This window comes from Anaerobacillus alkalilacustris, assembly GCF_001866005.1.
Classification (GTDB): domain Bacteria; phylum Bacillota; class Bacilli; order Bacillales; family Anaerobacillaceae; genus Anaerobacillus; species Anaerobacillus alkalilacustris.
Genome location: NZ_MLQR01000020.1, coordinates 1 through 57,671, shown reverse-complemented (window position 1 = coordinate 57,671; position 57,671 = coordinate 1). Strand labels below are relative to the sequence as shown.

Genomic DNA, 57,671 nt, shown 5'->3' with positions numbered 1-57,671 from the left:
AAAGAATCAGTATGCTCCTTCTCTATTTCATCCTGCCAAACTACAAATTGTTTTTGTAAATTGCTCAGTAATTCCGGGTCCAGACGGATTTTTGTCAATTTATACTAGTTACACATTAGAATAAAAGCAGACGAAGTCCTCTCTTTTATTCTAAAAAACAAATTTCTACTTCATTAAGTTAAATTTATCGTCCTGAATTTTCGTACATAGGTAAATAAATCTTAACACTAGTTCCCTTGTTCACTTCACTTTCAATCGCAACGCTTCCCTTATGTTTATTAATAATTTGTTGAACGATCATTAAGCCAAGACCATTCCCATGTTTGCTAAGCAAATAAAATGGTTCTCCTAATTTTGATAATAATTGTTTCGGAATTCCACAACCCTCGTCTAAAAATTCAATCGTAAGGTTTCCATCGGTTACATCTATATTTATCGATAACTTACCACCATTGGGCATGGAAGATAACGCATTTTTAATTATATTTGAAAAAGCTGTTATGATTTGACTTCTAATAACTGGCACTGTAATGCTATTTTGTACTATCCGATAAGAATGTATAATATCATGTTTTTCAGGGTCAAAATCAATCAACTTTATTGTTTCTAATAGCAACTCATTTATATTAACTTTTTCAAATTTTTCATTTATTGGATCTGAAATTGCTAGAAACCGATTAATAATCTCTTCAATTTTATTGATTTCATCAATAATAACTTCTGAAAAAGCCTTTAAATTATGAGAATGATCATCAAACAAATACCAAAACCCTTTTAGTATAGTTAGTGGATTTCGAATTTCATCTGCTAACGATGAAACTACCTGGCCTATTGCGGAAACTCTTTCTTGGTACTTAGCTTGTTCCTCAGCAAATTTTTTATTGGTAATATCTAAATGGACAATTACTGCACAATTCATATAGTTAGTTTCCTCATGCAGTGGAGTCACATACATTACAAACCACCTTCTCTCATTTGGAGAGTGACACGAATACTCGTAGGTGAATAGGTTCTTTTCTCGATTTAACACTAATTGTATGTTTTCTATGACATACAACATTTCGTTTAACCCACCTTCTTTATAACTCTTCATACAAACATCAAAATAATTTATACCTATTCCACATGTTTCTTTGCTACCACCATTATTCCTATAGAAATCATCCCATTGATTATTCGTCAGAATTAAATTTCCTTCTTTATCGATAATTGCAATATTTTGAACCATAGAGTTGATTATTTTATCATGGATCATATTATTTTCTTCTGGACATTTAAACATTAGAAACCTCCAAGGGTAATAATTGAACCTTATAAATTCTTCCTTATTATGTCTCGTATTTTATAAGGTATTTAAACTAGATACAGTGTTTTATTTTTAGAAAAAAATAATTTTCGTAATTAACAAAAAACGTTAGCGAAACTAAATTTAGTTAAGACAGTCCGTGTAAGTAGTTAATATATCTTAGTGGCGTGTTGCATGAATGGGGAAGAATTCATTAAAGTAACATTAAAATAGCGCTCTCCATTGTTTTTTGGAAAACGCCTAGATTTAATAATTTAAATACATAATATGTTTAATAAATATGATCATTAAAACTATCCCCCTAGATGTTATATCTACAGGATGTATTCTTGCTTCAAGCGATTTATAAATTAATATGTCAGCTTCACTCATAATTACTTTTTTAATCTAATTAGTTATTACATGATTATCAACCCAATGGAAATCTATGAATTGAGGGTGTTCAATGACCTCAATTGGGAACTCTTCTTTTAGTTTATCCATTATGCATTTACTTCCAAAAACTTTTGTAAGTTTTTTGGGGTGAATATTTGATGTTTTAATAAATTCACGAACATTATAGGTTAAAAGTGGATTAGATTTATTTAATTTCACATGCTTATTAAGTCGTATTAGTTCGATAAATTTGTTCACTATTTCTTTTTCAGAGTGAGATTCTTTAAATTCAATAATCAAAGGTAATCAGCCCTTTCTAAATGTTTATAGTTTCTTAACAAAAGTTAGTTATATACTAGAAGACTAGTGATATTTAGTTAAACTTGTTCGTCATAACCCATGTCCACTAACATTGTATATGGATATGCAAGAAGTTCGTTCTCATTACAATTATTTAACTTATTTTGTATTATAGATTAAATTATTAATATTCAGATATTTCAAGTTAGTTTTTTTAACAAAGAAAATTTAACCTCTTTCATAAAATGATATAATTTATTCATCGATTAGATAAACTCGTACATTCAGTGGTAGATTTATCCCACTCTTAAGGGGCAGTAAGACCCCCACCTCAAAACGTAAGAAAATCGAAAATTTACGTGGGGGGATTAACTGCCCCTTAAGGTCCGATAAGTTAATGTTGCTTTTTCAGGCAAAAAAAATAACAGAACTCTTTTTGAGTCCTGTTATTTTCGTACTTAGCACCTTAATGAAAATAATCAACCTGTATTCACTAATCCAGCAGCAACACCACTAATAGAAAGTAGCACTTCTGTTAGAAGCTCTTCATAGTTGTCGTCTGTCTCACGCATGTTTTTGATCAAATGAACTTGTAAGAAGCTCAATGGGTCTACGTAAGGATTACGTCTACGAACAGATTCTTGGATAGTTGGTGTATGCTCAAGAAGTTCTTGATTACCTGTAATTAGTAAAAGAATTTCCCTTGTTCTTTTGTATTCATCTGAAATATCATTGAAAATTCTTTCTGCTATTTCTTTATCCTCAACTAAATTAATATATTCTTTTGCCGTCTGTAGATCAGCTTTCATTAATGCCATTTGAAGGTTATTAATTGTTGATTGGAAGAATGGCCATTTCTTATACATGTCCTGAAGCAGTCTTAAATTCTGATCACTCTTCATTGCGAAAGATTGCAAACCTGTACCAGCCGCATACCAAGCAGGGATCATTTGTCTAGACTGTGTCCAAGCAAACACCCATGGAATCGCGCGTAAATCTTCAAAGCGTTCGCTTCCCTTACGACTCATCGGCCTAGAGCCAATATTTAATGCTCCTAATTCTCTTAAAGGTGTCGCTTGTTTAAAGTAAGTTAAGAAATCTGGGTCTCCAAAGACAAGTGATTGATATTTTGCTAATGCATGTTTTGAAGCTTCTTCCATCGCATCTTCCCATGACTTTTCACGTACAAAGCCTTGTAATAAATTTTTCGAAGCATTTGCAGAAGCTTCTAATAATGCTGATGCTGCCTGTTCTAGATTTCGATAAGCAATATCTTCTAATAAATAACGTGAAGATAGAACTTCACCTTGTTCAGTTATTTTCACTCCATCACCAAGCGTTTCAGCAGGTTGTGATAAAATACTACGATTAAGAGGTCCGCCTCCACGTCCTAATGAACCACCACGTCCATGGAAGAATTTCAATTTAATATTAAATTCCTTAGCCATATCATGGATTTCTTTCTGAGCTTTGAAAAGCTTCCAATTTGCTGTTAATGTTCCGCCGTCTTTACTTCCATCTGAATAACCAAGCATGATTTCTTGGTGATTTCCTCTTTCAGTAATGTGATTACGATAAACATCCATTTCAAATAATGTCTTCATAATACCAGGACCTGCAATTAAGTCATCAACTGTTTCAAGTAATGGCGCTACATGTAAATGACTTTCTACTTTCCCATCTGCATGTAAACGATAGATACCAGCCTCTTTAGCTAGAACAAGTACTTCAAGTAGGTCACTTGCTGATTGAGTCATACTAACTAAGTATACTTCTATTGAGCGACTTCCAAATTCAGAATGAGCTTTCTTAATCATTTGGAATACGTTTAATACTTCTTGTGTTTCTTCAGAATAATCTTCTTCCACTAATAATAGTGGTCTTGGTTCACCCAAAACTTTCTCAAGAACTGCAACCTTCTCATTCTCAGGTAGGGCAGAATAATCATCAGTTATGTTAACAGCTTTTAAAATTTCAGTTACCGCAGTTTCATGTTCCCCACTATGGTTTCTAATATCAAGTGTAGCTAGATGGAAGCCGAATAACTCAACTTGACGAATTAGTTTTCGAATCTTTTTAAGTTTATTATTTGCAGGCTGATGTTTTTCAGCACATTCTTTAACCATTACAAGATCCTTCAATAATTCTTCTGCTGAACGATAACCAATTTTTGTGTTTCCTACGTTTCGTAAACGTTTAAGGATTACAGCAAACTTACGTCGATAAATCTCGTTCTTAATCGGCCAAGCTTCTCCAGGCTCTAGATATAATTGCTCATCTTGTTTAACGGACTGAATTAACTCTTCACTTATTGATACTCGAGAACTAGCTTGACTAAAACGTTTCATTAACTCAGTTGCTGCTTCTTTATATTTTTTTAACACTAATTTCCGCTGAAGTTTTAATGTTTCCCACGTAATTTCTGGCGTAACGTTAGGATTTCCATCACGATCTCCACCAATCCACGAACCGAAGAATAGAAAGTTTGGCACTTTCCACGAATGAGACGGATAATAACTTTGTAACTGATTTTCTAACTCTTCATGTATATCTGGTAGGACCTCAAATAATGTATCGTCAAAATAATAAAGACCATTTTTAACTTCATCAAGTACCGTTGGCTTGCGATAACGTAATTCATCAGTTTGCCATAAAGCAGTAACTTCATTAAATAAACTCTCATCCAAATCTTTTCTTTGTTTCTTTAGTAATATCGGATTGTCAAATTGCTGAAGTAACTTTGATATGCGCTTTTGTGTTTCAAGCACCGTCCGCTTTGTTGCCTCTGTTGGATGAGCCGTGATAATTAGTTCAATTGATAAATCATTTAAAACTTTTTGAATAACATCTTCAGAAAAATGGTTTTCTTTTAAAGAAGATACCGCACTTTCAATCGAAATGGGTTGTACACAGCCTTTTTCATGTAAATGATATTGGCGGTGACGGCGGATCCTATGATTTTGTTCTGCAATATTTACTAGATGAAAATAAATTGAAAAAGCACGAATAACTTGTTGGCGTACAGGTGGCTTAAGACTACTAATCTCTTCTTTAAAACTTAAGTATAATTCTTCATTATAGTTTTCTCTTAAGCTTTTTGCCTTCTTCCTTATTGCTTCAACTTTTTCTAATAATGAAATTCCACCTTCATGGACGAGAATTTCTCCTAAGATATTCCCAAGTTTCCTCACATCGTTCCTCAAAAGAGAACTGTTATCTACTGTAACATTGATCATTTAATCATCCCCCAATTATAAAATCATTTCTTTCATGTTAAATTAGAAAAGCCTACGGTAACAAAGGTAGCTTTCTATCGACAAACCATTTTTCTTTGACCTACATAAACGATATCAACTACGACTGGTAGACATCAATGTCCCACCCGGACAAAAAGCGTCCCTTCCCAAAAAGGTAGTACCTAAATTGCTAGTTCTCCCTATATTAACAAAAATAATTAGAATAATCCATCATTTCAGATACTTTTATGTTTAAAACCATTTCTAAAAGTAATGAAAATTTTGAATTTATATTTTATTATTTTTTGTATAACAAAGAAAAAACACGCTGTAAGAATGAGAATTTTTTATCCTTTAAAAGCTAAAAAAATTCAATGGCATGGTCAGTTAAACCCTTCTTTCGACCGATTTTGACATACACCTATTTAATTCCATTATAATCTAGTATGTAGATTTATCAATAATTTACTTTAAGCTTTGCTTCATATTTAATATATCTAAATTAAAAATAACGAATCAACATCCTTCTGATTATCATAAAGTTAATTTTTCCATACTTAAACAAAATTATTAATAATCCCATTATAAAGTGAACTAACAATCAGTGAAGATTTTCCTCATCCCTCACTGATTGTTAGTTTACCTTATCGGACCTTAATGGGCATTTATCATCTACCTAAGTTTTTTCGGTTGTCCTACGTTTTGAAGTAGGGGTCTTACTTCCCCTTAAGAGTGGGAGAAAACTGTAATTATTTTCATTAAAACTGTGAATATTACCATCTAGTTTAATAATGTCAATCATTTATTATTCTGCCTCTGAGTTATCTCAAAAGGTTGATCCTGACATTATTTTTCTTATTGGAGATGTGATCGGCGACAAAAACTGGAAGGTCGGCAAGTAGAGGTCTGCTCTTTGAACGCAATCTATATGCTTCTGCGTCTGACAGCACTGCTTCGAAGTAGGCTTCTCGAAGCAGTGATTTGTGCGACGAGTAATCGCAGGAGCAAAGTAGCATGAAGCATCATCAAAGAAGCAATCTAGGAAGTCAGTGAAGTCAGAAACTTGACTGAAGTGATAGAGCTGATGGCGCCTGGAGCTAGACAGTTTTCAAGTTAGAAATTTATAAATTCTGATAATGAGAAAAAGACACAGTTTCCCATTCTACTGAAAAACTGTGTCGCAAAGGTATAATATACACTACTTTCCACCGAGCAACTCTCGTGTTTTCTCTAATATCTCTTGATCTTTTAATCGGAATTTAAATTCGACGCGCCTTGAGGCTTGATGACTATATTTTCCAGCTTCATCAGTACGTCCGTCAGTATAAGACCTTCCGTTGACCGTTAATTTCTCTTTTAAATGAATCTGAATATTTTGATACGGAAAATCTTTACTTAAAATATATTCAGCTACGCTAAAAGCTCTTTGTTGAGAAAGCTCTAAGTTGTATAAATAGTCCCCAATTTGATCTGCATGACCTTCAATGATAATTTCTGATATATAGTCCTTATATCCCCGTTCCAACAAGACGTCTAAATACATTGGAACAAACTCATTTAAAAATTCATAACCCTCAGGCTTTAAGACAGCTGCATCAAATTCAAACAAAATATCCGTACTAAAAATCATCGCACCAGTTTTTTCGTCGATCTCTATGTCTACACTAGAAGCACTAAATTCTTCATTTAAATCATTGATTAGATCTACTCTAACACCCATGATTTGGTCGATCGTTCGTTTCATCTCTTCTATTTGAAATGATTTTATGACCATCATAATGATAAAGATTAAGATGAAACAAAGTAAGATCACCGTTAACAAATCTGTGAATGACGGCCAGAAATAACCTTCCTCCTGCTCACCTTTAAATAATTTTCTATATTTATTATTCATTGCTTCCAACCCTTATTCGTTGACTTTGTCTCACTGCTTCTTGTGCGAAAACATGAAGATTACGATTTAAGTTCTGGATTTCTTGATTTAAATCATTGATCGTTTGCTGAGTATAGCGACTATTTCTTTGTTGATTTTCTGTTGTTATTTCCCCTAATTGTTTAAACTCTTTTTTTACGGCGTCATTCATATCAACGACATAGTCGCCGATGTTTCTACTAACTTTATCCAGTTTATCTCCAAGAGTTCCCTCTAAATTAGTGACATATCTTGAAAGTGTATCTTTAAGTATACCAACGCTTGCCTCAATTTGGTTTTCTCGATGATTAAATGAATCAGTCATTTGTGTGATTGTACGATTAATTTCGTTTAGTAATTGTTGATTTTTTATACCTATTTGCTCATATGAACGTGTCGCATCATTCAAGTTTTTTTCAAAGGTTTGAGAATCAACAGCATGAGCTTTCAGGTGATTACTGAAGTCTTGATTAAATTGCTTCAGTTCATCAAAACGTTCTGATAATAGACTTTTATATTCTTCCTGAGCTCTATTTATCATATCTAATGCTTCAGGCAGTCTGACAATCGAGGAGCCTAACCGATCAAAATCTTTTCTAAGTTCTTTTAAATAAGTAGTAATTCCCAATAATTTTGAACTTAGATCATCTCCAAAAATCCCTTTAAACTGTCGATTGTTTTCTTTCATTAATTTTACTAGATTATCGCTCTGAACATTCATTCTCTCAAATGCACCATACATGGATTCTTGCCTATCAGAAATAGTTGAGAAGAAGTCCTTCAAATCACTAACAGAAGTTTGAAATTCGTTCAACGTTTCTGTCTGAGAGTTTGTAAGTTCTGAAACTTTTTTATATGTTTCAGTAAACGCAGCCGTCATCTTTTCGTTTCTTTGATCCATCTTGTAAAAATAAGTGAATAATTGGTCAAAATTCTTATTTAGCTTAGTGACACCACTATCAAAACCTTCAGTAACTTTTTTTACACTGTGAAAAAGCACATTGAAATCTCTCAAATTTTCGGTTAAACCATCATTAAACTTTGCTAAATCACGTGCTGATTGCTGCAATCCAACTGTATACTCTTGAAACCCTTTGAAAGATTCTACAATGTTGCCGAGTGATTCTTCATTTGTTTTTCGAAGCTCGACAATAGATGAATTAATTGTTTCTGAAACTTCAATGAGGCGTGCCATCTCATCTTGATCTTGTTCATCTAAATAAGACTCTGTTTTTAACATAATGTCCGTTAACATATATTCCGTATTAATTACTTTCGTAAGTACTGTCATGATTAACGATAGTCCCATACCTGCAATACTCGTATAAAATGCTACATCTATTCCAGATAGTACAAGTGCCACGTTTTCTACTAACTGATCTCCTGTTGAATCGATACTACCTAGTGACATTGCAAGACCAATAAATGTCCCTAATACACCAACTAAAATAAAAACAGATACAGTCATCTGGATGATTTTAATGAGACTAACAACCGGTACATTTAACATTCGCCAACTTGAAAACTTCTTTTGAACAAAAGTTTCTACTTTTACTTTTTCACTTTTCTTCTTTTGTTCAAATTCACCTTGAAATTGATTCAATGGGTCAATATCTAATGAATTTGTTGAACTAATGAAATCGCGTACTCTTCTTAATCTACTATACAAAATAAAATGACTGACAACAGCGACTACAAACCCTACAAATAAGACCATAAAAATAAATTCAATCAATGAATTTGATAAAATAGATTGAGCCTGCTGTTCACTTATAAAAATTTTTAAAATTGCTTCAACCACTGAATTTCCCCCCTACTATAAAGAGTTAAAAGACGAAAGTAGAAAGTGCAACTATTTTGCAACTTGTCACTTAAACCTCTTTTTTTATAGCTATTCATAAGTTGGACAATTCATGCATGGGGGGTCGGAGTTTAAAGCGTTTACTTTCTATTTTTTGTGTATTAGCAACTTATCTATTATTGTAATTAAAAGAAGTACTAAAATATCATCACTATTAGAGATCCTACTGCTGAAAGAAAAAATGAATGGTTACTCGTGAATTGTGCACAAATTTCATCTACGTCCGCGTAATAACTAGTTATATGTTAAATAATCAATAGCCCAAAATGTATGGGCTATTGATATGCTTTTCCTTTTGTTAATATACATGGAACTCCTTTACCTACCGCACCAGGCTTATTCATTTTTTCTATATAAGCCAAGCCTCTTGCACATTGACGTTTACACGTGATACAAGATTTAGATGTTACCATCTTCATTGTGTATTCATATTTTTGATTTGCTGTTAATGGAGCAACTTTTTTCTTTTTTCCCATATTGTATCACTCCTATGTTTGATGCTTTATTCTATGCACCAAATTCCTCTGAGTGAGTGAGCTGAGAAAATATTCTTTTATTAGAACATGCTTCAAATTGCATTAATTTAGTGATGTGAAACTATGTCTAATGATGTAAATTATGTATTATGATTTCTTTCAATTACAGTTTTTTCACAACATCTTTTTCCAAAACACTAAACTTTCCGCTCGGCTCTAAATATACCTTTTTAACTTCTGATACTGATGAATAACCAGCTATTCGTAATTCTTCCATTAATTCATTCTTACTTATCCTAGCTTTACGTAACCCACTCATAACAATCGTCCCATTTTCAATTAGTTTTATCGGACTCCCTTGAACGATTATTTCAAACAACCTACTTTTTATCGATAAAAAACTCAATACAATTTGAGCTATGACTAATGCTGAAATAGCAACTACTGAGATTAAAGGATTTAATTCTGGATCAGATAAGGGTTTTGCTATTAATGCCCCTATAGCAATAGCAACAACGAGGTCAAAGTCAGTTAATCTACCTACAGCTTGGCTTCCCATAATACGAAAAGCTGTCAAACCAACAACAAACATCCCTAGAGCTTTTGTAAATGAAAGTAAATATTCCATTAAATCCACCTCGTTTTTCTTGACTTTACATTTTAAGTATATCCAATCAAGATATAAAAAAATGTTCTTAGGTAAATATTGTAGTGTTAGTAACTGGAAGTATTAAAGTCCTTTACTTCAGTTGACATATTTAAATAGTTTAATCAAACTGATTTGTACTTTAGGGTCATAGCCCCCCACCTCTAAGCGTAGGTGGGAACTTCCATTCAGGTGGAGTTGAGAGACTCCATTTGAATTTCCGATGTTCAAGCGAAGCTAGAACGAGTTCTCTGACATATCGTATTTGAGGGCTAAATAATTTTTCAACATCTGATAAGTTATAAATTATCATTGAATCTTAATGACTAAAGTCTTAGCATAGCTTTTTAAGCCATCCATAAAATTTTATACTTTATGATAATTGATAGTACAAAAAAGGTATAATTCCCTCGTTTTTTGGGAATTATACCTTTTTCCATTCAGGAAGTCTTTTTTTAGTTCTTAAACTAAATTAGGCTTGTTGCTTACGCAGTCTCCTTGAAAAAAGAATAAAGATCGGAAGTGGAATGATGATCCAACCAAAAGACTTAATCAAACTATTCTTTGCTCGATTTTTTGAACGTTCGATTTCTGCCTCTCTGTAATTATTGTACATAGCTCTCATTTCTTCTTCATTATACTCTTCTACAACTCTTTCATTATCTGGTGTGAACTTATAATTTTGGTTCATTTTATATTCTTCATAACTCATATAATAATCGTTAGGAACAATAATATCAGAAGCCGCCATAAACAAACCAACTCCACCACCAATGGACATCATCAACGTTGCAAAACAAACTAAATAAACATAAAGATTTTTTATCAATTCATTCACCCTCTCTTGGTCAGACTCGCCGTGCTTACCTGCAAAAATAACAAAAATAATAAATAACACCACACACAAAAAAACGATAGGAAATAAAAGAGAAACCATTTTTTCACCTCGCTTTCAGTTTACATGATAAAATTTAAATAAAACAGAAAAATAATAAGTCTTTCCATACATTCTACATAAGTAATTGAAATTAAATTCCCATTTTAATTATAGACGGGAGAAACGAAAAAAAGTTACTCGTCTTTTTATGTATTAAAGAAAAGTTTACTTATTTCAGTAAAAATATTATTGTTGATTTCACTAATGGAAAAAGGAGATAGTACTTACTTTAATGGTGTTGTATGGATACTCCCATCACTTAATCAAACTGATTTGTATTTATGGGTCATAGCCCCCCACCTCTAAGCGTAGGTGGGAACTTCCATTCAGGTGGAGTTGAGGATCCATCTGAATATCCAATGCTCTCGCGAAGCTAGAACGAGTTCTCGATCATTTGAAGAAGTTAGTCTCCTGCCATAAATGATAGATAAATTTAGTATCACAAAGACCTACTCGCATTTGCGAATAGGTCTTTCTAGTTGTGATAATTATTTATTGACCTTGCCCTAATGAATAACCACGTTCACCATTAAACTTATAGAGATTTTCTGTTTTTATACAGTTGATCCCCGCTTCGTCAACGCGTTGTAATAAGTTTATAATATCTTTATTGTTTTTTGTGGCATTTGATGTTAATTGGAAACGACATCTCCAATGGTCAGTTGTAAATGTTTCTGGAAATCCGTTTGGATATACTTTTACACCACGATTTGTGATGACAACTAACTCAAATTCTGGCCCTGCGACTTTTTTAAGTGCTTCTCCTAATTCATTAGATGTTAATGTGTTGTTCAAAACAAAAACATCGACGCCATCTAATTCTTGAACAACATCAGTTTTTACTCGATCTTTTGCTTGAGGAGCAAACTCTAACTTAACCTCTTCGCCTTCCTTAATTTCTTTATATATAACAGGAGCAAATGTAGAAGGTTGCTGACCGAGGCGTTGAATGATTGCTTCAGCAAACTCCATGGTACCTACTGAAGCACCGCCCTTAGCAATATCTCCGGTGAAAATTCCATCTTCTAGCGTTTTTAACCATGCATTATGAATTTTCGTCGCTACCTCTGGTTGTCCAATGTGTACTAGCATCATAATAGCTCCATGAATTAATCCAGATGGGTTCGCAATCCCTTTTCCTGCAATGTCAGGGGCACTTCCGTGAATAGCTTCAAACATAGCTACATGATCACCAATATTAGCGGAGCCTGCTAAACCTACACTTCCTGTAATTTGCGCAGCCACATCAGAAGCAATATCCCCATAGAGATTTGGCATTACAATTACATCAAAGTCCTGTGGAGTATCCGCGATTTTTGCGATTCCAATATCAATGATCCAGTGCTCAGTTTCAACTTGAGGATATTCTTTTGAAATTTCATTAAAGACTTTATGGAAAAGACCATCCGTTAATTTCATGATATTGTCTTTTGAGAAACAAGTTACTTTTTTACGATTATTCTTTACCGCATATTCAAACGCATATCGAATAATTTTCTCACTTCCAGGACGAGTGATTAACTTCAAACATTGTACTACTTCAGGTGTTTGCTGATGTTCAATTCCTGCGTACAAGTCTTCTTCATTTTCCCTAACAATGACAAGGTCTACATTAGGATGCTTCGTCTTTACAAACGGATCATATGAAATATTTGGTCGAATATTTGCATAAAGACCTAGCGTTTTACGAATTGTAACGTTTAAACTTTTAAACCCACCACCCTGCGGCGTAGTAATTGGTGCTTTTAGGAAAACTTTTGTGCGGCGAAGAGATTCCCATGCTTCTTCACTGATACCGGATGTTTCACCAGATAAATATACTTTTTCCCCGATATCGATAAACTCAGGTTCAATTTCAGCCCCAGAAAACTCTAATATTTTCAGTGTTGCATCCATTATTTCAGGTCCTATTCCATCACCTTTTGCAACTGTAATATGACGCTTTTTAATCATTTTAGATACCCCCTATTTAAAACTAAGTTGTAACCTATTCAATCATTGGTTCTAATGATTGAATAAATTACAATATCTAATCTTTAATCAATGTTATACCGTACCAAAATTCACTTATCAAAGTATAAGTTTTGAGTTTGTAGTTTCAATCTTTTAAAGTCAGATACATATATTATAATCTTTTTTCGACAATCCCCACACTTTGTTTGTAAGATTATCTATCAAGAAAACGACGGTTTCTACATAAACAACGCTATCCAAACCTTTAAATAATATTTGTGACTATTTACTTTGCTTTTCAATTTATCAATACATTTAGGTATGCATAAGACTTATTCTAACAGGCTAACCTACCTTTGAACCTTATACTATCCATTAACTTAATATTAAAGTAGGTTAATATTCTTATTTAGGGGTGTAGATTATGGACAACGTGTTTGATTATGAAGATATCCAGTTGATCCCTGCAAAAAGTGTGGTAAGAAGTCGCTCTGAGTGTGATACAACCGTAAACCTTGGTGGTCATACATTTAAGTTACCAGTTGTGCCGGCAAATATGCAAACAATTATCGATGAAAAAATAGCCATTTACTTAGCTGAAAATGGTTACTTTTATATTATGCACCGCTTTGAACCTGAGAAGCGAATATCTTTTATAAAGGACATGAAAATTCGAAGGTTAATTGCGTCAATTAGTGTTGGTGTAAAAGATGTTGAGTATCAATTCATTAAGCAATTGGCAGAAGAACAACTTTCACCAGATTACATTACGATTGATATTGCGCATGGACATTCTAATGCTGTAATTGAGATGATCCAACATATTAAAAACCATCTACCTAATTGTTTTATTATTGCTGGAAATGTTGGAACACCTGAAGCAGTAAGAGAATTAGAACATGCTGGAGCTGATGCCACAAAAGTCGGAATTGGACCAGGCAAGGTATGTATTACAAAGATTAAAACCGGATTCGGTACTGGCGGTTGGCAATTAGCTGCACTACGTTGGTGTGCAAAGGCAGCAAGAAAGCCGATTATAGCGGATGGTGGTATTCGTACACATGGGGACATAGCAAAATCGATTAGATTTGGAGCATCAATGGTCATGATTGGTTCATTATTTGCCGGTCACGAAGAATCACCTGGACAAACCATTGAGAAAGATGGAATTCTTTGCAAAGAATATTTTGGTTCAGCTTCAGAATTTCAAAAAGGTGAAAGAAAAAATGTTGAAGGAAAAAGAATGTATGTCGAACATAAAGGCTCTCTACAAGATACCTTAATTGAGATGGAACAGGATCTTCAATCCTCTATATCTTATGCAGGTGGAAACAAGTTAGAGGCAATCCGACATGTAGATTATGTCATTGTTAAAAATTCTATCTTTAACGGAGATAAAGTTTACTAAATTCTGATACTAAAAATAAAGGAGTTGCCAGTTTGAAATGTCCTTTACAAAGGGTACACTTTAGATTGACAACCCCTTTTTCCACATGAATTAAATTCAGATTTTATCTTTTATGCAAAGAACAAACTCTTATTTGTTTCTTTTTGCATCATTTCAATTTGTAGTAATTTTACTTTGAAAAGTGAAATTGGATCAATGTAGCTTTCGGGATTCGATTTTAACTGTTGCAATCTTTCTTTCTTATGTTGAATATCAAGTTGTTCGTTTATGATCACTTCTTGTAAATCGATAAATGGTGCTTTAAAGAACATCGTAATATCACGTTCTAAACCTTTTTCAAACAATTCAAATTGTAACATAAATTGATTGGTACTCGCTGTTGCTACCTTTTCATAATCTTCTTTTTCGATAAGGTTTTTGTACATGTTACATAACATTGTCTTGTTTGGGAGAAGAGTTCCAAATACTTTTCCAGCACCTTTCATAACCAATTGTGAAGGAGTTGATCGATTTAGAATATTTATCGTTTCTAATTGTACCCCATTTGATATTCTGAGGGCATCACGGCTCCAATCGTCAACTACTTTAAAGTCACATTTGAGATTAAAGCGTAGCTGTCCATACATCATATTAAAGCCTTCACTCATTTCCTCTAAATAGTCTTGACTAAGAGAAAACTCCTCAGTGGATTTTTCAATCCAGACATTAATACCCTTTGAAAATTTTGGTAATACACTATGTTCGATATAATTATGAATTCTTTCGTTCATCTTTTCGTTTAGTTCAATATGAATGTTTCCAAAGTTGCTATCCTCTTTTATTAAACTAGAGCATTCTTTTAATAATTTAGGGATCGCCATCTTTAAATCCATCTTAATGTCGTCTTTTATTTCCCGATAAGAACGTTGCATGATGTCCATTTTTTCCCTCTCCAAATCACTTAACTGGTGAACAGCTGCATTTACCTTAGAAACGACATCTTCTTTCCAACGTATTTCCTCAGTTATTTGAGTTTCCGTTTCCACTCGTCTTTTTAAAAGATAGGTAAGGGTTTCTCGAATGTAAAATAATAACTTCCTGTTACGAACATCGGTTCTCGACTGATAATTAAATACTTCTTGTATGAAGCCAGACAAGTCTTCCGTTTGTTTGCTGCTTTTATTATGCGTTGAATACGGGAAGATTTTAGCCTTGGGAAAACTATCCGAAATTATGGTACGTGTTTCTTCTACCAATTGAGTTACTTCTTCTTGATGATAAATAGCATCCGTTTTCAGTAAGAAATGGATTGGCACGTTTGGTAGTTGTTCTTGAAGTTTTAGTAAAAGTTCACGATCTCTTTCTGAAAAGAGGGTCGTTGGAGTTAAGACATATAACAAACCGTCAGCGAACTGGGCAAAAGTTAACTCTTCTTTTTTATTATGTTTCATCGCTTCATTCGCATTGTAATTAAAATCAGGTATATTAATTAAAGTTAACTGATTTTCTTCTAAAAAACGGTTTGGTATTTTAACGTGAATTAGCGATGTTTGGAGTGTATTCCCTTCCTCTTCTTCTTTCTCTTCTTGTTTCATTTCAAAAAGTTCATTGAAACTTTCAACCGGGTGAATTGAATGAGAAGAAATTTCATACAATTGAAATTCTTTATCATTACTATAACAAACAACTGTGCCAGCTGGACTAGATCCACTATTATTGCTTAGTAAAGATTTGATAACAGTCGTCTTCCCATTCTCATGCATTCCGGTAATTAGAAGATAGTTAGTTTGTAAATCTTTCACTTTATTTACGGAGTATTTTAGACGTTGGTCAATATCTAACTTAAGACTCTTCGTCCAATTTGTAATTTCATCAAATAATTCTATGCTTCGATCGATGTTTACTGTATCTTTGTTAGAATTCTTTAGAATATATTCAGCTTTTTCTACAATGGTAGAACTCACTGATGTTTTGAAACTTTCATTCCAAGCAAGAACGGATGTTGCTGCAAATATGGAATAAGTATCATCTGCAACATGTAACCAATTAGTAAGTAGATCTGGAACGATATCTCTTATTTCTTTTAGTAAATATTGTCCACTAATTAAGTTGAAATAAGTTTCATAATAGTTAGCAGCTAAATCGTGCCAGGTCTTAGATGGATCTATTTCAATACGTAAGATTAAACGATTGATTTCACTTAGCCACGAAAAATACACCTCTTCATCTTTATAGCTATTCCAAAGTGAAACAACAAGCTTTTCGAAGCATCTTTGATCCACGCTATATAACACTTCTAAAAGTTCAGAATAATAATCGGGCGGAGTCGGTTTGGTTAACCCTTCTTCTACATAATTATTTAATACTTCAAACCACTGTATGTGTTCCGTTCGGATTGCTTCATTAACTACAAGCTCAATAGCGCTACTCCAATCACGATACTCTTCAAAAAAAGAACGAGCAACTTCGGTCAATGTTGGATAATCTGGATTTAAGGAAACTGATTTTTTAATGATGTCGGCTGCTAAATCTAGTTCCTCCATTTCGTTGTAAATGGAAAATAATTTTAATGCCACTTCAGAATTTAAAGCTAAACTTTCACTAGTTACGGATTTATATAAGTCAATAGCTTTCGGAAATTGACTAAGCTCATAATAGGCATCAGCCATATTTTTTCTTGCCCAATACTCTAAGTGATTATGTACCTTCTCCCACTTGAAAATAGCAGTTTCATAATCTTTGTTTTGAAAGTACACTTCCCCTTGTGAAAAACGAATATACGAAAGATCCGAATCTTTATTATTTTGTTCACTCATATATAAATTACCAAGAAATTGTACCAGATTATCATTCTCTTGATCTGGCATTATCGTTTCATAATACTTTTTTTCGATCAGCTGTTTTTCTACAGTCATGACTTTTCCTCCAAGTATGTATTTGTTATTCCTTGTAAGTCTACTACTTTTCTCAAAAAATACTCAGTTTTGTACCTGCTCTATTAGCCGGTTAACTAAAATCATTTTACTACCTATTATTTCAAATAACCAATTAATTTACAATAATTCAAAGGTAGGATAAAAACAGCTAATCAAATTAAAAGATTTAGCGCGTTAAAGCTTTACCTCACCGGGGGTCAGACCCCCGAAATTTTCTTTATTAAACCTTCTACATAATTAGGTTGATTCATGATCGTCCTAGCTAAACCAATAAAATCTACTTCTCCACTTGCTACCATATCCGTTGCAATGTGAATATTTTCTAATTCACCTGCACCAATAACTGGAACAGAAACATGCTCCTTCACAGTTTTGAGCATACCTCTTAACATCGCAGGTCCCTGCAAACCTAAAGGGGGCATAAGTCCAGTCGAAACATCAAGAATGTCTATACCCTCTTCCTCTAATTTTTTTGCTACAAAACACGAATCCTCAAGTGTAGTTCCGCCTGGTAAAAGATCATCCACCCCTAAACGTACTAAAAGGAGAAAGTCTTCACCAACAGCTTTCCTTATCTCTATAGTTACTTCCATAAGTAACCTACTTCTATTTTCTAAACTACCTCCGTATTGATCTGTTCTTTGATTAGTAAGTGGTGATAGAAATTGTGTTAACAAAAAACCGTGACAACTATGTATTTCTACTCCATCAAAACCAGCCTTCTTTGCACGGATTGCCGCTTGAATAAAAGTATCTTTTATTTTGGTAATTTCAGAGATCGATAAATGCTTTGGTAACGATCGATTGAAGGTGGGATTTACGATAGCTGAAGGTGCCACTGCTTCCATTCCTGTTAAGTTAGTGTCTGCAGCACTCCCTGCATGGTTTATCTGTAAAACAGCAACCTGATTGTTGTTGTGTATAGTAGTTGAAAGTTTTGATAATCCTTCAATACATTCATCTCGATCGACAAAAAGTAAATTTTCACGATATTGACCATCTAGTGCAATCGCTGCTTGCTCAACAACGATCAATGAAGGACCTTTCCGTTGTTCGTAAATAAACAAAAGTTCATCAGTGACTAACCCAGAGTTTGTTGCTTTCGCAATATCAAAAGGGGCACAAACATAGCGATTATTGAAAACGAAATCTTTAATTGTCTTACTTTCTAATAAAATATCTGATTTGTTCATACTATTTTTTCTCCATTCTTTTTTAATACTTAATAATTCTGGAAAAATCATTTCAAGATGACTATTTTATACAAGTCTATAGTATGCATTCATACATTACAATTTAATTCACCATAATTCCTATAGGAAATTCCGAATGTTTTGTTAACTATTACTTTTTTACTGTTATTTAAGGTAATTTCATATTTCTATTCCCTTGTTTCATTAAAATTTATCTATTTGAGAACTTGTTCTTTGTAAGTAAAACATTTAATCACAAATACTTTCACTTATAACAGTGACAGTTTGCTTTTCTTCAATTTTAGTACTTTTCTATAAGTACATTAACCAACTCTTTTCTTCTAGTGTTTAGTAATGTTGTCTTAGTTCCTAATTTTTAAAAAAAATTACAGATTAGTCAGTACGAAAGAGAACTCGTTTTAGCTTCGCTAGAACATCGGAAATTCTGTTGGAGTCTCAATTCCACCTGAATGGAAATTCCCACCTATGCTACGCTTAGAAGCGGGGGCCATGACCCTTAAGTGCAAAACAATTTGATTAATTATTGTTTATAGAATAGTAGTGTTTGGAAACTTATGTTATAGGGAGGGATTATTAGAGGTATAAAATATCATTAATAAGCACGAGATTTAAAAAACGATTAGTTAATTTGTTACTTTGGGGTGGTATTACTATTAGAAATTATTAGAGCATGTAATAATTCATTGTTCTGACCAACAGCAAGAAAAGCGCAAAGCGCGCCATGGTCACAAGCAGCTGCTCCTGTGCCACTCCGTTTGCTCGAGAGCAATTGTTTTTCGTGCGACGAGTAATCGCAGGAGCAAAGCTGCATGAAGCTAATCTACGAAGGATCTCAAGCAGTAATTGAAGTCCGTTGCTTGACTGAAGTGACCGAGCTCGTAGGCTGATTGCGTTAGACAGATTTCAAGTTAGAATTAATAAATTCTGATTATGTAAAAAAAACGTTCATAACTCGCTATAGTTTATGCAGTGCGTTTTGGGTAATTATGACCTTCACTTATATATCTGTATAGTTTTTCAACAACTATTTTTGTTCGTTCAAAGTTGCTGAAATTCATTACCTCGACCTGAAGGTAACAAAAAAACAGGAGAATTTTCCTAGCTGATATTTATCTATAATCAATTATAGTATTATTCATTCATTAATATACAGTTGATAGACGTAGCTTCACCTCTTCGCCCTGATTAAATGTAGCTATTTCGACAAGCTCCATTGAGTCAAGGATACAAAAATTATCATATACATTTTCATGCCTTTCTACTAAAGAGTCGTAATATTGATTCGCTTCTTCGACTGTTTCAAATTCTTCAAAAGGTTTGTGATCTATATTAATCAGAAACTTTCTCAATTAAATTCCTCCTTTTTAATCAGATAAGTCAAGCAAATTTTCCTGCAAATTAGTATTAAAAATAAGGTTGAACTATACTAAAATAAAGAGTGCATTTGTCTAACTGTATAAGATTGTAAGATAATCAGCACTATTAAAGATGTGACAAAAATCACAACTATGAAAAACATCATAAAAAAGACGAACTAAATTTACTTTAGCTTCTCCTCTCAAAAAACCTCATATACTGGCATAATTCTTTTTCACCTGGTTATATTATGAAAAAAGACTAGGAGGAATTACTTAAATGAACTCGGGGCAAGCACCTATAACTTCTTCAGAATTGGCAAATCTGTGGATGGCATATCAAGAAAAAACAATGATGCTTAGAATGTTAGAACATTTTATTGAACACGCGAATGCTGAAGAAAAACAGTTGTTACAATCCCATTATGAGGGATCTCAAAAAAATATAGAGACAATTACGGCTATTTTCCAGCAAGAAGGTGCAGTAATTCCAATTGGTTTTACAGAAAGCGATGTAAATAAAGGTGTACCTAAGTTATTCGATTACATGTACGATATCATGTATTTGCATATGATGACGAAAATAGAGATGAGCCTTTATGCTCTTTTTACCGGTGGTTCCTACCGTAAGGATATTCACGATTTTTTTACAGGATTAACCGCAGAAGCTCAAATGATAAACGGTCAAGCAACTCAATTCCTTTTAGAAAAAGGGGTGTTAGTAAGACCTGCTTATGTATCAATGCCAAAAGAAGTTACTTTTGTACATAGTAATAATTATTTAAGTGGATTTGATTGGTTTAGTGAAAAGAGATCACTAAATACAGTTGAAGTTTCCCTTATTCACCATGCTATAGAAACAAACCTAGTAGGAATGCAGTTAATGATTGGCTTCGCTCAAGTTGCTACTAATGATGAAGTGAAAAAATATCTTACAAAAGGAATGAAGCTATCGGAAAAAATTGAAATTGAACTAGGGGAGTTTTACCGTCAAAACTTTATTGAGCCCCCAGCTAGTCATGCAGGAAAGGCAACTACATCAAAAACTGCGCCTTTTTCTGATAAATTAATGATGTATAACACTGGTCTGTTAACTACATTTGGGCTTGGAAGTAACGCCATAGGTGGAGCATTTAGTTTGCGAAATGACTTACCGGCAAAAATGACTTTACTCGCAAAGGATATTTTTACTTTTGCACATGAAGGTGGAAAAATAATGATCAAAAATGGCTGGATGGAAGAACCACCACAAATCGAAGATCGCATAAAGCTAACGAAATGATCATAGAAGAAAAAACGTTTTTATTTTGGAGCGATTTTAATAAATCGCTCCTATTTATTTGAGTGAATTTAATATTACTCAAATGGACCTACATAAGGTAAAATGTTGGTGGAAACGCTCTTCATCCAATAACATTTAGCCTCAGAGTAGCGAAAATAAAAAATTATGGTAGAATAATTCATCGGTTCTTCACTTTACATAAATTGACATTTCGTTCATAGAGTCTAGAAATTATGGGTCAGAATCTGTATAAGCTTCATTTGACGCAAGAGCACCAGCTTCATATCTGCTCGTAGGAAATCATTCTTAATAAATTTGCCTCCTCGCGCTCGACATGCCAAACCAAGATACTATGATTCTGGTTTCTCGACGCTGATAAAATCCAAGTAAACATCATAATAAAATGCCATCTTACTTCCTGTTGTTCTATAGCTGGATTTTGTTTATGGGATCAGATAATCTGGATGTATTTTTATACCTTTATTATTACATCTGCTAATCGCATACTATTAGTTGGCTTACTATCCTTCGTCCAATTAAATACTCCATCACCAACCAATGACTCATTTGTTGGTGAGCTTTAACCGTTTTATAGATGATTACATAGTCTATAGTAATTGTAGTGAAATGACTTTAACGTACAGAGGTGGTATAGAATGATTCATACCGTTAAACCCGGTGAAACATTATATCAAATTTCAAAAGATTATCGTACACAGCTTTCAGCAATCATCCGTGCTAATCCGTCTATAAATCCAAACCTTATTTATGCTGGACAATCAATTGTGATCCCAGGTCTTCCATCACCTTATACAATTCCATATCAAATAGAAGTGTCCATTAACAATCGATGGCTAAGGTTATTAAAAAATGGTGTCATTCAAAAACAGTACCCTATTGCTGTCGGAAGAATACTACATGAGACGCCAGTAGGAAACTATATCATCATAAATAAAGCACCAAACCCAGGTGGGCCATTCGGGACAATGTGGATGAGCTTATCAAAACAACATTATGGAATTCATGGAACCAATGATCCTAGTTCAATCGGTAAAGCTGTATCAAGAGGATGTATACGTATGTACAATAAAGATGTAGAGGAATTAGCAAGTATCGTGCCAATAGGAACACTCGTTTCAATACGTCCGTAATTTTGGAAGTATATGAATAATCCCGCCTCTTAACTTCTCTAAAAATGTTAAGTTGGGGGTTTCTGTAGTATCGAATTGAAATATCGAATAACTCATGTGGAGTTGACACATTGGTGTACTCTGAAAGCGCTAACCTCACTTTTCCATTGATATTGTCTTTGGGATTACTCATAGATAAAAACTAGCATTTATTAATTAAAATACCCCCCACGAACGAATGTTCGTTCTGAATTCGACGCAACTAATGAAGGTCTAAAACAATTCATGCAGTGGATCAGCTGTTTTCTGACCGAGATGCATGCAAAATTTTATAGTGTTAATTTCAGCAATACCATAAAAAAATCAATTATTTTTAAGGATTGGAAATCGAAACTAGTAGGTGGTGAAAGGTTTCTCCCACTATTTATAAATAACTTTCAAAAAATAATGATGCCCTCGGATCCCCTTATAGTGCGGACCCTTTTCCCCATCAACGTTATTATGGAAGTACTTGTTACGTAGCTAGCTGCCTCTGATGCAAGGAAGGTAATTACTTTTGTAGCTTCTTTTGTATGACCAATCCGCCCTAATGGAATTCCATGTTTAGGATCAGTAGAAAACTCATCCCAACTTTTTTGGGAGCTTGTCTTTTTCGCATTTTTCCAATTTGGTCATTTTGTATCAACCCAATGCAGACTGTATTTACCCTTATATTATCAGATGCAAGATCTTTGCTCCTTCATTTGCTAGTTGAAGGGCAGTTTCTAATCCTATTCCATTACTTCCACCTGTTATATCGCTACTTTTCCAGTTAACCCTAAATCCATATTACTACCGCTCTCACTTTTTCCTCATTATAACAAATGAATAACTAATAATTCTCTTCAAAAAAATATAATACAGCTTTACTCCAACAGAATGGAATAAAGCTGTATTATTATGTTAAAATTATTTCTTTTTGTTATTTTTTATCTTTCTTCCGAGCATAATCATACATGAAATCGCTAAAACACCCAATGAACCGCCTAACACGACCCACATATTGTTCATATACTCATAACCTAATAATAAAACGATAGCTAAAAACCCCATTAACAATCCAGATACTAATTTCAGGTTTTCACCTATAAATTGTCCCATAAATGCTTTTCTCATTGTCCATACCATGAAAACAACGATGGATACTTCCATTAAAATATACATCGTGAGGTAAAGCATTAAATATAACCCGTACTCTCCTAATCCAACGCCGTAACTAGATACTAATCCATTCCAGATGATCGGAAACCCAGCTGTACAAGGCAATTCAATAAACGATGCTAAAGCTCCAATTGAGATAGAAGCTAGTACAATTCCAAACATAGATTCAACATGGAACAGTCTTTCTCTAACATTCTTCACAAAACTCTTTTTGTGATCACCTTTGATCGTAAACGATAAAAGTGACGTTTTCCCAAATCCTTCTCGAACATTTACTATAGCTACAATCATTGCTAAGAAAAATAAGGCAAACCTAAACCAAAAATAATCAATGATACGGACGACTATGGAAAAAGTTCCTACCATGAATAAGCCATAAATGATTGCAATTGTAAGAATATAAACGCCACCAACAATGGCCATCTTTTTTCTAGAATTAAATCGTATAACCATACTAATAAGAAACATCAAAGCCCATAACGAACAAGGATTGAATCCATCAACAGATCCTATTAATATAGTTGCAAAAATTAAAGGTACACCTTCTAAAAAATTATTATTCAAAAAACGCCCACTTTTGCCTTCACTACCATAGGTCAAGCGCTCAGTCAATTCAGCCTCTACAATTTGATTAAATCCAAGTATATGCTTGTCTTCGAAAACAAACAATGGAACTAATCTATCTTGTGGAGGTATTTCATATTTATCAAGTATCCTGAGTGCTTCTTCTCGATCTCTACTTATTTCAATACGAATTATTTCGAATCGTAAGTTTCCTTCGTTCTCCAACCTATCTAAAAATTTAGCAGTCTCCTGACAGACAGGACAAGTATCACTACCTAAGTAATACATCTTGTTCGTCTCTTCCTCAGCCAATGTTACTTGACTAAATAAGATGAAAAAACCTAATAAAAAAAGGACTTTCATTAATAAACGATTAATCTTAAACACTCCCCCATGCTTAGGCCTAAGACCCCAATAGTCAATATGTAATCTGAGCCTCATCTATTTATATTACCGAAACAAAATTGTCGATTAAAAATTATATAGAACTTCATTTCATGCATGAAACTATTATCACATATAAACGAATATACTTAAGTATATAGATTTTAAAAAAATGTGAATTTATATCTAAAAAAGTTTTCTTGACACATCAAAATGTTCGTGTCATTCCAAATTATTTATGATAACAATGAAAAAACTTTTTTATCATATAAAAATCTTTATACTCTATTAACACCCTTATTAAACCAATGAACAAAACCACAACGATCACATGTTAATATATTAGCTGAGCGATTTGCAAAATCTAAATTTAAAAAACTTAACATAGCCGTGTTTAACTGTGCTTTTCCATGTTCGAATTTATCATTTTGACAATGTACACATGTTATATTTATTCCGTTTACATGATAATGACCTGGCCCCATTGCTACTTTAATATTTTTAGCAAATAATTTTAAAAATCTTTTTGCTCCATTTGACAAAAATCTCATCCCCTTTAATATGTTTACAAGCTCATCTATAGAACATTTAACACTAATATCAAGACATTTGTCACGTGTAATTTTTGTTACATAACAAAAGCGATGCTCATTTTTGAACATCGCTAAGCTTTAATCGTTTCTTACTGCGCAAATTCAATTTTAATTGCTTCTGCCATTCTTTTACGTAAATCAGTATTATCAAGGAGACCATTAAATAAATCAGCGGAAGGTCCGTAAGCATATAATGGAACATCTACCCCAGAGTCCGCGGTTGTCGACCACCCTACATAAGCGCGCTCACTTATTATAGTGTTTATAACAAATGCTACTTGATTGCTAGTTGCTGTTTTAATACGCTTTTCCTCTGCAGTTGTTAAATCAATCTTTGCGTATGTACTTAGGACTTCACGAACATTAGTACGATCTGCATTTAATTGATTAGCAATGAAATTACCAGTAGCGGTTACATCTCGTAAAATTTCATAGCAGTTCCAGCAGCCGCTGAATCTGTTACCTAATTATCTCTTGAATTTGTTTTCATCATTCCTACAAGCAACGAATAAGCTAAATGATATGTATATCGTAAAAAAAACGCGCAATTCTTATTCGTGATGTTCACGAGAAGAATTGGCGCAATCGGCTAATTATAGTTTTTTAATCATATAACTTTTGTTTTCTAAGCTTTTAAATGATTGTTTTGGCATTTTGATACTATTAATATACGACGACTATGTTATTAATTTCCATACAGAAAAAAATGAACATGTCTAGAACTTTTAAACGTATTTTATACCAGCAGGCTTTACTTTACTAATATCATCTGAACTACAAGGTGTAACTGCGTAAGTCATATTGCAATTTGGACAATTCATAACAACTTTTTCTAAAGTAAATATTTCTCCACATTGGCAAGAAATTTTATGTGTAACTTTAGGTACCGCGTTTTCTTTTCCTTTACTTTTCACATGATCAACGATAGCTTTTCCATCTTCTAATTTCGAACATCCACAGCTCATTTAATGCGCCTCCCACAAATAGTTATTCTTTAGGTTTTAAGGCATAGTTAACGTTTGTTATGCCAGTGGTAGTAGTATAACTTGGAACCAGTGGATTGGAGCAACACTGATAGAAGTTATACTCAATTTTTAATAATACTTATTACAACAATCATAGAATAAAACCACGCTTTTTAATAGAGCTAGATTGTGTCAATATGTTGAAATTATAAATAATACTGTATAAGCTCAGATATACAGTTACCTTAAAAACTGAATCGTCAGAACCTCTGTTTTACTGTTCTGCTTTAATGAGAAGGATAGGTCCGATAAGTACTGTGTTTTTACGAAATTTAAGCTACTCCCCCCGAAAACTTTAGCGCTTTAAACGAGTGGGGGTCAGACCCCCACATCAAACTTCTTCGTATAAATTTCACTTATTTCTTTTGCTTCTAGTGGTTTGCTAAAGTAGTATCCTTGTATGATTTTACATTTTAGTTTTTGAAGTAATCGAACTTGTTCAATCGTTTCAACACCTTCGACAACTACATCGAGATCAAAGGCTTCTGCTAGAAGTATTAATTGTTTAATTATTTTCTTACCAGATTCATTTAAATATTGATCTATAAAGCTTTTATCGAGCTTCATTTTATCAACTGGAAATTTCGATAAGTATTTTAATGATGAGTAGCCTGTACCAAAATCATCTAAAGACACTTTTACTCCCATTCCTTTGAGCCGATTAATAAAATTAATGGCTTCACAATCATCATCTAATAGAATGCTCTCAGTAATTTCTATGTCTAAATACTGTGGAGGAATATCATACCTTTTCAACAGCTCTTCAATATATTTGATGATCGCTTTATCGTTTAACTGCTTAGCAGAAAAATTTATAGCAATTGGTTTTAGGTCCAAACCTTTTTCTTTCCATTTCGATAACTGCCGTATCGCTTCTTCAATAACAAATCGTCCGATCTTTCCAATCAAACCTTTTTCTTCAGCAATTGTAATAAATTCATTCGGTGAAATAGAATGGTCTTTAAGTCTTATTAATGCTTCAAAGCCAATAATCTCTCCAGTTAGAACGTCAACTTGAGGTTGATACAGTAGTCTAAATCGTTTATTTTTAATCGAATATCGCAGAATTTCTTGAATATTATTTTTTTTAATAATAGAATTTTCTAATATTTCTGTAAAATAAGTGGATTGGTTTTTACCACTTTTTTTTGCTTGGTACATCGCTATATCAGCTTTACTAATTAACCCATTTAAATGGGTATCATCTTTAGGATAAAGACTAATCCCAATACTCGCTTCAATTACAACTTCTTCTTTTTGAACAAGAAAAGGCTGTGAAATAATTGTTTCTAAGTAATTGATGTTACGCTTCAGCTCCAATTCATCGGAACATGAAAATAACAATAAAAACTCGTCCCCACCAAATCTAGAAACAAAAATTTGATCATTACCCCATTCTTTTAACCGTTCAGATACCACTACCAAAATTTGGTCACCATACAAATGCCCTTTAGTATCATTAAATTCTTTGAAATTATCAAGATCAAGTAACACAAACGCTACTAACTCATGATTTTGTACGAACTTATCAAAGTTTTTAGATAAACTATAACGATTCGGTAACTTAGTTAAATAATCCTTAAATGCCATTTGTTCTATCTCTTGATTTAAATGTTTATTATGTTCAAATGTTTCTTGAAGTTTAGATAATAACTGATTTAATGTATCATATAACCCCGCAAAACTTTTATTTTCAGAAACCTCTAGAGGCTGAAAATCTAACTGTTTCGTATCAATTAATTGAATATCCTTATTTAACATCATTACAGGTTTAATCACATTTTTCCTTTGAATAATATAGAAACCGACAGAAATAATGATTGCAAGTAAAATGAACATTGCCGTAAGGAAAATAACATTTTTCTTTGTTTCATCCATCGATATTCCTACTGCAGCTATTCCGATGATCTCATCCTCATAAAAAAGAGGTACAGCGACTTCTAATACATAATCACCCAACTGCGGATAGTACCATTCAAATGCACGAACTTCGCCACTTAGTACGCTTTTGTAATCAACAATTTCTGAATAGTCTACACCGATATCTTCTACGTCCGAATCGGCAATTGCAATTAGGTTCTCGTCAATAAATAAAGCATATAAAATATTATCATCATTGTTAGCGATTCTTTCGACAATGTTTTGAATTTTATATTTGTCTGTTCTAAAGTTTAGGTATTCTGCTCTATAGCCTACTTGCACAAAAGATCCTTCATCATCTCTTAAATAAACAAACTTAAAAAAATCATCATTTTCTGTGGATTTCCGAATATCTTCAACATAAACATCGTTTGGTTGTGTCATAAATTGATCAATAGGGTCACCAGGTTTTACTTTCCATCCAATGTAGTCGATTGAAGGAGAAAATAAAACTTCACCTTGATTGCTGTACCAAAATATTTCATGAACTTCAAAAAAATCTCTTATATCACGTAAACGTTCATTACTTAAGTAATCTTTTTCTGCTAGTACAGCTTTTCCTGCTACTAGAAGATTTCTTTCCAATACTTCATTTATATAGTTATAATGACCTATTTCACTTTCTATTTTTCTAGATAATAACAATGCTAAGTCTTCACCGCTTTGTTCCATTTGATGAGTTAACGCTCGCTCGCTTGAAATATGTGCAAAAAGTGCAATAGCAAAAACAGAAAATAGTGTAAACAATAAAGGGAGATAAATTAATTTAAAATTATTAGTTACATTTCTTTTTTTCATATTCATACATTTTAGCCCCCCAAAATCATTTATTGTTCGCTAAAGCTAGATATCAAACCAACAATGTCCTTCACTCTTTTCTCTTGTGATCAACAAAATTTACCAACACTAAAATAGTACTTTTATCGTATATCAAAAAGTGACACAATTCAACAAACGCAACTTGAATTTTCCAAAGAATATAAGAAAAGCGCAAGGCGCCCGCCTATCGGCGACAAACACTGGAAGACCTGCTCGTAGCGGTCGGGTTTTTGACCGAAATCTATGTGCTTCTGCGTCTTCTAGCATAGCTTCGTAGCAAGCTTCCTCGAAGCAAAACTTCATGAAGCTAATCGACGAAGGATCTCAAGCAGTAATTGAAGTCCGTTGCTTGTCTGAAGTAATCGAGCCGATGGCGCCTGGAGCTAGACAGTTTCCAAGTTAGAAACTTATAAATTCTGATACTGCAAGAAAAGCGCAAGCGCCTTGGTCACGAGCAGCCGCTCCTGTGCCACTCCGTTTGCTCAAGAGCAATTGTTTTCCGTGCGACGAGTAACCGCAGGAGCAATTGTTTTCCGTGCGACGAGTAACCGCAGGAGCAATTGTTTTCCGTGCGACGAGTAACCGCAGGAGCAATTGTTTTCCGTGCGACGAGTAACCGCAGGAGCAATTGTTTTCCGTGCGACGAGTAACCGCAGGAGCAATTGTTTTCCGTGCGACGAGTAACCGCAGGAGCAAAGCAGCTTCGTAGTAATCCAAGTAGTAGCTTCACTGGGGCGACCTTTGACAGAAGCCGCTCTTTGGCTTCCTACGTGCTTTTAGCGTCTTCTAGTATCGCTTCGTAGTAAGCTTCCTCCAAGCAAAGCTGCATGAAGCTATTCAGAGACGTTATTCATGTAGTTATTGAAGTCAGTAGCTTGACTGAAGTGACCGAGCTCGTAGGCTGCTTGCGCTTGACAGTTTCCAAGTTAGAAATTTATAAATTCTGATTATATAAAATAAATTGGTCAATATAGAAAAAAACAGTGGAGGTTATATACCTCTCACTGTTTACAGGCGATCTAGTCAATAAGCTTCCGTACAGTTACATCTTCCTCCAGTCCTGTGAAAGTAAGCCCATAAAAATTGTGTCAACATACTTTCCATTAATATAGCTATGTTGACGCAATGTACCTTCTACGATAAAACCAAGCTTTTTATATAATGCTATCGCTCGTTCATTTATCCCTCTCGTCGTTAAATAAATTTTATTTAAGCGAAGTTGGTTAAAACCCATTTCAATCATTTGTTTCATTGCGAATTTACCATAACCGTGTCCACGATAATCAGGCGACATAAGCACCCCAATTTCTGCTCTTCCATGTTCAAGGACCATGTTAGAAAAATGGACCCACCCCACTAACTCCTGATCATTATTTTCAACTCCCATTATTACAGCACCAGCATTTCTCATTTTAAACACAAGCTGTTCCGTTTCCTCGAATGTCATAGGGGTCCTTCCGATCATAGAAATTGACTCAGCATTATTAAACCATTTATGTAAATATTTGATGTCTTCATGTTCAAATGCCCTTAATTTTACTTTTCCTATCATTACCTTAATCTCCAATATTCGTTTTTTTCTATTACTTTACCGGATATCTTTTTAAATGACTGTTTTTCGTAGATTGTGTTTTTGAACTTTTTTGCGGATGAGTGAACTCGTTTCAGCAAGCTGAAGCATCGGAAAATCCCACCTACGCTTAGAGGTGGGGGCCTTTTACCCCAAAAAAAATTCAGATAAATAAAATCAACCGTTATTTTAGCTTACTGTTCAATTATAATTAAAAACAGTCAATCACAAAGATCATTTTAAAGTTACCTTGTTTTACAGATACTTCTTTACTCTCCTACTCCGATGTGTTCAACTTGTATGTATGAGGAACTCGACTTTTGAAGACTGGCACTTTTTCTCTAATCTCACTCACTTGCTTCATATCGATTTCTTTTAATATTGTATCTTCATTTTTATCACTAGCACAATATAGTACTTCACCTAATGGGTCGATAACCATTGAATTTCCACAATATGAGATCCCATTATATTGACCAACACAATTTGCCGAGACAACAAAAAACTGATTTTCGATTGCTCTAGCAATTTGGAGAGCAGTCCAATGAGATTTTCTAGCTTCTGGCCATTCTGCAACGATAAATAATAGTTCGGCACCATCCACTGCTAATTTCCTAGAAAGTTCAGGAAATCTCAGATCATAACATATGATCAAACCTGCTTTAACCCCTTCTAAATCAAATGTATGATAGGTCGTTCCTCCTGTCAGATACAAGTGCTCATCTAGCATTGGAACTAAATGAACTTTATCATATCGATACACGACTTCACCTTGTCGGTTAATGACAACAGCGCTATTATAAATATTTCCGCCCTTCCTATTAGCAAACGACCCACCAACTATATTTACCTCGTACGTCTTTGCTAGATGTTGTAAAAAACTCGTCGTCGGCTCACCATCGCGATCAGCTATATTTTTTAACTCTTGTAATGTATAATTGGTTGTCCACATTTCAGGTAGCACAACAACATCTGGTTTTTCTTTTTTACATGTAACTGCTAACCACTCCTTAACTTTTTCCCTATTCTCTTCAGGTTTACTAGCAATGATGTCCATTTGATAGATAGATATTTTCATCTTTAAACCCTCACTTTTTTCAATGTAACAACACAATTTAGTTTTGAATAACGAATACCTCACCATTTTAACGCACCACAAGATCCGTTAATTTATAGAAATCTACCTTTATATAGAGTTAATCGGACACATTGAACCGTTAGCATGAAAAAATATTTGTTTTCATAATAATAAGGGATATAGTGTCCGTTAAGTAATTCATTACTAAGGTTTCATCAAGAAAAAGGCGCTCTCATATCTGGGGATAACGTCTTTTTTGCAGTATCAGAATTTATAAATTTATAACTTGAAAACTGTCTAGCTTCAGCGCCTTTCGCTCGTGACCAAGGCGCTTGCGCTTTGCTTGTTAAATTAAAACGTAAAGACGTTCAATTGATAAGCATTTAAGATTCTAATCGTATTCTTTCCCTCACCAATTATAAATGAACCTTCTAGAAGTTCACTTTCTGAAGTTTTCCACTCAACATGATCATGATTAATATGAGAAACTCGGGAAGCCTCTACCGCAACGTCTTCGTTTGCGGGAACATGTACAATCACGTAACTCGCACGCTCAATCGTCCAATCAGCATCTTGTAAGCGTGGACGTAAAACAATATTGTTTCCCGAGCTTCTTACCTCTAATTTAAGATTAGAAGGTACCACCAATGTACCATTAACCGTTGGATAGTTACTATGTAATCCATTTTTATGAGGTAAGCGATTCATCGTAACATACAATGTATCACCGATTTGATTGAATGTTACATATTCTTCCTTGTCTAAAGCAGTCTCGTTATGAGGAGAAACATTTAGCCGATAGGTTCCAAAAACAGATATTCCATTTGTTTCGGTACCTTCAACCGTAAGATCATCCCAACTTGCTTCAACAACCACTCGTTTAACCTCAGGTTGGACAACCTCACTTAATTCAGGCAAATTTCGCGTCTCATCTTGGCTAGTGATGGTAGCTGATACTTCATCGACAAGTCCCACGGAACTAAAAATAAAAAAGGAAATGCCAACCGTTCCTAACATACCAATAATAAGAATACTAAAAAAATCATATTTAATAATCACCGTTTCTTTCTTATTCAAGAAAAGAAAAAGTAAAATTTCAATTCCTAAAATGATTAAAATCACTGGCCACCATGAAATCATCACCTGATGAACGTCCAATCCAATTACTCTTGATAATAAGAGAAACAAGCCTAAAAAAACGAGAGCAAATCCCATTGAAAATGTTCCTACTCGCCACGTCCTCACGATACATCACTTCCTTTTCTCGTTTTACTACCAATCATTAATTTAAATCCACCACCAATGAGTAAAATACAAACAATGACAATTTGAAAATAATCATAATACCAACGACGAATATCAACGTTCAAAATATCGACAAGCTTCGGTGCAATTGATGGGATGAACACACGATCAAACATATAAAACAAACCTAAAACCATTAAGGCAATTCCAATCCAACGCTGATAGTTAACAAAATAAGTAATAATTGGCGTATCTTCGATTGGACCTTCCCCGTGTTTGCTTGCTTTTTGTAGTCCATCAAAAAAGCTGTAAAACCATATAATTGGGATTAAAAACAAAAAAATGCCTAATCTGAGTGTATCTAATATATACAGTGAAAACAGAAATGCAGCCATTAACTGTATGCCACGTTGTTGGTAGCCTAAATAAAGATGACCTGCACCCGGAAAAATCGATAGTAATGTAGCGATAGACTTACTTTTACGACCATCCTCACGGCGATTTTCAATATCGTCTAAAAATGAACGATCTTCAAGCGTTTCGCCACGTTGCTTTCTATTTAAATGCTGGATCGCATCAAAAAAGCTATATACCCAAACAACAGGTAAAAAAGCCATAAAAATTAGAAATGCGCCTTGTCGTAAAATAATAGAAGTAAAAAAGATCATAATCGCTGCGCCTAAAAAGGCTGTTAAAAATGTGAAACCTCGGTTCATTAACCCTAATTGAAAGTGACCGACACCCGGGATAAACGAAAGAACAATTGTAAAGAACCGTTCTGATTCAGAACTACTTTCTTGAACGGCACCATCCTGATAATTCATCGCTCGAGGTCTTCGTATACCGACAATAATGGTATCTACAAAGCTAAACAAATAAATAGCAACCCCAATTAACGCCAATAATAGAAAAACTTCACTCCCAGTTATGATCGTTAATCCAATTCCTAAAGCAATAAAACCGATCGTCGCAAAAAAGTAAAACATTCCACGTAAAGAATTTCCGTAATAAAATTGCCCTCCACCAGGAATGACTGATAGTAAAAATGCTATAAAAGGATGTCCTGCTTGATTTTTCATATTTAACATTTTCCTCCTTAGTCCTCATTATTTATTCGAATAAACGTCGTTTCTAGTATTTTGTTTGTGATTGATGGAGTCTCTTCAGATAATCTGGTCCTTTGAACCTCATCGATATAACCTGTAAGTGATTGGAATACTCCTGAAGTCATCAAAATGATCGTAAGTGTTGCAGCTAGCATGTAATGGAAAAATGTTTGCTCGTAAAATGGTCTTTTGGCTACTTTATCAATTTTATCTTCATTTATTTTTTGCATGATTTGATCAGTGAATAAACTTTCTTCTTTGATGTCAGGTAAAGACGATCCAATCACTTCTAAAACTGACATGTACGTAGACATACATTGATCGCACGAATATAAGTGAGTTTCGCATTCATCACGCTGTCTTTCTTCTAATTCACCTTTTGCATATCGCTCTAAATCATCTCTTGAAATATGATTCATCTAAAAATTCTCCTCCTTCCAACGGGCTTTCATCCACTTTCGAGCTCTATGAAGTTTCACTTCGATTGATTTTTCCTTAACCCCTTGCTCACTCGCTAATTGTTGAAAACTTTTTTCTTGTATGTAAAAGCCTTGAACAACATCCCGGTAATTTTTTGGTAATTCATTAATATGTTTTTGAACTTGGAGTTTCTTCTCTTTTTTTAAAAGCTCATCTTCTATATTTTCATTATTAGAAATTACAAGTTGTAGATTAATTTCTTCTTTCACTTCTTCTTTCATCCGATCGCGCTTACGCTTAGTATCGATTGAGTGATTTAACGCAATTCTCGTCATCCACGTTTTAAACCCTTTCCCCTCATATTTTGGAAGAGAAGAATAAATTTTTATAAAAGCCTCCTGAGCGGCATCTTCTGCATCCTTTTCATTCCGAAGTACTGAATAAACAATTTTATAAATATGATTGCGATATTTTTGAACTAGTAAACGAAAGGCATGATCATTGCCTGCTAGGATTTGCTTTATCAACACTTCTTCACTACTAATCTCTCTCCCCTCCTTTCCACCTTCACAATAATAGACGAAGTATAATGAAAAAACACTACACTTTTTCAGAAAAAATTTTCTTAGGTCATAAAAATGGCGCTCCCCTAATTTTTAGGAGAAGCGCCTGAGCGTCAAAGGAATGCTAAATATTTTCAAGTAACACCTACACAAACAAAGAAAATACATTTGTGTCATCTATCTATGTTTACCTCAAATTGAATATTTGTTCAAATTGTCTCTACTAATTTCCGCCTCATAACTAAAATAGATTCTTTATTGTAAAAAATGCAATAATAGCTACTATAAGTAAAATCATACATCCTGGTTTCCCAAAAAAACCTCTATCGAATAGATCAGTGATTTCTCTATCATTTCGGCTCATAATCTCTCCTCCTAAAGATTCCTTATATAAAAGAAGACTACTTACAATAGTGAAATAATCATCGTGCTTTATAGCTTTTACGTGATGCCTCTGACGGGATTCGAACCCGTACTCCTTACGTAAGCATAGGCTAGGGGGAACACGCTTCCCTACGGAGTTTCACCGACAGGAATTTCACCCGTCTCAGCTAATTTGCTTTTCGGTGCTTCTGAAACCCTTGCCTTGCGACCCGTTCCTACAATGTTTTACGGCGCTCTTCCCTTCTAGAGCTACAGAGGCGCATGTTAATCTTTTATCGAATATTTATGAAAAATATATCAGTATTCATAGTTATAGAGTAAAAAAATATATTAGTTAATCAATTATTTATGCATAGATTTAGTTTGTGGGAAGTAAACACAACTAGGTTACTTTATACCGTAACTTTTTACAACATCTCCACTTATAATACTAAAAAGTTCGATCGTTCCCCCTTCATCATAAAGATTTCCATTAATCGGACCTCTGATTGATGCTTTTGAATGTCTCATCAAAGTAACATTTCCTTCGACCGACGCTGATAAATCTAAATGTGCTCCAGGCAGAACGACTATATCACCAGTTACTTCGCCTGTAACCATCGAATCTACTTCAATCAAAATATCACCTTTTTGTTTACCATAAAAAATTTTCAATTAACTCCCCCCTTAATTCATAATTACTCTTTAGATTAAACTAAAAGTCAAAAACTCATATCTATTCGTCTTTTTATCCCACTTTAAGGGGCAGTAAGACCCACATCAAAACGTAAGAAATTCGAAAAGTTTAGTTGGGGGATTAACGGCCCCTTAAGGTCCGATATAGAATAACTTTCATCAGTGCAGCTGATGATTAGTTATTCTTATGCCTGTGGTATAAGTTAAACTAACAATCAGTCGAGGATGAAGGCCCCCCACTGATTGAAGTTCAGCTTTATAAATATGGAAAAGATATCAATTATAAATACGGTACTAACTTCTAAAAGTTTCATTATTTTTAGGTGTGTTCTATATATTAAAAATTTGAACAATCAAAATAATACAAACATCTATTTACAAGATCCTAAGAAAATCGTAGTACCTTACGACCGCTCTCGTAATTTGATATAGTATTATGATAGAAAGAATAAGGAGTTATGAGATGCATTAAAATATAGAAATTAATATTGAGAGGAAGAATAGACATGAGTATATATAAATTTTCGGCACTGATGATAAATGGAGACAATAAGTCATTAGCGGACTATGAAGGTAAAGTACTCTTAGTTGTTAATACGGCAACTAAATGCGGATTTGCTCCTCAATTTAATGAATTACAAAAATTATATGATACATATAAAGAGAACAACTTTGAGGTTTTAGGCTTTCCAAGTAATCAATTTATGAACCAGGAACCTGGTACTAATGAGGAAATGGCAGAACGATGCAAATTGAACTTTGGAGTTACCTTTACTCTATTTAAAAAAGTAGATGTTAAAGGAGATAATACTCACCCACTGTTTAATTATTTAACGATGGAAACTAAAGGGATATTGACTCCTAAAATAAAATGGAATTTCACAAAGTTTCTAATTAACAAAAATGGAAATGTAGTAAAACGTTATGGACCTACGACATCTCCGTTAAAAATAGAGGAAGATATTAAGAACTTGTTGAAATGATACATAGAAAATTCAGCTGTTATCTTAATCTTAAATCAAGTGAACTCGTTTTAGGAAGCTGAAACACCAGAAAATCAGGTGGAGAGTCTACTCCACCTGATTGGAAATCCCACCTACGCTACGCTTAGAGGTGGGGGTCTTATACCCTAAAAAAAATTCAGATAAATCATTACCTTCCATAGCGTCATTATATTGTTTTGCCTATCTTTAGATGACTTCATTTATACTAATGTAAATCGTTTATTAATGAGTTTAGATTTGATAATATTTGCTTATAAAGGACTTAATAAGGCGCTTTAAAAATTTTCATTTAAAAAAGACGAGTTTATAAGCTCGTCTTTTGACTCTAAGGCTAACTTCAAATCTAAAATGAAAATACTATAATTTAAAATGATTAATTTGGGTCTGTAAATTCTCAGACATCTTGGCTAACTGTTCAGCGTTCGCTGAAATTTCTTCGACAGTTGCAGTCTGTTCTTCAGTTGAAGCTGATACTTCTTCAGTTGATGCTGATGTTTGTTCAATAATACTTGAAATTTCTTTGACAGCACCTAAAGTTTGTTCGGCATTGTCTTTTAATTCATTGAAAACTTGATTTGTGCTAAGTGCACTTTGCTCCGTCAATTCAGTTTGTTGGACAATTTCTTTTAAAGCATTTTGACCTTTTTCAATAATTTGAACCTGTTCATGAACAGCTATTAAGTTTTTCTCCATGAACTCCACAGTTACGTTGGTATCTGCTTGAATCGATTGGATTAAAGCAGTAATTTGTCCTGCCGACTTACTTGATTCTTCTGCTAGTTTCCTTACTTCATCAGCGACTACTGCAAAACCCTTACCATGTTCTCCAGCACGTGCCGCTTCAATAGCAGCATTTAAAGCTAACAAGTTTGTTTGATCAGCAATTGAAGTAATGGTTGTGATAATACTCCCAATCTCCTCTGAACGTTTTCCTAGGTTATTAACATTTTGGGTTGAAGCTTCTACAGATTTTGTAATTTTCTCTAGATGTTTAATTGCATTAGTAATAGCGTTGTTCCCATCATAAGCAGATTGAGTTGACTTTTTTGATAACATAAGCGTATCACTAGCTTGTTGAAGCCCTTCTCCAACTTTATTTACTGAAGCTTCCATCATCTTTATTATTTCTTTGGTATGATCTGTTTGTTCACTAGCACCAGCAGCGATTTCTTGAACAGCCGAAGAAATTTGTGTAGCAGATTCTTCTGTTTGTTTTGCACTAGCTGAAAGGCTCGTTGATGCATCTGTTACACTATTGCTGCTTTCAATTAAATTTTGAACGATTTCATATAGATTTTCTTTCATTTTTGTAAAAGATTTACCGAGTTGTGAAATCTCATCATTCTTCTTTGGATTAAAAGATTTCCCATTAAGTTCAAGATTAGCAATTTTATTTGCAAATTCAGTCAACATTTTTAACGGTTTAATGATCATTTGATTTAAATAAAAATAACTAATGACAAAGATCGAAAACATGATAACTCCGGCAATACCAATGTTTAGAAAAGAACCTTTTAAGGCAATTTGGTTATAAGGCTGTTCAGGTACACCTGTGTACCAAATTCCAATTACATCACCATTTTTATTTAGAATTGGATCATAAGCTGTTTGATTCCATATACCTACTACATCAGCCCGTCCAATAAAACGAGCTCCTTGATCAAGAACGAATTCTTTTATTTCGTCTGAAACTTTTGATCCAATTGCTCTTACACCATCATTTGTAACCACATTAGTCGTTACCCTTGTATCATATAAAAATATAGTAACTGAATTTCCACCAGTTAACTCACTTATTTTATCAACAATTTCATAGTTTTCACTAATTTTCACATTACCTTTATACAATATTCCGTCCGCTACACTCCAATCACCTGGAAATCTAAAATCTAAATATTGATACCCTAATTGTAAGTCTGAAATTAGTTTGTGTTGGGCACTCTCAATTAAACTATTTTTTGTAGTAATATAGTTAACGGTCGATAAAATAACCGTTAACGCAAAAATTGAAAGTGAAACAAATGCAATTAATTTTTTTCCGATTGTCCAGTTCAAAAAATACACCTCATTGTTGTCATAAGTAATAATTATTATATAAATCCATCTTCAACGTATTTATATTACTAGAAAAACCCAGAGAAATTATGGATAAAATGTTACAATTGTGTGTACAACGAATAATAATGTCAGATTTTAGAGAGTTTTAGCATGCCTTAATTTTGGGAATAAAAAGAACAAATTTGTGAGTTTATAAATCTGAACTTCAATCAGTGAGGATGTTTCCTTCATCCTCCACTTGATTGTTAGTTTAACTTATTGGACCTTTGCATCCATAACCTAAAATCCGCTTATTAGTTAGAATTTTCATACTTAACTTATCAAAAAGTGCATGGTACCTGTCAAGAGTAGTACCTTATAACCTTGACGCTATAAAAATTCATATTGTATAATTATCTCAAACTAACTTGGGTTCGAGTCGGGGTGATTTTTTGAACAGAAATGGTAAAACGTTCCATAATTACAAATATAAAGATGTGCCAGATGAAGATATAGTAGATTTAGTTCATCGTGGAGATGATGATGCACACGATTTTTTAATACATAAATACCGACAATTTGTTAACGCCAAAGCTAGATCATATTTTTTAATCGGAGCTGACCGAGAAGATATCATTCAAGAAGGTATGATTGGTCTTTTTAAAGCAATAAGAGATTTTAAGAAAGATAAATTAAAATCTTTTAAATCATTTGCGGAGCTTTGCATTACAAGACAAATTATATCGGCCATTAAATCTGCAACCCGGCAAAAACATATCCCCCTAAATTCGTCTATCTCGTTAGACAAGCCTATTTTTGACGAAGAACCAAACCGGACATTAATGGATTTGGTCACTTGCTCAAAAACACTAGATCCTGAAGAACTATTTATTAATCAGGAAGACTATAATATTATTGAGGTTAAAATATCTGAACTTCTGACAGATTTAGAACGTGATGTTCTTGATTTATATTTGGATGGGCTTTCATATAAAGAAATATCTCAAAATAATAATCGCTCAGTGAAAGCTATTGATAATGCACTAACCCGCGTTAAGAGAAAACTAGAAAAATATATGGTTTCAAAACAATTAACGACGAAACGTTAATGTTTTATAAATCTGAACTTTAATCAATTAGAGTTTTACTTACGCGAGCTCTAGAGGCAGTTAATCCCCATCCTAATCTTGATTTTTTTAGTTCGATACCCTTTAAGATTGGAATAACAAGAAAAGCGCAAGGCGCCCGCCTATCGGCGACAAACACTGGAAGACCCGCTCGTAGCGGTCGGGTTTTTGACCGAAAGAGAAGGTCTGAAGTGATCGAGCCGATGGCGCCTGGAGCTAGACAGTTTCTAATTTAGAAATTTTATACTCTTCTAAATTTAAATAAAAACCACACCAAAATTTTTTTCATTGGTGTGGTTTTTATTAGAAGAGTTATATAATACTAGATTAAAAATAAACGAACAATGATGAAACTAAAACTTTATTTTTAATAATCGTAAGCTATTTAAAGTAACCAGTAATGTTGCCCCCATATCGGCAAATATCGCTAACCATAATGTTAACCAGCCAGGTACAATCAACAATAATGCTAAAACTTTTATTCCTAAAGAAAAGGTAATGTTTTGTTTAATAATAGATAATGCTCTACGACTTAATTTAATAGTATATGGCAACTTACTTAAATCATCTGACATTAACACAATATCCGCTGTTTCTAATGCTGTATCGGTTCCGGCTCCGCCCATTGCAACACCGAGATTGGAAGCTGCAAGAGCTGGTGCGTCGTTTACACCATCACCAACCATAGCGACACTGTGATAATTCGCTCTAAGTTTTTTAACAAAACTCAATTTATCTTCCGGAAGTAATTCGGCTTCCATGTCAGAAACCCCAACCTGTTTTGCAATTGCTTCAGCAGTCCGCTTATTATCACCTGTTAACATCACAGTTTTTTCAATCCCCAAATGATGAAGTTTTCGGATAACTTCTTTCGACGACTCTCGTATTTCATCAGCTACAGCAATGAGCGAAAGAATTTCTTTTTCTGTTCCTAAAACTATTACAGTTTTCCCTTGTCTTTGCATTTCATTAATCTTTTGTTTTTTTTTAACTTCTATCTTTCCATGCAATTCTTCAAAAAGCTTCGGGCTTCCAACATAATATATTTCATTATTTATTCTTGCTTTTACGCCTTTACCTGTAATAGATTGAAAATCCTCAACCGCTAAATCATTATAACGTATCTTGTCTTCATCAGCCTTTTTTAAAATTGCAGAAGAAAGTGGATGTTGAGATCCTTTTTCAATTGCTGCTGTAATAGTCATTAAATCCTTTTCACTTTCAACAAACGTAACAATATCCGTTACAGAAGGAACTCCTTTTGTTAATGTTCCAGTTTTATCAAAAGCAATAACTTTTAATGCGCCTGCTTGTTCTAAATAAATACCACCTTTAATCAATACCCCATTTTTCGCAGCATTTCCAATCGCTGTTACAATTGAAACAGGGGTAGAAATAACTAACGCACAAGGACAACCAACCACTAAGACAGTTAAACCACGATAAATCCATTCACTCCAATTACCTCCTAAAAATATAGGTGGGATGACAACAAGCAAAAAAGCAAAAACGATAATCACAGGTGTGTAATACTTAGCAAAGCGATCTACAAATTGCTGTGAAGGAGCTCTTTCTGCTTGTGCTTCTTCTACTAAATGGATGATTTTTGATAATGTCGTATCTTTAACTTTCTTTGTTACTTTTACTTCAAGTAAGCCTTCTTCATTTAATGTCCCTGCAAACACTTCATCATCTATTACCTTGGTTACTGGGATACTTTCTCCAGTAATGGCAGCTTGATTAATTGTAGAAGTCCCTTTTGTCACAACGCCATCCATCGCTATTTTTTGTCCTGGTTTTACAATCATAATGTCGCCAATTTCTATTTCATCAACATGCACCATTATTTCATGATTTTCACGACGAATTAATGCTTCTTTTGGTGCAATATCCATCAGTGATTCAATGGATTGACGAGCTTTATCCATTGAATATCGTTCTAATGCTTCACTTATTGCAAAAAGGATAACAACAACTGCTCCTTCTCCCCATTCCCCGATCGTAGCTGCACCTAAGATCGCTACTGTCATTAGGGTAGACATATCAAAATTTAATCGAACTAAATTTTTTAATCCTTTCATAAAGAGGGAATATCCGCCTATTACAATTGCTGATGCATAACCAATGATCGGAAAAATATGGTCGTCACCTACTTGTAATCGAAGAAGAAAACTACAAATTAACAAAACTATTGCTATATACACTTTATAGTTTTGTTTTTGTCTCCAAAAAGGAATATGTTCGACCTTTTGTTCTTTGTCATCACGAATTTTTAAATTATCAAAAGCCCCAGCTTTTTCTAATTCTTCTATAGTTATTGCACCTTGAACTACAAGCTTTGAAGCCCCAAAGTTAACTTTAGCATCTATAACCCCATCCAGGTATTTGACGTTCGTTTCAAACTTTTTAGCACAACTGGCACAAGTGAAGCCTTGGACTCGATATGTTGTTACTTTTTGCTCAAACATGGTTTTTCCATCTCCTTTTTGTGCACTAATGCTATAACTATTAATTGCCTAATGTGATCATCATCTAACGAATAAAAAGCGAGCTTTCCTTCTTTTCGGTATTTTACAACCCCTTGCTTATACAAAGTACGTAAATGATGGGAAGTTGTTGCAACAGAAGAACCAATAATATTAGCAATATCACACACACACAATTCTTCATCCTGACAAAGTGAAAAAGCTATCTTTGCTCTATTTTCGTCAGCTAGTGCTTTAAATAAATGTGAAACTCCCTTTAAATTTTCTTTTATTAATTCATTTTGAATTCGATTAACTTTTTCTTTGTCGTAACAGTATATATCACAAGTATCCTTCTTCACTTCATTCACTCCAATATTCATTCAAATTAACATTTGATTATATTATAAATATATTCCTCTTAATATTCAAATGTTCATTTGAATATTAAACTATAGAAAAAATTGGCTCATCGCCAAGTCCTCTAGCGGCAGCCTTAGTTTTTCTTATACATTAATCCTTTAGCGAAGTTAAACTTTCTTAAAGTATTAAAAAAAGCATTACTCCTGAATACATGAGCAATGCTTTTTTAATTTAAATAACCCATACAAAATTTACAATAACGACAGTTACAATTAGGTACATAATATTTAAAGGAATCCCTATTTTCAAATAATCCGAAAATCTATAGCCACCCGGACCGTAAACAATTAAATTACATTGATACCCAATAGGCGTAGCAAAACTAGCTGACGCAGCAATCGCTATTGCTACAAAGAATGCCATAGGGTCTACAGACAATTGATTAGCAATTGCAAGTGAAATAGGAACCATTAAGACTGCAGCAGCATTATTTGTAATAATTTCGGTAAATATCGTAGTTAGTAAGTAAACAACAATAATTGCACCAATAATACCGGCACCCTTACTAATTTTAATAAAATAACTAGCAATTAACGAAGCTGCACCAGACTGCTCAAGGGCGATACCGACACCAATTGCACAAGCAATTAAAAGTAAAACATCAAATTGAATATATTTTCTAGCACCTACAAATGTGATGGTTTTTGTTAAAAATAGTACAATTACAGCTAATAGAGCAGACTTAAACATAGGCAAAATATTAAATGCAGCTAGTAAAATCATTGAAAGTAATGTTACCATGGCAATAATCGATTTTCTTGGGTCGATCACGTCTGCCTCTTTTATTGGAGAAATCAAATAGAAATCACTAGAACTAGACCATCTATTTTCAAAGTCTTTGTTCGTTAATAGTAATAATGTATCTCCTGGCTTTAAATTGATATCCCCTACTTTATTGTTAATTCTTTCATCATTTCGGTGAACCGCTACTACACCCGCGCCATATTTACTACGAAACTTAGTTTCTTTTACTGTTTTTTGTACTAAAGAAGATTGATGCGAAACGACTCCCTCAACAAGTTTCGCACTACCGTTCTGCAAATCTTCTAATTTCAAGTTTGTTCCTGTTGAAACTCTTAAGCCTTTAATATTCTGCAACTCTACAATGGTGGATAATACACCTGTAAAAATTAATTTATCATTTTCATTTAGCTTTATATAAGAAGGAACTGAGGCAATGCGTTCGCCTCTCCTCATAAGTTCAATTAAATAAAGTCCATTAAGGTTTCTAAGTCCTGCAGCTTCAATTGTTTTTCCGATTAAAGGAGAATTCGGTTCAACATAAGCTTCCGCAAGATATTCGCGTGAACTTTCCTCAAAAGATTGTTTTGATGTTTTACGTTCTGGCAATAACTTATATCCAATTATAGCCATATATATAATACCAATGAAACCCGCTGGTAAAGCTACAATCGCAAGTTGAAACATTGAAAATCCATCAAGACCTTGTTCTAACATAAACCCATGTATTACTAGATTTGTAGATGTTCCAATTAACGTCAGCGTACCACCAAAAATAGTAGCATAGGAAAGTGGAATGAGAAATTTAGATGGAGATATATTTTTCTCAATACACCACTTTCGAACAACGGGAGTAAACATAACTACAATCGGTGTATTGTTCAAAAAAGCAGATAACCCTGCCATCGGAAACATCATTTGCAGAAGAGATCTTCTCGGGCTTCGTCCAGAACCTAATGAACTAGAAATAATTTGATTTAAAACACCACTTTGTTTCACAGCACCAGCTACGATAAAAAGAAGCGCAACCGTCAGCATTCCTTCATTAGAAAATCCTCTCAATGCATCAGCTGGTGTTAAAACTCCACTAATAATAAGTGCAGCCAATGCAAAAAAGACAATAAAATCAGGTCTAGCTATTTCTTTCATTAAACATACAAGCATACCTAGTACAACAAATAGTACAAAAGCTATTTCAAAAGTCATATTACTCTCCCCAAATCTTATGTTTTATAAATCCTCATAATTCATATCAACTTACTGTGATTTAAGCTCAAAAAAAGACACACAACGTAGTTAACGAAGTATGTGCCTTTGGTATTTCCAATCAGCTATGTAATTATTCTTATAATATTCCAGTAATTCCGATCTGTCAACTTGAATTTGATGTGTTTGTAATTTAATATCTACTATGAATGTAAACGCTAAAGTCTCTATTTAAATTTCACATAATTCAACAAACCTTTAACTGTTTCATAATAAAAAGAATTTATTGTTGTTTTAAAGTTAATTGGAAACTTAATACTTTTGGGTAGAAAAAAAAGAAAAGGTCCTTTTAAAAGTCGCTTAGTTAACGGTACATTAAATTTAAAAATATAAAACAATAGAGAGAATATCGATAGCACCCAAGTAAGACACGGTCTTTTGTTGAATAAATAGCTATAAGTGTACATTTTAAAATATATTAGACCTGACCAATAAATGTTCCACCCGTACTTAAATTTAATCAACTTTTGTTTGAGTAAAAATATCTCAATAAAAAAAGAGCCGATTCCCCACTTTAAAATATATACGATCTGCTTTGAAAGTGTTTTAGGCAGTTTACATAAAAAGAGTAGAACTAATAAAGGAGTAGCAATAAATATATGAAGCCCTCTCAACACTTTCCAATTTATGCCCTTATTCGTATATTCAAATACTAGATGTCTTTTGCAAAGATAATAATAAAATGAATTCCAAAAGCTAACAAAAATTAAACTTTTATAATATTTCGGCACTACTTTCCAAGTTTTAAATAAAAAATTCATTAAAACAATAAAAAGTATTATACTTATTTGCTTTTTTCTCATATTTTTCTCCCATAACTTATTCTTATGGTAAATATTATCCCCAATACCTTACAAAAAAATGTAAAAAGTATTAAAAATCAACGTTTTCGTGATCGGGAACTACCATCAAGAAAAGAAGAAATGAAAACATTTTTATTTAGTGCTGGTTTAGTTGGTTTTTGTACCTTTACTTTTTGAGGCTTCGCACCAATAAATTGCAATAGAATTTTTTTTGCTGTATTAAGAGACATCGAGCTTTTGGGGTTATGGAGATCTTGAGGGCATACTACTCCTTTATGTTTTAATGTTATATAATCTTCTTTTTCAGGTATCATATGAAAAAAATGGGGATTTCCTTTTGTTTTAATTCCAACTTTAACAAGCACCACTGTACTTTGTTTTGCTTTTCCAGGTTGAGTACTATACTCAAGCCACAACTTTTTGGCATGTCCAATTTTAATAAGTTTTTGCAGCGTATTATTCTTAATGTCATACAGATCACGCTTAACAATCGCTGTTTTGGCATGGCGGTTTACAGAGTACAGGGCATGTTGGATCGACTCAATATCCAAATTCGTACTAGAATTTGAGTTTTTCACCATATCACCCTTTCCTACTTATAGTTCTTCTTATTATACAGTTTTTCTAGTGATTATGTACACCTTAAATATATTTCGGAAGTAATTTCCAAATCGCTAGTACACTAAAGTTTTTTGAGATAAGAAGAGCCATTCAGACCGCACTACTCGCTACACTCCTTAAAGATGGAGGTTTTCTTGCGAATTATTGATAAAAAAGTAAAATTACTACAATTGAATGTCTTTATGGTAATTGAGACCTCAGCTTTCTTTTTCTTTTATCTTTTCGCGGATACTTTCTAGTTCTTTTAAAGACAGTTCACTTAAAGATTTTTTAATTTCTTCTTCGATTTGTTTTCGATTTTTTTCCCGATATTGTTCCCACCATTCTCGTAAACCTTCCGTATTTTTCAGAAGATATTCTATATCAATTTCGTCTACTTCATCATCTGACAGATAATTTAACACAGCTGCTAACATGTTATTTAGTTTAATGATTTCATCTTTGTTATTTTCTTTATCGTTCACTACAGAACCATTTGTTTCCTTATCTTTTTCACCTAACTTGTTAATTTGAATAGCTTTTCTTGGCATAATTTCCCATACTCCTTAATTAGATCTTTTTTTAGTATTATCATAAAAAAAGGAATGCTTTATACGAAATTAAGGAGTTTAATTTATGGTTGTATGAATTTTTGAATGATTTTGAAATCACGAATAAAATAGATTTATTAACATATTAAAATCAAAAAACACAACTTCTATGGAATAATTAAGTCTTTTTCTCAAAATAGAGGACCTGTAGTCCGTGATATTCTATATTACTAGTAATCTTCAACGCAACTAATTAAAGTTGTTACACTTTTTGATCCACAACCTTTAGTTTTACCTACTTTTCATTCCATTCTTCTGCCAAAACTCCATAAACAACATGATCAACATAACAGTCATATAGCCATTCAGCCTGTCTGATCGTGCCTTCATTTACAAAATTTAATCTTTCTGGAATTGCTCTACTTTTTTTATTTCCAACTGCTGTCCGAATCTCAACCTTATTTAGTTTTAAATCGTGAAAAGCATAGTTAGTCAACGCTTTGGCTACCTTGGTCATAATTCCATTTCCCTGAAATCCTTCCCCAAGCCAATAACCTATATAGGCTGTTCTATTTGCCCAATTAATATTGTTGTAACCCGCTACTCCAACAATGTCTCCTTTAAACAATATAACAGTGTTTAAACTTTTGTTTTCGGAAAAACCTTTTAACGATATTTTGATAAACTCAATTGTATCTTCTACATTTGTTGTTGTATCTAACCAAGGAAGCCATTCTCGTAAATATTCTCTTGAGTAATTCGTTAATTTAAATAAACTCTCAGCATCTTTTACCTCTAATAACTTTAAAGATAAGTCTTCATCAATATTATGTACAAACATAATAGCCTCCAAATCATATTTTAGTAGGGAAATTCTTCATCCTCATTAATTAGTACTTTAAGCACAGCTAATCCCTTTCCAAAAATTTCGACATTCAAAAATTTTTGGAAAGGGACTTCCTCTAAAACTAATCAACTATAATAATTATTTACCATTTCGTTGATGAGCCAGTTGGTTCTAGCTCCTGTCCATGTCCCTCTACACTGTTCCTCTTTCAATAAGCTTAACTAATATTTCCTTATTATTGATGAAAGTTATACAATATCGAATCTTTAGGCGCAGTTAATTCCCCACCTAAACTTCGATTTCCTTTAGTTTTAGGTAGGCTTTCTGCTCCTTAAGAGTGTAGCAAATGAGAAGTATAAAAGATGTCCCTCACTCATTCAAAACTCTCAAACTTTTTAAACGTAAACACAGCTAATCCAATGCACAATGCTGAAAGCAGCAATGTGCTACCTACTACTAGCCAAGTGGAACTTCCCCACGTTCCTTCTAATAAAATAATTGAAGCTTCGGCACGAAGGTTTGCAGGACTCCACTCCATAAATCTTGGTAACAGTGACGTAAGAACGCTTAGTGTCCCTAAAAGAAAAATAGTCACTCCAGCTATACCGCCATTGTTTCTCAATAATGTTCCAACTAATATTGTTACAGCGACAATCAAAACAACCCAAAGACTATAAACAATCAAGCTATTAAGCATTAATGTCCATGGTACATGATTAAAAAGTAAATTCGTATAATACCAAGTTAAAACGTAACTTGCTGCTATTGATACGAGTAAAATACAGAGCTGTGCGATAAATTTACTACCGATATATTGAAGTGCACTTACAGGTCTCGCCATTACAAGGGTTAAGGAACCATTTTGTCGCTCTTGTGAAATCACTCCCATTACAGCTAAGACAAATAATAATGTTCCGATCGACCCGTATTGGGACATTGTACCAATTAACACTTCTTCCCCTGTTGTTGTTGGAAAATTAATGATCGCTCCATCTGGGAGATTACCTGCAACTTCGAGAATTTGCGGCATGTAATAGATAGATATCGGTTGTGAAATACCGATGACCATTAATACAATCGGTAGCCAGATCCACTTACCATTGCTTAAGCTTTCTTTCATTTCTTTTTTTAATAAGACGAGAAAATTTTTCATCGCTCCATCACCTTCATATATGCGTCTTCCAATGAGTCTTTCACCGTTTCATAATGGACGATTGTGAGATTTTGACTAATCAAATATTGCAACAACACATTGGTTTTTGTAACATCGTTCATTGTAAATCTAACAGTCGTTAAATCAAGATATTCAATATTTTCAATAAAATCGAGTTTATCTAATACACCTTTAATCGCCCCATCTGTTTGAAGCTTTATTGCTAACGAATCAAACTCTTTTTTCAGGGAATCGAGCGTACCATTCCATATCAGACTCCCATCTTTTAACATTAAGATTTCCTCACACACTTGTTCGGCATCATGTAAAATATGCGTTGAGAAAATTATCGTCATCTGATTTTTTAGTTGATCGATAAGGTGAAGAACATCCCTTCTTCCTGTTGGGTCAAGTGCTGAAACTGGTTCATCTAAAATAAGTAATTCCGGCTCATGTAACAATGCTTGCGCTAACCCTAACCTTTGCTTCATTCCACCGGAAAAACCACCTATTTTCTTGTTTTTCACTTCTGTTAAGCTCACAAATTCGAGTATTTCCTCTATACGTTTAGTCAACTGTTTTTTCGGTACATGTGAGAGATCTCCTACAAACTGTAGAAATCCCTTTGGGGTCATCCAGTTAAAAAATGAAGGATGCTGCGGCAAAAATCCAATCAAAGTTCGATAATCCTTCTGTTGGCAACCTTCAAATTCAATCTTTCCTGATGTTGGCGCGAGTAAGCCAGCTAACATTTGTAACGTCGTTGTTTTCCCCGCACCATTAGGGCCAAGTAACGCAATACACCGACCCTTTTCAATGGAAAAAGTAATCTGTTTGACTGCAGTATGTTCCTTATAATTCTTTGTTAAATCTTTAATGGTTACTAGCATACTTTCCTCCCCTATCCATTTTTTCGGCCAAGTAAAAAGTATAAAATTGGACCTATTAAATTTACGAAAATAATAATTAATACCCACATCAATTTTGGCCCATTCGTTTCCTCTTGTTTTGCGCAACTCACTAACGCAAATACCATTAATATGAGTTGTAAAACTATCAACGGAGTTACAAGTGCCCAGTTAATATCATTTAAAAGTTCCATGTTCATCTCTCCTCGTTTTGTTTTTTTCGTTTTCTATTATGCGGCAAAATCACAAATATGAAATAAAACAATGTCGGTAATGGGAATTGAATTAATCCCCAAACCCCCCAAAACCATGCAAAAACCCTTTTCTTCTTCGCATCTATAAATAAAAGGGTACTTTGTATTAGTAAAATTAAAATAATTAACGGAAATAGGACGTATAACTCAAATGTTGTCATTTAGAGAACATCCCTTCTTGTTTCCTTCTTTTCAAAAGTACGAAAAGAACGAGAGGTGCAAGGAAAATTGCCCCAATTTGTATTGCGATAAAAAAAACAGGAGATTGAACGAAACTAATAATAATGGCACTTAAAATACAGACAGCTGTGAACAAAAAGAGTGTAAGTTCTTTATAAAACTTCTTTGCTTGTTTAGCTTCATGAGCTTTAAGTTGATTATTTATTTCGATTACAGAAATAGAAGAACTTCCCCCTAATTTATCCACCTGTTCCCAGTCGTGTTTCAATTTTTGGATTTGCTCTTGATCATCTCTTCTTTTCATCATCCCACTCCTTTCGTATCTGTTTTAGGCCATTATGGACTCTAGATTTTACTGTTCCAGTTTTTATACCCATCATCTCTCCGATCTCGTCATACGTATACCCATAATAATGATGTAGTAGGATTGGCACTCTCACATTAGCATCTAATTGATTGAAATCAGTAAACACATCGCTCCATTCCATCCCTTTCATATCCGCTTGCCAAGAAAGTTGACGTGACAACGTTCGTTTCAGCTGTTCGAGCCATTTCCTCTCCCGTTTCTTTTTTCGGAACAAATCAATATATAACCTAGTAGCGATCGAAATCATCCAAGTCGAGAACTTCCCATCCGCTTTGAACGATGCAAGATTCGTATAACACTTCAACATCGTTTCCTGAGCAAGATCTCTACTCACTTCTTCATCAAGTGTCAACTTCAATAGATATTTATAAAGAAAAGAATAATACCGTTGAAAGAGATGAGCAAAAGCATCGTCATCTCCGGTCATTGCTTTTCGAATGATGACCACATCATCCTCCTGTTCCATAAGTTACCCCTTTCTATTGGTGATCAGTTATATGACGAACGAGAATAATCAATCGTTCATTTTTTATATTACTTTTTTAAATAAATTATATAAAATGCCTTTGGAGAATGTAGGGAATTACTATTCCATCGATAGTAATCTCTAGATAAAACTGAACTTCAATCAGTGCGGGTTCCTTCATCCACCACTGATTGTTAGTTTAACTTATACCACGGGCATAAGAATAACTAATCATCAGTTTTCGCTGATGATTAGTTATTCTATATCGGACCTTTAGGGGCAGTTAATCCCACACTTAAACTTTTCGATTTTCTTATGTTTTGAGAGGAAGGTCGTACAGCCCCTTAAGATTGGAATAAATTGACACCATTTTTATTCCTAGTATGTTGCTAATACTAAGCCGACAGCTGTTCCTCTCTACTTTGTTTTGTTAGCAAACTAAAACCTACAAAAGCTAACAATGAAAAGATAATCGGAAAAACAACAGTATGAACGCCAAATAAATTTGGATAATATGTATGGATTAATATATATGAACTAATTCCTACAACCATTGAAGCAATGGCACCATATTTATTTCCCCTTTGCCAATAAAGACCCATTATCACTGGCCAGATAAATGTTGCTTGCAGACCACCAAATGCGAATAAATTTAGCCAAATTAATAAGTTAGGTGGACTTAGTGCCATCATAAATACGAGTACACCTAACACTGCTGTGACACCAAAACTTACCCGTTTTACTTCCTTTATTGATGCTTGGGGTTTGATATAGTTCATATAGACATCTTTCACGACTGTCGAACTAACAAGTAATAACAATGAGTCCACTGTTGACATAATTGCTGCCATTGGAGCAGCTAAAACTATTCCCGCAACCCAAGCTGGGAGTACTTCCATCGCAATCAACGGCATAACCGTGTCCCCTACTTCAATTCCTGGTAGAACTGCTCTTGCAAACACACCTGTTAGATGCATACCAAGCATAATAAACCCAACGACAATCGTACCGATAATTAATGCTCGGTGCATAGCCTTCGAATTTTTATAAGACATTGCTCGCACGGTTACTTGTGGTAAAGCAACAACTCCGACGCCTACTAAAATCCAAAAAGATGAAACATAAGCAGGTGATAAACCACCATCATGACCAAACGGCGTTACAAGATTAGGATTTTCAGCCACTAAAGCAGCCATTATATTCGGAATCCCGCCACCTGCAACAATTGTACCGATAAGAATAATTAACGTTCCGACAAACATGACAATCCCTTGAAGTAAGTCCGTAACAGCTACTGCTCTAAACCCTCCAATAATAACATATAGTAAAACAGCAATCGCAAAAATGAACAACGCTGATGTGTAAGTTAATCCTGTTAGTGAGGAAATTAATCTGGCTCCGCCAACCCATTGTGCAGCCATAGCTGAAAATAGGAAAACGATAATACTAAAAGCTGACACTAATACGAGCCATTTACTATTATCATATCTTTTTCGTAAAAAATCGATTAAAGTTATCGCTTTATATTTTCTTGCATAAATAGCAAACTTCTTTCCAAGTATCATCAAAACAAAATATCCTGTCGCTACTTGAATCATAGCAAGTAAAACCCACCCTAAACCTTGTGTATAAGCAGCTCCAGGCCCACCAATAAAACTACTCGCACTTCCATATGTTGCAATCATCGTCATTGCTAGAATGAATCCACCTAGCTCACGACTACCTAAAAAGTACTCTTGTAAAAAATTATTCGTCCTCTTTAAATGAAATGAAGACCAAAACCCAATCGCAAATATTAAAATTAAGAAAATAACTAATGGAATAATAACAGACCAATTCATTCAGTATCCTCCGCTTCGGTCTCAAAATCTACATCTACAAAAAACTTCTTTACCAGGACGATAACTAAAAAGATCATCACAAATAAGCCAACTACGCAGCTATAAAAAAACCATGCAGGTAATCCAATAATATACGTGTATTCTTCTACTGGAGTAGAACCTAGTCCATATGCAAAACCAAACCACCATATAAAATTAAAGATAACTAGTCCAATACCAATCAGAGCCTCACGATGTGCAATTTTAAACCTAGGATCATTTTTTTTATCAAATTGAGTCATTTTCCATCTCCTTTCGATTTAATAAACAAATTTTTATTATAAACGAAAAATGATATTATTCCTATCATTACCATTATTATGAATATTATGGTATAAATGCGGCAGATTATTAAGAGAGAAAAAAATTCGATGAACGTTCATATTATGAAAATTGAAAATCGCCATGAGTATCCACCTTAAAATTGTCGTAAAACACTACGTAGCTTTTACGTAATCAGTTAGCGTCTCACCCAGTTAAATTGAGCACTTTTACCTTGGTTAATAAATATACAAAAAACCCAATTCCTTTTTATGATGGAATTGGGTTTTTCGTTTATTTTATGCTTTAGCCATGAACGCATCCATGTCTTCTTCTACAGTAGTAATACCACTAATTCCGAAGTTCTCCACTAAAACTTTCGCTACGTTTGGAGATAAGAACGCTGGTAGTGTTGGCCCTAATTTAATATCTTTCACACCTAGGTATAATAGAGCTAATAAAACGATTACGGCTTTTTGCTCATACCAAGCTAGGTTATATTCAATTGGTAATTCGTTAATGTCGTTTAATTCAAAGATTTCTTTTAGCTTCATTGCTACAACAGCTAATGAATAAGAATCGTTACATTGTCCAGCATCAAGAACACGTGGGATACCACCAATGTCACCTAAAGATAGTTTGTTGTAACGGTACTTCGCACAGCCAGCTGTTAAAATTACAGTATCTTGTGGTAGAGTTTGTGCAAACTCTGAATAGTAGTCACGTGACTTCATTCGTCCGTCACAACCTGCCATTACAAAGAATTTCTTGATTGCTCCAGTTTTAACTGCATCTACAACTTTATCAGCTAATTGTGTTACTTGGTTATGAGCAAACCCACCAACAATTGTTCCTTCTTCAATTGTAGTTGGTGCAGGTAATTTCTTCGCATGTTCAATGATTTCAGAGAAGTCTTTCGTTTTCCCATCTTCACGATCTGAAATGTGCTTAAACCCGGGATAAGCTGTTGAACCAGTCGTATAAACGCGATCTTTATAGCTTCCCTTTGGCGGCACAATACAGTTAGTTGTAAAGAGAATTGGTCCGTTAAAGCTTTCGAATTCTTCTTTTTGTTTCCACCATGCGTTTCCATAGTTTCCATAGAAATGCTCATACTTTTTGAAAGCTGGATAATAGTTTGCAGGAAGCATTTCAGAGTGAGTGTAAACGTCTACTCCTGTACCTTCTGTTTGTTCAAGAAGCTCCTCAAAGTCTTTCAAATCATGTCCACTAACGAGAATAGCAGGATTGTTACGTGTGTCAATTTTCACTTCCGTCATTTCTGGATGACCGAATCTAGATGTGTTTGCTTTATCTAATAACGCCATTACATCTACACCGTATTTCCCAGTTTCCATTACTAAACTCACAAGCTCATCAGCACTTAACGAATCATCTTCTGTAGCTAGTAAAGCTTTTTCGATAAAGTCATAAATTTCATTGCCTTCATGGCCTAGGTTTAATGCATGTTTAGCATAAGCTGCCATTCCTTTTAAACCAAATAAAATTAATGAACGTAAACTACGTACATCTTCATTTTCAGTAGCCAAAATACCGACTTGCTTTTCCTCAGATTTTCTTTCAAAATCTGCAAACGAACCATCCCATGTTGCATAGTCAGGATACTCTTTGTCCTTTAAAGCACCTTTATCTACTAATTCTTGTTTGATAGAATCGCGTACTTCTAGTGCTTTTTCAATTCGATTTGCAACCGAAGTATCTTCAAAGTTAGCATTTGTGATCGTTGTGAATAGTCCATCTAAAATTATTCGATCTGTTTTTAATTGATTAATCCCCGCAATACGAGCTTGTTGATTAAATTCAGCAACACCCTTCAATGTATAAATTAATAAATCTTGAAGATTTGCAACCTCACTTGTTTTTCCACAAACCCCAGCCGCTAAATTACAGCCAGTATTTTTTAAAGCTTCTTGACATTGATGACAAAACATACTCATTAATAAAATTCCCCCTTGCTAAAACTTGTTTGCTTTCTTTCGCTAAAAATAGAATATCAGTAACGAGAAATTTATGAGGTGACCTTTGTCACAAGTTCAAGAAAAAAATAATTTTTCAAACTGATTTGTACTTAAGTTATCATGAACAAAACTGGCCCCCTACTCGTAACAGCGTAGGTTAATTTGGTTAGATTGTTTAATGCAAAAACAATAACCAAATCAGAGCTACATTACGAAGGGAGCCATTACTATGAAGGATAACACAAAATTTGTAGGTTTAGACGTATCTAAAGAAAAAATTTCTGTTGCGATTGCCGATCAAGGGAGAGAAAAAGCTAGATATTACGGTACCATTCCAAATACTCCTGAGGCAATCAGGAAATTAGTTAAAAACTTAGGGGAGCCTGAAAATCTTTTAGTGTGTTATGAAGCTGGTCCAACAGGATACCCACTTTACCGATTTTTCCTAAGTTTAGGAATTGAATGTGACGTAATTGCGCCATCTTTGATCCCACGAAAGTCGGGAGACCGCGTAAAAACTGATAAGAGAGATGCCGTTCGCCTTGCACAGTTATTTCGAGCTGGGGAGTTAACCTCAATCTATGTACCCACGCCAGAAGATGAAGCATTACGAGATTTAGTTAGAGCTAGAGAAGACGCAAAAGAAGATGAATTGCGTGCCAAACATCGGCTCACAAAGTTTCCGAAAAAGTGCAAAATTAAAGTGTTTTCGAAAAATAACGGAACAAGAGTCCGCTCAATACACGTTTATATTTTTAGAAACCTTTATGAAGAGACTTAACACAAACTATTTTTTAAACGAAAGCAATCCTACCATGGCTGCAGATGTTCCAACGAATAAGAAGCTCCAAAATGGGATTAAGTCAATGGCTCCTTCAACTCCTGACGTGTGCTGAGAAATTGAACTCCATAACAAAATCACATTATAAATAACAGTCTTCATGTGTATCATCAACGAAACGATTAGTCCAGAAACACGCTGCTTCCACAATAAAACGTAGTGAAGTAAACCTGAAGTTATTTCACATCTAACTCCACTTTCATTTCAGGTTTCTTCACCGAACGGTACATGTAATCTTATTCATTTTCGTATTCCATAGTTTCACTAAAAAACAAATGAGCTCTACACTTGCAATCAGAGGAACCGAAGCCTCGTACAGGTATACTTCCCTTATTTTCTATCATTAATCGATGAAAAAGCTGACACTCCCCTTCCTCTCCAGAAAAAGTTTCGACCTCTACTACCTGAACAAAAGGTCGTAAATAATCAAAATGCCAGCGCTGCTTTTTTTCTTTTTTCAAATGTCTTTCTATTCTAGACTGAATATTTCTTTTGGCACTCCCAACATATACATATATTCCTTTTTGGAAAGAAAAACGACCTAGCTTTCCTATCATAATCTCTGAGTGATCCTCAGTCATCACCGTCTTTATCGCATATAGGTTATCACTCGAATTATATTTTACCGGTTTCATCATAAAACTTACCCTTTCTAATTTTCACTATACTAAGGGAGACCCCTACTAGTGCCACTCCTTACCATTAAAACATAACTGAACAACTTCTGTATAAGTCATAGTGCACACGTTTTTTCAAGTGATCACCTTTTCAGATTCTGCCGATACAAATCGTTCGATTTATAACCTTGCGATAACACATCAATCATTTGATGAATTCGCTTTTCTCTTGTCTTCTCTTGTTTTGCAGAGAAAATCTGACGTGCCCAATCTTTCTTGTAACCCGGTGTTAAGCTTTGATAAAATTTTAACTCTTCTGGATAGTCCGCTAACAAGATTTCGACATCCTTAACTTTGTCCTCATAAGCGGCAACACATTGACTTGGGGCTGATGATTTCCGTTCCTTCATTTTTTCACGCTTTAATCCAACAACAGTGAAAACACCATCCATACTTACCATCCGCGAAAATTTTATATCGCTATTACCTACATACCCATCTTCTCCAACACCCATTTTCGGAAAAATTTCGTCTCTATGTACAAATGTATAATAGCGTTTGTTACCTTTTTTCGGATAAGCAAAAAAAACGTATCCTTTCTCAAGTAAAAGATGGTTATTAATGATATGTTGTGCATGCGTAACCATTTCATCAACCGTTTCAACAAAAGTGAAAATTGCATCATGATCTTTAGAAAGTATAGTCGCGTGTTCAGTAAATACATGGTAATCGGTTGGTTGATTAATTACAGCCATATTCGTAAATTTATCAAGTTTTAATTTATTTATAATTGTCATGACACTAGCGTTGTATAAATATTGTCATAATTTTCAGTTTAATTATTTTCTTTGTTTAGAGCCAAAAAAGTTAATACCCAACTAAAGATGGCTCCATCCATTTGGAAATTTATTTACAATTAGACTGGTGCAACGACGACAAATTGCGTATTAAGGGAGGGCTTTCCCTTCAATCTTTCGAAGCCAGATATGCGCTGGTTTCCACAAAGTAGCCTTTAAAATATCGGCTAATTTGCAATGTTTTTCGCTTAC

General features: G+C 34.0%; 50 protein-coding genes and 1 pseudogene (1 of these 51 running past the window's edge). 6 read left to right on the top strand and 45 right to left on the bottom strand.

The features are described 5' to 3' along the window. The 10 genes from BKP37_RS20970 to BKP37_RS08335 all read right to left on the bottom strand — a co-directional run. On the bottom strand, window positions 1-98 hold the 5' end (the start) of the coding sequence (locus BKP37_RS20970; RefSeq protein ID WP_071309164.1) for a hypothetical protein. Its footprint begins 127 nt before the window's first position; the window shows 98 of its 225 coding nt (coding positions 1-98); the start codon lies at window positions 96-98; the stop codon falls past the left edge of the window. Between the two features lie 86 nt (window positions 99-184). Continuing rightward, on the bottom strand, window positions 185-1,282 hold the full coding sequence (locus BKP37_RS08375; RefSeq protein ID WP_071309163.1) for an ATP-binding protein: 1,098 nt from the start codon (window positions 1,280-1,282) through the stop codon (window positions 185-187). A gap of 411 nt (window positions 1,283-1,693) precedes the next feature. Then, on the bottom strand, window positions 1,694-1,981 hold the full coding sequence (locus tag BKP37_RS08370; protein ID WP_071309162.1) for a hypothetical protein: 288 nt from the start codon (window positions 1,979-1,981) through the stop codon (window positions 1,694-1,696). Window positions 1,982-2,460: 479 nt separating this feature from the next. Further along, a complete protein-coding gene (gene ppc, locus BKP37_RS08365) occupies window positions 2,461-5,217 on the bottom strand; it encodes a phosphoenolpyruvate carboxylase (RefSeq protein WP_071309161.1) in 2,757 nt (918 codons plus the stop codon). 1,198 nt (window positions 5,218-6,415) lie between these two features. Then, window positions 6,416-7,111 (bottom strand): OmpA family protein, encoded by a 696-nt coding sequence (locus BKP37_RS08360; RefSeq protein ID WP_071309160.1) that lies wholly within the window; start codon window positions 7,109-7,111, stop codon window positions 6,416-6,418. Further along, entirely contained in the window at window positions 7,104-8,930 is a 1,827-nt protein-coding gene (locus BKP37_RS08355) for a MotA/TolQ/ExbB proton channel family protein (protein ID WP_071309159.1), read from the bottom strand. Before BKP37_RS08355 ends, BKP37_RS08360 begins: the two co-directional genes overlap by 8 nt. Window positions 8,931-9,265: 335 nt before the next feature. Further along, on the bottom strand, window positions 9,266-9,466 hold the full coding sequence (locus tag BKP37_RS08350; RefSeq protein WP_071309158.1) for a hypothetical protein: 201 nt from the start codon (window positions 9,464-9,466) through the stop codon (window positions 9,266-9,268). Between the two features lie 163 nt (window positions 9,467-9,629). Beyond that, window positions 9,630-10,094 (bottom strand): DUF421 domain-containing protein, encoded by a 465-nt coding sequence (locus BKP37_RS08345; RefSeq protein WP_071309157.1) that lies wholly within the window; start codon window positions 10,092-10,094, stop codon window positions 9,630-9,632. Window positions 10,095-10,584: 490 nt separating this feature from the next. Beyond that, a complete protein-coding gene (locus BKP37_RS08340; RefSeq protein WP_071309156.1) occupies window positions 10,585-11,049 on the bottom strand; it encodes a hypothetical protein in 465 nt (154 codons plus the stop codon). A gap of 492 nt (window positions 11,050-11,541) precedes the next feature. Beyond that, on the bottom strand, window positions 11,542-13,002 hold the full coding sequence (locus BKP37_RS08335) for an NADP-dependent isocitrate dehydrogenase (protein ID WP_071309155.1): 1,461 nt from the start codon (window positions 13,000-13,002) through the stop codon (window positions 11,542-11,544). Window positions 13,003-13,426: 424 nt separating this feature from the next. On the opposite strand from BKP37_RS08335, the gene guaC reads away from it, so the two are divergent. Beyond that, window positions 13,427-14,410: a GMP reductase gene (guaC, locus tag BKP37_RS08330; protein ID WP_071309154.1), complete on the top strand. Its 984-nt coding sequence runs from the start codon at window positions 13,427-13,429 to the stop codon at window positions 14,408-14,410. Between the two features lie 110 nt (window positions 14,411-14,520). On the opposite strand, the gene BKP37_RS08325 is transcribed toward guaC, so the two are convergent. The 3 genes from BKP37_RS08325 to BKP37_RS08315 all read right to left on the bottom strand — a co-directional run bounded on the left by BKP37_RS08325 (window position 14,521) and on the right by BKP37_RS08315 (window position 19,888). Continuing rightward, the gene (locus BKP37_RS08325; protein WP_071309153.1) at window positions 14,521-17,304 is read right to left on the bottom strand and encodes a tetratricopeptide repeat protein; all 2,784 of its coding nucleotides are present in this window, start codon (window positions 17,302-17,304) and stop codon (window positions 14,521-14,523) included. A 218-nt stretch (window positions 17,305-17,522) separates the two neighbouring features. After that, window positions 17,523-18,518 carry an oxidoreductase gene (locus tag BKP37_RS08320; RefSeq protein ID WP_071309152.1) on the bottom strand — a complete coding sequence of 332 codons (996 nt, stop codon included), beginning with the start codon at window positions 18,516-18,518 and terminating at the stop codon, window positions 17,523-17,525. Window positions 18,519-19,681: 1,163 nt separating this feature from the next. Next, on the bottom strand, window positions 19,682-19,888 hold the full coding sequence (locus BKP37_RS08315; protein ID WP_071309151.1) for a hypothetical protein: 207 nt from the start codon (window positions 19,886-19,888) through the stop codon (window positions 19,682-19,684). A 286-nt stretch (window positions 19,889-20,174) separates the two neighbouring features. Here BKP37_RS08315 and BKP37_RS08310 point away from each other — a divergent pair, with 286 nt between their 5' ends. Both BKP37_RS08310 and BKP37_RS08305 read left to right on the top strand, forming a co-directional pair. After that, window positions 20,175-21,176 carry a DUF3231 family protein gene (locus BKP37_RS08310; RefSeq protein ID WP_071309150.1) on the top strand — a complete coding sequence of 334 codons (1,002 nt, stop codon included), beginning with the start codon at window positions 20,175-20,177 and terminating at the stop codon, window positions 21,174-21,176. 656 nt (window positions 21,177-21,832) lie between these two features. Continuing rightward, window positions 21,833-22,327 (top strand): L,D-transpeptidase family protein, encoded by a 495-nt coding sequence (locus tag BKP37_RS08305; RefSeq protein WP_071309149.1) that lies wholly within the window; start codon window positions 21,833-21,835, stop codon window positions 22,325-22,327. Window positions 22,328-22,726: 399 nt separating this feature from the next. On the opposite strand, the pseudogene BKP37_RS20965 reads toward BKP37_RS08305, so the two are convergent. From BKP37_RS20965 to BKP37_RS08245, 14 genes and pseudogenes are all read right to left on the bottom strand, one after another. Continuing rightward, window positions 22,727-23,042 (bottom strand): annotated as a pseudogene (locus BKP37_RS20965) (SDR family oxidoreductase); the annotation flags it as partial. A 212-nt stretch (window positions 23,043-23,254) separates the two neighbouring features. Then, entirely contained in the window at window positions 23,255-24,457 is a 1,203-nt protein-coding gene (locus tag BKP37_RS08295; RefSeq protein ID WP_139193091.1) for a thioredoxin domain-containing protein, read from the bottom strand. Window positions 24,458-24,732: 275 nt separating this feature from the next. Beyond that, entirely contained in the window at window positions 24,733-24,996 is a 264-nt protein-coding gene (locus tag BKP37_RS08290; RefSeq protein WP_211271433.1) for a zinc ribbon domain-containing protein, read from the bottom strand. A 140-nt stretch (window positions 24,997-25,136) separates the two neighbouring features. Beyond that, entirely contained in the window at window positions 25,137-25,442 is a 306-nt protein-coding gene (locus BKP37_RS19160; protein WP_245712478.1) for an alkaline phosphatase, read from the bottom strand. Between the two features lie 330 nt (window positions 25,443-25,772). Continuing rightward, complete coding sequence (locus BKP37_RS08285; protein WP_071309145.1) at window positions 25,773-26,012, bottom strand: hypothetical protein; 240 nt, start codon at window positions 26,010-26,012, stop codon at window positions 25,773-25,775. Window positions 26,013-26,390: 378 nt separating this feature from the next. Beyond that, window positions 26,391-28,796 (bottom strand): EAL domain-containing protein, encoded by a 2,406-nt coding sequence (locus BKP37_RS08280; RefSeq protein ID WP_071309144.1) that lies wholly within the window; start codon window positions 28,794-28,796, stop codon window positions 26,391-26,393. 1,057 nt (window positions 28,797-29,853) lie between these two features. Then, window positions 29,854-30,363 (bottom strand): GNAT family N-acetyltransferase, encoded by a 510-nt coding sequence (locus BKP37_RS08275; RefSeq protein ID WP_071309143.1) that lies wholly within the window; start codon window positions 30,361-30,363, stop codon window positions 29,854-29,856. A 295-nt stretch (window positions 30,364-30,658) separates the two neighbouring features. Beyond that, window positions 30,659-31,459, bottom strand: a complete 801-nt coding sequence (locus BKP37_RS08270; RefSeq protein ID WP_071309142.1) for a carbon-nitrogen family hydrolase — start codon at window positions 31,457-31,459, stop codon at window positions 30,659-30,661. Window positions 31,460-31,810: 351 nt separating this feature from the next. Further along, window positions 31,811-32,704: a hypothetical protein gene (locus tag BKP37_RS08265; protein ID WP_084034599.1), complete on the bottom strand. Its 894-nt coding sequence runs from the start codon at window positions 32,702-32,704 to the stop codon at window positions 31,811-31,813. After that, complete coding sequence (locus BKP37_RS08260; RefSeq protein WP_071309228.1) at window positions 32,701-33,783, bottom strand: hypothetical protein; 1,083 nt, start codon at window positions 33,781-33,783, stop codon at window positions 32,701-32,703. Before BKP37_RS08260 ends, BKP37_RS08265 begins: the two co-directional genes overlap by 4 nt. Before the next feature lie 17 nt (window positions 33,784-33,800). Beyond that, a complete protein-coding gene (locus BKP37_RS08255) occupies window positions 33,801-34,229 on the bottom strand; it encodes an anti-sigma factor family protein (protein WP_071309141.1) in 429 nt (142 codons plus the stop codon). Beyond that, a complete protein-coding gene (locus BKP37_RS08250; RefSeq protein ID WP_071309140.1) occupies window positions 34,230-34,760 on the bottom strand; it encodes an RNA polymerase sigma factor in 531 nt (176 codons plus the stop codon). Window positions 34,761-35,034: 274 nt separating this feature from the next. Further along, window positions 35,035-35,157: a hypothetical protein gene (locus tag BKP37_RS20685; RefSeq protein ID WP_281243019.1), complete on the bottom strand. Its 123-nt coding sequence runs from the start codon at window positions 35,155-35,157 to the stop codon at window positions 35,035-35,037. A 407-nt stretch (window positions 35,158-35,564) separates the two neighbouring features. After that, window positions 35,565-35,831, bottom strand: a complete 267-nt coding sequence (locus tag BKP37_RS08245) for a hypothetical protein (RefSeq protein WP_071309139.1) — start codon at window positions 35,829-35,831, stop codon at window positions 35,565-35,567. 527 nt (window positions 35,832-36,358) lie between these two features. Between BKP37_RS08245 and BKP37_RS08240 the strand changes: the two genes are divergently transcribed. Next, window positions 36,359-36,835, top strand: a complete 477-nt coding sequence (locus BKP37_RS08240; protein WP_071309138.1) for a glutathione peroxidase — start codon at window positions 36,359-36,361, stop codon at window positions 36,833-36,835. A 378-nt stretch (window positions 36,836-37,213) separates the two neighbouring features. On the opposite strand, the gene BKP37_RS08235 is transcribed toward BKP37_RS08240, so the two are convergent. After that, on the bottom strand, window positions 37,214-38,911 hold the full coding sequence (locus BKP37_RS08235; RefSeq protein ID WP_071309137.1) for a methyl-accepting chemotaxis protein: 1,698 nt from the start codon (window positions 38,909-38,911) through the stop codon (window positions 37,214-37,216). A gap of 434 nt (window positions 38,912-39,345) precedes the next feature. Between BKP37_RS08235 and sigH the strand changes: the two genes are divergently transcribed. Then, window positions 39,346-40,002 carry an RNA polymerase sporulation sigma factor SigH gene (sigH, locus tag BKP37_RS08230; RefSeq protein WP_071309136.1) on the top strand — a complete coding sequence of 219 codons (657 nt, stop codon included), beginning with the start codon at window positions 39,346-39,348 and terminating at the stop codon, window positions 40,000-40,002. A gap of 371 nt (window positions 40,003-40,373) precedes the next feature. On the opposite strand, the gene BKP37_RS08225 is transcribed toward sigH, so the two are convergent. From BKP37_RS08225 to hcp, 15 genes are all read right to left on the bottom strand, one after another. After that, window positions 40,374-42,488, bottom strand: coding sequence for a heavy metal translocating P-type ATPase (locus BKP37_RS08225; protein ID WP_071309135.1), 2,115 nt, complete (start codon window positions 42,486-42,488; stop codon window positions 40,374-40,376). Further along, the gene (locus tag BKP37_RS08220) at window positions 42,470-42,847 is read right to left on the bottom strand and encodes an ArsR/SmtB family transcription factor (RefSeq protein WP_245712473.1); all 378 of its coding nucleotides are present in this window, start codon (window positions 42,845-42,847) and stop codon (window positions 42,470-42,472) included. The genes BKP37_RS08225 and BKP37_RS08220 overlap by 19 nt, the downstream gene beginning before the upstream one ends. 232 nt (window positions 42,848-43,079) lie before the next feature. Then, entirely contained in the window at window positions 43,080-44,855 is a 1,776-nt protein-coding gene (locus tag BKP37_RS08215; RefSeq protein ID WP_071309133.1) for an SLC13 family permease, read from the bottom strand. A 940-nt stretch (window positions 44,856-45,795) separates the two neighbouring features. Next, window positions 45,796-46,299, bottom strand: a complete 504-nt coding sequence (locus tag BKP37_RS08205) for a YkyB family protein (RefSeq protein ID WP_071309131.1) — start codon at window positions 46,297-46,299, stop codon at window positions 45,796-45,798. A 237-nt stretch (window positions 46,300-46,536) separates the two neighbouring features. Beyond that, window positions 46,537-46,869, bottom strand: coding sequence for a hypothetical protein (locus BKP37_RS08200; RefSeq protein ID WP_071309130.1), 333 nt, complete (start codon window positions 46,867-46,869; stop codon window positions 46,537-46,539). A gap of 295 nt (window positions 46,870-47,164) precedes the next feature. Continuing rightward, complete coding sequence (locus BKP37_RS08195; RefSeq protein WP_071309129.1) at window positions 47,165-47,710, bottom strand: GNAT family N-acetyltransferase; 546 nt, start codon at window positions 47,708-47,710, stop codon at window positions 47,165-47,167. 379 nt (window positions 47,711-48,089) lie between these two features. Continuing rightward, window positions 48,090-48,869 (bottom strand): ABC transporter permease, encoded by a 780-nt coding sequence (locus BKP37_RS08190; protein WP_071309128.1) that lies wholly within the window; start codon window positions 48,867-48,869, stop codon window positions 48,090-48,092. Beyond that, the gene (locus BKP37_RS08185) at window positions 48,866-49,759 is read right to left on the bottom strand and encodes an ABC transporter ATP-binding protein (protein WP_071309127.1); all 894 of its coding nucleotides are present in this window, start codon (window positions 49,757-49,759) and stop codon (window positions 48,866-48,868) included. The genes BKP37_RS08190 and BKP37_RS08185 overlap by 4 nt, the downstream gene beginning before the upstream one ends. 11 nt (window positions 49,760-49,770) lie before the next feature. Continuing rightward, the gene (locus BKP37_RS08180) at window positions 49,771-49,971 is read right to left on the bottom strand and encodes a PLD nuclease N-terminal domain-containing protein (RefSeq protein ID WP_071309126.1); all 201 of its coding nucleotides are present in this window, start codon (window positions 49,969-49,971) and stop codon (window positions 49,771-49,773) included. Between the two features lie 2 nt (window positions 49,972-49,973). After that, on the bottom strand, window positions 49,974-50,192 hold the full coding sequence (locus tag BKP37_RS08175) for a transcriptional regulator (protein ID WP_071309125.1): 219 nt from the start codon (window positions 50,190-50,192) through the stop codon (window positions 49,974-49,976). After that, the gene (locus BKP37_RS08170) at window positions 50,189-50,515 is read right to left on the bottom strand and encodes a YxlC family protein (protein ID WP_071309124.1); all 327 of its coding nucleotides are present in this window, start codon (window positions 50,513-50,515) and stop codon (window positions 50,189-50,191) included. Before BKP37_RS08170 ends, BKP37_RS08175 begins: the two co-directional genes overlap by 4 nt. After that, window positions 50,499-51,044 carry an RNA polymerase sigma factor SigY gene (gene sigY / locus BKP37_RS08165; RefSeq protein ID WP_071309123.1) on the bottom strand — a complete coding sequence of 182 codons (546 nt, stop codon included), beginning with the start codon at window positions 51,042-51,044 and terminating at the stop codon, window positions 50,499-50,501. The genes BKP37_RS08170 and sigY overlap by 17 nt, the downstream gene beginning before the upstream one ends. A 395-nt stretch (window positions 51,045-51,439) precedes the next feature. After that, entirely contained in the window at window positions 51,440-52,885 is a 1,446-nt protein-coding gene (gene panF / locus BKP37_RS08160; protein ID WP_071309122.1) for a sodium/pantothenate symporter, read from the bottom strand. Then, the gene (locus BKP37_RS08155; RefSeq protein WP_071309121.1) at window positions 52,882-53,166 is read right to left on the bottom strand and encodes a YhdT family protein; all 285 of its coding nucleotides are present in this window, start codon (window positions 53,164-53,166) and stop codon (window positions 52,882-52,884) included. The genes panF and BKP37_RS08155 overlap by 4 nt, the downstream gene beginning before the upstream one ends. A 318-nt stretch (window positions 53,167-53,484) precedes the next feature. Continuing rightward, the gene (hcp, locus tag BKP37_RS08150; protein ID WP_071309120.1) at window positions 53,485-55,143 is read right to left on the bottom strand and encodes a hydroxylamine reductase; all 1,659 of its coding nucleotides are present in this window, start codon (window positions 55,141-55,143) and stop codon (window positions 53,485-53,487) included. Between the two features lie 250 nt (window positions 55,144-55,393). On the opposite strand from hcp, the gene BKP37_RS08145 reads away from it, so the two are divergent. Beyond that, complete coding sequence (locus BKP37_RS08145; protein WP_245712472.1) at window positions 55,394-55,945, top strand: IS110 family transposase; 552 nt, start codon at window positions 55,394-55,396, stop codon at window positions 55,943-55,945. A 296-nt stretch (window positions 55,946-56,241) separates the two neighbouring features. On the opposite strand, the gene BKP37_RS08140 is transcribed toward BKP37_RS08145, so the two are convergent. Further along, entirely contained in the window at window positions 56,242-56,643 is a 402-nt protein-coding gene (locus BKP37_RS08140; protein ID WP_071309119.1) for a GIY-YIG nuclease family protein, read from the bottom strand. Window positions 56,644-56,765: 122 nt separating this feature from the next. After that, window positions 56,766-57,419, bottom strand: coding sequence for a YdeI/OmpD-associated family protein (locus BKP37_RS08135; RefSeq protein ID WP_071309118.1), 654 nt, complete (start codon window positions 57,417-57,419; stop codon window positions 56,766-56,768). Window positions 57,420-57,671: the final 252 nt, after the last annotated feature.

Coding starts and splice junctions, on each gene's coding strand:
- BKP37_RS08255 (WP_071309141.1), bottom strand. CDS start 34,229: ATGAATCATATTTCAAGAGATGATTTAGAGCGATATGCAAAAGGTGAA.
- BKP37_RS08240 (WP_071309138.1), top strand. CDS start 36,359: ATGAGTATATATAAATTTTCGGCACTGATGATAAATGGAGACAATAAG.
- BKP37_RS08335 (WP_071309155.1), bottom strand. CDS start 13,002: ATGATTAAAAAGCGTCATATTACAGTTGCAAAAGGTGATGGAATAGGA.
- BKP37_RS08155 (WP_071309121.1), bottom strand. CDS start 53,166: ATGACTCAATTTGATAAAAAAAATGATCCTAGGTTTAAAATTGCACAT.
- BKP37_RS08195 (WP_071309129.1), bottom strand. CDS start 47,710: ATGTTTGTACATAATATTGATGAAGACTTATCTTTAAAGTTATTAGAG.
- BKP37_RS08275 (WP_071309143.1), bottom strand. CDS start 30,363: ATGATAGGAAAAGTAAAATTAAGGGCATTTGAACATGAAGACATCAAA.
- BKP37_RS08350 (WP_071309158.1), bottom strand. CDS start 9,466: ATGGGAAAAAAGAAAAAAGTTGCTCCATTAACAGCAAATCAAAAATAT.
- BKP37_RS08205 (WP_071309131.1), bottom strand. CDS start 46,299: ATGGTGAAAAACTCAAATTCTAGTACGAATTTGGATATTGAGTCGATC.
- BKP37_RS20685 (WP_281243019.1), bottom strand. CDS start 35,157: ATGAGCCGAAATGATAGAGAAATCACTGATCTATTCGATAGAGGTTTT.
- panF (WP_071309122.1), bottom strand. CDS start 52,885: ATGAATTGGTCTGTTATTATTCCATTAGTTATTTTCTTAATTTTAATA.
- BKP37_RS08190 (WP_071309128.1), bottom strand. CDS start 48,869: ATGAAAAATTTTCTCGTCTTATTAAAAAAAGAAATGAAAGAAAGCTTA.
- BKP37_RS08375 (WP_071309163.1), bottom strand. CDS start 1,282: ATGTTTAAATGTCCAGAAGAAAATAATATGATCCATGATAAAATAATC.
- BKP37_RS08145 (WP_245712472.1), top strand. CDS start 55,394: ATGAAGGATAACACAAAATTTGTAGGTTTAGACGTATCTAAAGAAAAA.
- BKP37_RS08140 (WP_071309119.1), bottom strand. CDS start 56,643: ATGATGAAACCGGTAAAATATAATTCGAGTGATAACCTATATGCGATA.
- BKP37_RS08360 (WP_071309160.1), bottom strand. CDS start 7,111: ATGAATAATAAATATAGAAAATTATTTAAAGGTGAGCAGGAGGAAGGT.
- BKP37_RS08305 (WP_071309149.1), top strand. CDS start 21,833: ATGATTCATACCGTTAAACCCGGTGAAACATTATATCAAATTTCAAAA.
- BKP37_RS08175 (WP_071309125.1), bottom strand. CDS start 50,192: ATGACAACATTTGAGTTATACGTCCTATTTCCGTTAATTATTTTAATT.
- BKP37_RS08285 (WP_071309145.1), bottom strand. CDS start 26,012: ATGAGCTGTGGATGTTCGAAATTAGAAGATGGAAAAGCTATCGTTGAT.
- BKP37_RS08345 (WP_071309157.1), bottom strand. CDS start 10,094: ATGGAATATTTACTTTCATTTACAAAAGCTCTAGGGATGTTTGTTGTT.
- BKP37_RS08280 (WP_071309144.1), bottom strand. CDS start 28,796: ATGAATATGAAAAAAAGAAATGTAACTAATAATTTTAAATTAATTTAT.
- BKP37_RS08170 (WP_071309124.1), bottom strand. CDS start 50,515: ATGAAAAGAAGAGATGATCAAGAGCAAATCCAAAAATTGAAACACGAC.
- BKP37_RS08325 (WP_071309153.1), bottom strand. CDS start 17,304: ATGACTGTAGAAAAACAGCTGATCGAAAAAAAGTATTATGAAACGATA.
- BKP37_RS08260 (WP_071309228.1), bottom strand. CDS start 33,783: ATGAAAAATCAAGCAGGACATCCTTTTATAGCATTTTTACTATCAGTC.
- sigY (WP_071309123.1), bottom strand. CDS start 51,044: ATGGAACAGGAGGATGATGTGGTCATCATTCGAAAAGCAATGACCGGA.
- BKP37_RS08225 (WP_071309135.1), bottom strand. CDS start 42,488: ATGTTTGAGCAAAAAGTAACAACATATCGAGTCCAAGGCTTCACTTGT.
- BKP37_RS08200 (WP_071309130.1), bottom strand. CDS start 46,869: ATGCCAAGAAAAGCTATTCAAATTAACAAGTTAGGTGAAAAAGATAAG.
- BKP37_RS08340 (WP_071309156.1), bottom strand. CDS start 11,049: ATGGTTTCTCTTTTATTTCCTATCGTTTTTTTGTGTGTGGTGTTATTT.
- BKP37_RS08320 (WP_071309152.1), bottom strand. CDS start 18,518: ATGAACAAATCAGATATTTTATTAGAAAGTAAGACAATTAAAGATTTC.
- BKP37_RS08215 (WP_071309133.1), bottom strand. CDS start 44,855: ATGACTTTTGAAATAGCTTTTGTACTATTTGTTGTACTAGGTATGCTT.
- hcp (WP_071309120.1), bottom strand. CDS start 55,143: ATGAGTATGTTTTGTCATCAATGTCAAGAAGCTTTAAAAAATACTGGC.
- ppc (WP_071309161.1), bottom strand. CDS start 5,217: ATGATCAATGTTACAGTAGATAACAGTTCTCTTTTGAGGAACGATGTG.
- BKP37_RS08310 (WP_071309150.1), top strand. CDS start 20,175: ATGAACTCGGGGCAAGCACCTATAACTTCTTCAGAATTGGCAAATCTG.
- guaC (WP_071309154.1), top strand. CDS start 13,427: ATGGACAACGTGTTTGATTATGAAGATATCCAGTTGATCCCTGCAAAA.
- BKP37_RS08180 (WP_071309126.1), bottom strand. CDS start 49,971: ATGGAACTTTTAAATGATATTAACTGGGCACTTGTAACTCCGTTGATA.
- BKP37_RS08135 (WP_071309118.1), bottom strand. CDS start 57,419: ATGACAATTATAAATAAATTAAAACTTGATAAATTTACGAATATGGCT.
- BKP37_RS08185 (WP_071309127.1), bottom strand. CDS start 49,759: ATGCTAGTAACCATTAAAGATTTAACAAAGAATTATAAGGAACATACT.
- BKP37_RS08270 (WP_071309142.1), bottom strand. CDS start 31,459: ATGAAAATATCTATCTATCAAATGGACATCATTGCTAGTAAACCTGAA.